Source organism: Gordonia rubripertincta (assembly GCF_038024875.1).
In the GTDB taxonomy this organism is placed as follows: domain Bacteria; phylum Actinomycetota; class Actinomycetes; order Mycobacteriales; family Mycobacteriaceae; genus Gordonia; species Gordonia rubripertincta.
Genome location: NZ_CP136136.1, coordinates 3,218,918 through 3,276,588, shown reverse-complemented (window position 1 = coordinate 3,276,588; position 57,671 = coordinate 3,218,918). Strand labels below are relative to the sequence as shown.

The 57,671-nt window shown below is 68.5% G+C and carries 46 protein-coding genes, 1 tRNA gene and 2 pseudogenes (2 of these 49 running past the window's edge); 19 read left to right on the top strand and 30 right to left on the bottom strand.

Features of this window, described 5'->3' with window-relative positions; all coding sequences use genetic code 11:
* From RVF83_RS14910 to rpmE, 6 genes are all read right to left on the bottom strand, one after another.
* A protein-coding gene (locus tag RVF83_RS14910) for a glycosyltransferase family 4 protein (RefSeq protein WP_005196334.1) crosses the window boundary here: on the bottom strand, window positions 1–1,083 show its 5' portion. 114 nt of this gene lie to the left of the window's left edge; the window shows 1,083 of its 1,197 coding nt (coding positions 1–1,083); it begins with the start codon at window positions 1,081–1,083; the stop codon falls past the left edge of the window.
* 57 nt (window positions 1,084–1,140) lie between these two features.
* Window positions 1,141–2,364: a serine hydroxymethyltransferase gene (glyA, locus tag RVF83_RS14905; RefSeq protein ID WP_083877509.1), complete on the bottom strand. Its 1,224-nt coding sequence runs from the start codon at window positions 2,362–2,364 to the stop codon at window positions 1,141–1,143.
* Between the two features lies 1 nt (window position 2,365).
* Window positions 2,366–3,019, bottom strand: coding sequence for an L-threonylcarbamoyladenylate synthase (locus tag RVF83_RS14900; RefSeq protein ID WP_005196332.1), 654 nt, complete (start codon window positions 3,017–3,019; stop codon window positions 2,366–2,368).
* A gap of 47 nt (window positions 3,020–3,066) precedes the next feature.
* Window positions 3,067–3,945 (bottom strand): peptide chain release factor N(5)-glutamine methyltransferase, encoded by an 879-nt coding sequence (gene prmC, locus RVF83_RS14895; RefSeq protein WP_005196331.1) that lies wholly within the window; start codon window positions 3,943–3,945, stop codon window positions 3,067–3,069.
* A gap of 4 nt (window positions 3,946–3,949) precedes the next feature.
* Window positions 3,950–5,026: a peptide chain release factor 1 gene (gene prfA, locus RVF83_RS14890; protein ID WP_005196330.1), complete on the bottom strand. Its 1,077-nt coding sequence runs from the start codon at window positions 5,024–5,026 to the stop codon at window positions 3,950–3,952.
* A gap of 134 nt (window positions 5,027–5,160) precedes the next feature.
* The gene (rpmE, locus tag RVF83_RS14885) at window positions 5,161–5,373 is read right to left on the bottom strand and encodes a 50S ribosomal protein L31 (RefSeq protein WP_005196328.1); all 213 of its coding nucleotides are present in this window, start codon (window positions 5,371–5,373) and stop codon (window positions 5,161–5,163) included.
* 256 nt (window positions 5,374–5,629) lie between these two features.
* Between rpmE and RVF83_RS14880 the strand changes: the two genes are divergently transcribed.
* Window positions 5,630–6,853 (top strand): sulfite reductase subunit alpha, encoded by a 1,224-nt coding sequence (locus tag RVF83_RS14880; RefSeq protein WP_005196321.1) that lies wholly within the window; start codon window positions 5,630–5,632, stop codon window positions 6,851–6,853.
* Between the two features lie 255 nt (window positions 6,854–7,108).
* Here RVF83_RS14880 and rho read toward each other — a convergent pair whose 3' ends face one another.
* The 6 genes from rho to argS all read right to left on the bottom strand — a co-directional run bounded on the left by rho (window position 7,109) and on the right by argS (window position 16,034).
* The gene (gene rho, locus RVF83_RS14875; protein WP_005196312.1) at window positions 7,109–9,121 is read right to left on the bottom strand and encodes a transcription termination factor Rho; all 2,013 of its coding nucleotides are present in this window, start codon (window positions 9,119–9,121) and stop codon (window positions 7,109–7,111) included.
* Window positions 9,122–9,560: 439 nt separating this feature from the next.
* The gene (thrB, locus tag RVF83_RS14870) at window positions 9,561–10,565 is read right to left on the bottom strand and encodes a homoserine kinase (RefSeq protein WP_005196310.1); all 1,005 of its coding nucleotides are present in this window, start codon (window positions 10,563–10,565) and stop codon (window positions 9,561–9,563) included.
* On the bottom strand, window positions 10,546–11,631 hold the full coding sequence (thrC, locus tag RVF83_RS14865) for a threonine synthase (protein ID WP_005196308.1): 1,086 nt from the start codon (window positions 11,629–11,631) through the stop codon (window positions 10,546–10,548). Before thrC ends, thrB begins: the two co-directional genes overlap by 20 nt.
* Window positions 11,624–12,967: a homoserine dehydrogenase gene (locus tag RVF83_RS14860; protein WP_005196307.1), complete on the bottom strand. Its 1,344-nt coding sequence runs from the start codon at window positions 12,965–12,967 to the stop codon at window positions 11,624–11,626. Before RVF83_RS14860 ends, thrC begins: the two co-directional genes overlap by 8 nt.
* The gene (gene lysA / locus RVF83_RS14855) at window positions 12,964–14,385 is read right to left on the bottom strand and encodes a diaminopimelate decarboxylase (RefSeq protein WP_005196306.1); all 1,422 of its coding nucleotides are present in this window, start codon (window positions 14,383–14,385) and stop codon (window positions 12,964–12,966) included. Before lysA ends, RVF83_RS14860 begins: the two co-directional genes overlap by 4 nt.
* On the bottom strand, window positions 14,382–16,034 hold the full coding sequence (gene argS, locus RVF83_RS14850; protein ID WP_005196305.1) for an arginine--tRNA ligase: 1,653 nt from the start codon (window positions 16,032–16,034) through the stop codon (window positions 14,382–14,384). Before argS ends, lysA begins: the two co-directional genes overlap by 4 nt.
* Window positions 16,035–16,187: 153 nt before the next feature.
* On the opposite strand from argS, the gene RVF83_RS14845 reads away from it, so the two are divergent.
* Window positions 16,188–17,012, top strand: a complete 825-nt coding sequence (locus RVF83_RS14845) for a DUF3105 domain-containing protein (protein WP_005196304.1) — start codon at window positions 16,188–16,190, stop codon at window positions 17,010–17,012.
* A gap of 17 nt (window positions 17,013–17,029) precedes the next feature.
* Window positions 17,030–17,806, top strand: coding sequence for a DUF305 domain-containing protein (locus RVF83_RS14840; protein ID WP_005196303.1), 777 nt, complete (start codon window positions 17,030–17,032; stop codon window positions 17,804–17,806).
* A gap of 89 nt (window positions 17,807–17,895) precedes the next feature.
* Here RVF83_RS14840 and RVF83_RS14835 read toward each other — a convergent pair.
* From RVF83_RS14835 to RVF83_RS14815, 5 genes and pseudogenes are all read right to left on the bottom strand, one after another.
* Window positions 17,896–17,971 (bottom strand) — tRNA-Arg (locus RVF83_RS14835).
* 56 nt (window positions 17,972–18,027) lie between these two features.
* Window positions 18,028–21,005 (bottom strand): annotated as a pseudogene (locus RVF83_RS14830) (AAA family ATPase).
* Between the two features lie 13 nt (window positions 21,006–21,018).
* On the bottom strand, window positions 21,019–22,218 hold the full coding sequence (locus RVF83_RS14825; protein ID WP_005196301.1) for an exonuclease SbcCD subunit D: 1,200 nt from the start codon (window positions 22,216–22,218) through the stop codon (window positions 21,019–21,021).
* Between the two features lie 47 nt (window positions 22,219–22,265).
* Entirely contained in the window at window positions 22,266–23,819 is a 1,554-nt protein-coding gene (locus tag RVF83_RS14820; protein WP_005196300.1) for a DHA2 family efflux MFS transporter permease subunit, read from the bottom strand.
* A 2-nt stretch (window positions 23,820–23,821) separates the two neighbouring features.
* Entirely contained in the window at window positions 23,822–24,487 is a 666-nt protein-coding gene (locus RVF83_RS14815; RefSeq protein ID WP_005196299.1) for a PadR family transcriptional regulator, read from the bottom strand.
* 201 nt (window positions 24,488–24,688) lie between these two features.
* On the opposite strand from RVF83_RS14815, the gene RVF83_RS14810 reads away from it, so the two are divergent.
* The 4 genes from RVF83_RS14810 to RVF83_RS14795 all read left to right on the top strand — a co-directional run bounded on the left by RVF83_RS14810 (window position 24,689) and on the right by RVF83_RS14795 (window position 34,329).
* Window positions 24,689–25,687, top strand: a complete 999-nt coding sequence (locus tag RVF83_RS14810; protein ID WP_341261945.1) for a glutathione S-transferase family protein — start codon at window positions 24,689–24,691, stop codon at window positions 25,685–25,687.
* Window positions 25,684–26,409: a hypothetical protein gene (locus tag RVF83_RS14805; RefSeq protein WP_005196297.1), complete on the top strand. Its 726-nt coding sequence runs from the start codon at window positions 25,684–25,686 to the stop codon at window positions 26,407–26,409. Before RVF83_RS14810 ends, RVF83_RS14805 begins: the two co-directional genes overlap by 4 nt.
* Window positions 26,406–30,365: an ABC transporter ATP-binding protein gene (locus tag RVF83_RS14800; RefSeq protein ID WP_005196296.1), complete on the top strand. Its 3,960-nt coding sequence runs from the start codon at window positions 26,406–26,408 to the stop codon at window positions 30,363–30,365. The genes RVF83_RS14805 and RVF83_RS14800 overlap by 4 nt, the downstream gene beginning before the upstream one ends.
* Before the next feature lie 193 nt (window positions 30,366–30,558).
* Window positions 30,559–34,329 (top strand): multifunctional oxoglutarate decarboxylase/oxoglutarate dehydrogenase thiamine pyrophosphate-binding subunit/dihydrolipoyllysine-residue succinyltransferase subunit, encoded by a 3,771-nt coding sequence (locus RVF83_RS14795; protein WP_051989263.1) that lies wholly within the window; start codon window positions 30,559–30,561, stop codon window positions 34,327–34,329.
* A 69-nt stretch (window positions 34,330–34,398) separates the two neighbouring features.
* On the opposite strand, the gene RVF83_RS14790 is transcribed toward RVF83_RS14795, so the two are convergent.
* On the bottom strand, window positions 34,399–35,823 hold the full coding sequence (locus tag RVF83_RS14790) for a hypothetical protein (protein ID WP_005196293.1): 1,425 nt from the start codon (window positions 35,821–35,823) through the stop codon (window positions 34,399–34,401).
* Between the two features lie 70 nt (window positions 35,824–35,893).
* Window positions 35,894–36,529 (bottom strand): TetR/AcrR family transcriptional regulator, encoded by a 636-nt coding sequence (locus RVF83_RS14785; RefSeq protein ID WP_005196292.1) that lies wholly within the window; start codon window positions 36,527–36,529, stop codon window positions 35,894–35,896.
* Window positions 36,530–36,604: 75 nt separating this feature from the next.
* On the opposite strand from RVF83_RS14785, the gene RVF83_RS14780 reads away from it, so the two are divergent.
* A complete protein-coding gene (locus RVF83_RS14780) occupies window positions 36,605–38,161 on the top strand; it encodes a flavin-containing monooxygenase (RefSeq protein WP_005196285.1) in 1,557 nt (518 codons plus the stop codon).
* A gap of 49 nt (window positions 38,162–38,210) precedes the next feature.
* On the top strand, window positions 38,211–39,041 hold the full coding sequence (locus RVF83_RS14775; protein WP_005196283.1) for an SDR family NAD(P)-dependent oxidoreductase: 831 nt from the start codon (window positions 38,211–38,213) through the stop codon (window positions 39,039–39,041).
* Between the two features lie 3 nt (window positions 39,042–39,044).
* Here RVF83_RS14775 and RVF83_RS14770 read toward each other — a convergent pair whose 3' ends face one another.
* Both RVF83_RS14770 and RVF83_RS14765 read right to left on the bottom strand, forming a co-directional pair.
* Window positions 39,045–40,013 (bottom strand): glycine betaine ABC transporter substrate-binding protein, encoded by a 969-nt coding sequence (locus RVF83_RS14770; protein ID WP_039880140.1) that lies wholly within the window; start codon window positions 40,011–40,013, stop codon window positions 39,045–39,047.
* A 49-nt stretch (window positions 40,014–40,062) separates the two neighbouring features.
* Window positions 40,063–40,683, bottom strand: a complete 621-nt coding sequence (locus tag RVF83_RS14765) for a MarC family protein (RefSeq protein ID WP_005196276.1) — start codon at window positions 40,681–40,683, stop codon at window positions 40,063–40,065.
* 54 nt (window positions 40,684–40,737) lie between these two features.
* On the opposite strand from RVF83_RS14765, the gene RVF83_RS14760 reads away from it, so the two are divergent.
* Window positions 40,738–41,826, top strand: a complete 1,089-nt coding sequence (locus RVF83_RS14760; protein ID WP_005196275.1) for a magnesium and cobalt transport protein CorA — start codon at window positions 40,738–40,740, stop codon at window positions 41,824–41,826.
* A 39-nt stretch (window positions 41,827–41,865) separates the two neighbouring features.
* On the opposite strand, the gene RVF83_RS14755 is transcribed toward RVF83_RS14760, so the two are convergent.
* A complete protein-coding gene (locus tag RVF83_RS14755; protein ID WP_005196272.1) occupies window positions 41,866–42,417 on the bottom strand; it encodes a TetR/AcrR family transcriptional regulator in 552 nt (183 codons plus the stop codon).
* A 93-nt stretch (window positions 42,418–42,510) separates the two neighbouring features.
* Here RVF83_RS14755 and RVF83_RS14750 point away from each other — a divergent pair, with 93 nt between their 5' ends.
* From RVF83_RS14750 to RVF83_RS14735, 4 genes and pseudogenes are all read left to right on the top strand, one after another.
* Window positions 42,511–43,425, top strand: coding sequence for an alpha/beta hydrolase (locus tag RVF83_RS14750; protein WP_005196271.1), 915 nt, complete (start codon window positions 42,511–42,513; stop codon window positions 43,423–43,425).
* Window positions 43,426–43,477: 52 nt separating this feature from the next.
* Window positions 43,478–43,798 (top strand): annotated as a pseudogene (locus tag RVF83_RS14745) (SDR family NAD(P)-dependent oxidoreductase); the annotation flags it as partial.
* A gap of 87 nt (window positions 43,799–43,885) precedes the next feature.
* Window positions 43,886–44,530, top strand: coding sequence for a hypothetical protein (locus RVF83_RS14740; RefSeq protein ID WP_005196269.1), 645 nt, complete (start codon window positions 43,886–43,888; stop codon window positions 44,528–44,530).
* Between the two features lie 105 nt (window positions 44,531–44,635).
* Window positions 44,636–45,694, top strand: coding sequence for an iron-containing redox enzyme family protein (locus RVF83_RS14735; RefSeq protein ID WP_005196268.1), 1,059 nt, complete (start codon window positions 44,636–44,638; stop codon window positions 45,692–45,694).
* Window positions 45,695–45,703: 9 nt separating this feature from the next.
* Here RVF83_RS14735 and RVF83_RS14730 read toward each other — a convergent pair whose 3' ends face one another.
* From RVF83_RS14730 to RVF83_RS14720, 3 genes are read right to left on the bottom strand one after another with little or no spacing between them, the layout of a single operon-like run.
* The gene (locus RVF83_RS14730; protein ID WP_005196267.1) at window positions 45,704–45,946 is read right to left on the bottom strand and encodes a CDGSH iron-sulfur domain-containing protein; all 243 of its coding nucleotides are present in this window, start codon (window positions 45,944–45,946) and stop codon (window positions 45,704–45,706) included.
* Window positions 45,943–46,716 (bottom strand): HemK2/MTQ2 family protein methyltransferase, encoded by a 774-nt coding sequence (locus RVF83_RS14725; protein WP_005196266.1) that lies wholly within the window; start codon window positions 46,714–46,716, stop codon window positions 45,943–45,945. The genes RVF83_RS14730 and RVF83_RS14725 overlap by 4 nt, the downstream gene beginning before the upstream one ends.
* Window positions 46,717–46,752: 36 nt before the next feature.
* A complete protein-coding gene (locus RVF83_RS14720; protein WP_005196265.1) occupies window positions 46,753–47,343 on the bottom strand; it encodes a suppressor of fused domain protein in 591 nt (196 codons plus the stop codon).
* Window positions 47,344–47,401: 58 nt separating this feature from the next.
* Between RVF83_RS14720 and RVF83_RS14715 the strand changes: the two genes are divergently transcribed.
* Window positions 47,402–48,106 carry a metallophosphoesterase family protein gene (locus RVF83_RS14715; RefSeq protein WP_005196263.1) on the top strand — a complete coding sequence of 235 codons (705 nt, stop codon included), beginning with the start codon at window positions 47,402–47,404 and terminating at the stop codon, window positions 48,104–48,106.
* On the top strand, window positions 48,096–48,953 hold the full coding sequence (locus RVF83_RS14710) for a hypothetical protein (protein ID WP_005196261.1): 858 nt from the start codon (window positions 48,096–48,098) through the stop codon (window positions 48,951–48,953). Before RVF83_RS14715 ends, RVF83_RS14710 begins: the two co-directional genes overlap by 11 nt.
* 31 nt (window positions 48,954–48,984) lie before the next feature.
* On the opposite strand, the gene RVF83_RS14705 is transcribed toward RVF83_RS14710, so the two are convergent.
* The 5 genes from RVF83_RS14705 to RVF83_RS14685 all read right to left on the bottom strand — a co-directional run bounded on the left by RVF83_RS14705 (window position 48,985) and on the right by RVF83_RS14685 (window position 54,392).
* Window positions 48,985–50,166: an ABC transporter ATP-binding protein gene (locus RVF83_RS14705; protein WP_005196259.1), complete on the bottom strand. Its 1,182-nt coding sequence runs from the start codon at window positions 50,164–50,166 to the stop codon at window positions 48,985–48,987.
* Between the two features lie 3 nt (window positions 50,167–50,169).
* Complete coding sequence (locus RVF83_RS14700; protein ID WP_005196257.1) at window positions 50,170–51,000, bottom strand: carbohydrate ABC transporter permease; 831 nt, start codon at window positions 50,998–51,000, stop codon at window positions 50,170–50,172.
* Between the two features lie 4 nt (window positions 51,001–51,004).
* Complete coding sequence (locus RVF83_RS14695) at window positions 51,005–52,228, bottom strand: carbohydrate ABC transporter permease (protein WP_005196255.1); 1,224 nt, start codon at window positions 52,226–52,228, stop codon at window positions 51,005–51,007.
* Window positions 52,225–53,676: an extracellular solute-binding protein gene (locus tag RVF83_RS14690; protein WP_174351876.1), complete on the bottom strand. Its 1,452-nt coding sequence runs from the start codon at window positions 53,674–53,676 to the stop codon at window positions 52,225–52,227. Before RVF83_RS14690 ends, RVF83_RS14695 begins: the two co-directional genes overlap by 4 nt.
* A gap of 227 nt (window positions 53,677–53,903) precedes the next feature.
* Window positions 53,904–54,392 (bottom strand): general stress protein, encoded by a 489-nt coding sequence (locus RVF83_RS14685; protein WP_005196244.1) that lies wholly within the window; start codon window positions 54,390–54,392, stop codon window positions 53,904–53,906.
* 98 nt (window positions 54,393–54,490) lie between these two features.
* Between RVF83_RS14685 and RVF83_RS14680 the strand changes: the two genes are divergently transcribed.
* The 3 genes from RVF83_RS14680 to RVF83_RS14670 all read left to right on the top strand — a co-directional run.
* Window positions 54,491–55,804, top strand: a complete 1,314-nt coding sequence (locus RVF83_RS14680; protein WP_039880130.1) for a magnesium transporter MgtE N-terminal domain-containing protein — start codon at window positions 54,491–54,493, stop codon at window positions 55,802–55,804.
* On the top strand, window positions 55,801–56,325 hold the full coding sequence (locus RVF83_RS14675) for a DUF1003 domain-containing protein (protein WP_005196239.1): 525 nt from the start codon (window positions 55,801–55,803) through the stop codon (window positions 56,323–56,325). Before RVF83_RS14680 ends, RVF83_RS14675 begins: the two co-directional genes overlap by 4 nt.
* 449 nt (window positions 56,326–56,774) lie before the next feature.
* Window positions 56,775–57,671: the 5' portion of a lytic transglycosylase domain-containing protein gene (locus tag RVF83_RS14670; protein ID WP_005196237.1), read on the top strand. Its footprint extends 228 nt past the window's final position; the window shows 897 of its 1,125 coding nt (coding positions 1–897); the start codon lies at window positions 56,775–56,777; the stop codon falls past the right edge of the window.

Below are 57,671 nucleotides of genomic sequence, written 5' to 3'. Positions count from 1 at the left end.
CAGCGGGAACAGGGTGCTCGCCGCGGCGGAGAAGGCAAGGACGCCGACCCAGAGGTAGATGATCAGCGCGACGCGGCGCTGGGAGTGTCCGAGTTCGAGCAACCGATGGTGAAGGTGCATCTTGTCGGGGGTGTAGAAGCCGACGCCGGCGCGGGTCCGGCGGATCACCGCGAGCAGCATGTCGAGCATCGGGATGAAGACCACGGCCGCGACGAGGATCAGCGGTGACAGCAGGGTGAAGATGTCGGCCGGGCCGTAGGCGTTGACCGCGATACGACCGGACGCGCTCGTCGACGCGGCCGCCAGCATGAGCCCGATCAGCATCGCCCCGGAGTCGCCCATGAAGATCCGGGCCGGCGAGAAGTTGTGCGGCAGGAAGCCGAGACAGGCCCCGGCGAGTGCGACGGCGATGAGCGCCGGCGGGTAATAGCTGACGTCGCCGCCCTGATCGCGGAGCAGGCCGAGGGAGAACATGCAGATCGCCGCCGCGGCGATGAGTCCCAGACCGGCGGCGAGACCGTCGAGGCCATCGACGAAGTTGATCGCGTTGATGGTGGCCACCGTCACGGCCACGGTGAGGAGGCCGGCCTGGAGCGGATCGAGCACGATGGTCCCGATGTCGGCGAACGGCACCGGCACCTGGATCCATGAGATACCCAGGAGCACGAGCACCCCGGCGGCGGTGAGCTGCCCGACGAACTTCGTCAGGGCGTCGAGGCCCCACCGGTCGTCGACGACACCAACCAGAACTATCACCGTGCCCGCGGTGATCACCGCGGTCATGTCGGTGGTGTAGACGAATCCCCGGTTGAGTGCCGGCAGGTTCGCGGCGAGCGCGATGCCGGCCACCACCCCGCCGAACATGCCGAGACCGCCGAGCCGAGGGGTCGGGATGACGTGGACGTCGCGCACGCGCGGCACGGCGACCGCGCCGGCCTTGATCGCGAACACCCGCACCGCCGAGGTCAGCAAATACGTCATCGCGGCGGCGGTCAGACCGACGAGCAGCAACTCGCGCAGCGGGACACCGGCCCCTCCCCCGTCGGTCGCGGCCGCGAGCACCACCGGAGCGGCGTCGATCATCGGCTCACCACTCCCGCCGTGGAGGTCGCTGGGGACGTATCGGACACCCGGACAACGCTACCCGCATGCGAGGCCGCTGATCTCGCGGTGGATCCGGTCGTGCGTCGCGAGGTCGTCGGTCGTCATCGCGGCCAGCATCGCGTCGGCGACCGCCGGGATCATGTCCGCGGTCAGGCCCCGGGAGGTGGCCGCCGGGGTGCCGATCCGGATGCCCGATCCCTCGGCGACGGGACGCTCGTCGAACGGCAGGACCGCTTTGTCGACCACGATCCCCGAACGATTGAGACGATCCTGCGCCTCGGACCCGGAGATGCCGAGAGCGGCGACGTCGACAACCGCGAGATGGGTCTCGGTGCCCCCGGAGACCACGCGCAGCCCGCGGGCGGTCAACGCGTCGGCGAGGTCGCTCGCGTTGCGCACGGTCGCCCGCGCGTAGGTCGCGAACTCCTCGGTACCGGCGTCGTGGAAGGCGACGGCCTTCGCGGCGATCGCGTGCATGGATGGTCCACCCTGGATGAACGGGTGGATCGCTTTACGCAGCGCGTCCGCATGCTCGGCGCGCGCCAGGATGACGCCGCCGCGGGGCCCGCGGAAGACCTTGTTGGTGGAGAAGGTGACGACGTCGGCGTGTGGCACAGGCGACGGGAGCAGCCCGGCGACAACGTGTCCGGCGAGGTGGGCCGCGTCGACCAGGAGGATGCACTCGGCCTCGTCGGCGATCTCGCGCAGCAGCGGGTAGTCGAAGGAGCGCGAATACGTCGTGGCGCCCGCGACCAGCATCCGCGGTCGGTGCACGAGAGCGAGTTCCCGGACCTGGTCGTAGTCGACGAGTTCGTCGTCGCGGCGCACCTCGTAGTGCAGAGGCGAGAACCAGCGGCCGGAGAAGTTGGCACGTGAACCGTGGGTCTGGTGCCCGCCGTGTTCGAGCCGCAGCGCGAGCACGGGGTCGCCCGGTTGGGCGAACGCCGCGTGGACGGCGAGGTTCGCCGCACTCCCCGACAGCGGCTGGACGTCGACGTGATCGGCACCGAAGAGGTCCCGCGCCCGGCCGGTCGCGAGTTCCTCGAGCTCGTCGACGACCTCGCATCCACCGTGATAGCGGGACCCGGGTCGCCCCTCGGCGTACTTCGAGTCGAAGGTCGAGGCCATCGCGGCCCGCACCCCGGGAGTCGGTTCGGTCTCGCTCGCGAGCAGTTGGAGCCACGTCCGCCGGCGGGTCGACTCCCGCTCGATCAGCGCGTCGATCTGCGGGTCACCCGTCGAACCGATGCCCGGCGGCATCTCACCCACGCAGTGAGTCGGGATCGACGTCGAGGACCTCGGCGACGGCCTCGATCGTGATGGCGCCCTCACGCAGGACGCGCGGCTGCGCGCCCGACACGTCGACGATCGTCGACGCCTGGGCGATCGGCGCGGGCCCGCCGTCGAGGTACACCGAGATCTTGTCGCCGAGCTGTTCCCGCGCCTCGTCGACCGTGGTGGCGGGCGGACGGCCCGACACGTTCGCGCTCGACACCGCCATCGGCCCGACCTCGCGCAACAGCTCGATCGCGACGGGATGCAGCGGCATGCGCAACATGACGGTGCCGTCGGTGTCGCCGAGATCCCAGGCCAGCGAAGGCGCCTGACGGACAACGAGACTCAGTCCGCCGGGCCAGAACGCCTCGATCAGATCGCGGGCGTTCTGCGGGACGGACAGGACGAGTCCGTCGATGGAATGCCAGGAGCCGACGAGGACCGGCACCGGCATGTCCCGGCCACGGTGCTTGGCCGCGAGCAGCGAGCCGACGGCGTCGGAATCGAAGGCGTCGCAACCGACTCCGTAGAGCGTGTCGGTGGGGACCACCACCAGGCGTCCCGCCTTCGCCGCCCCGACAGCCGCGCGAATGCCCGCCGAACGGCTCTGCGGATCGTTGCAGTCGAAAACAATGCTCACCGGTCCATCCTTTCATGCCACCGATCGCGCATTCCGGCAGACGCGCCTCAGCCGACGCGGCGGGCGGTCACGAAGCGCGGCCGTCCGGCCAGATCCGCACGGGCGGTCACTTCGTCGAATCCGCCGTGGGCGCGGAAACAGCCGACGACGGCTTTCGAGGTCGTGTCGTCGTGTTCGATGCCGACGAGACCGCCCGGGGCAAGCATGGTCGCGATGATCGGAACCATCGGGATGATCACGCTCATGCCGTCGTCACCGCCGAAGACGGCGCGCGCCGGGTCGTGGTCCACCTCGGGACCGACCTCGGATCGCAGCGGGACGTACGGCGGGTTGGTCACGACGACCGAGACGGTCCCCGCCGGGATCGCGCGGCCGACCTCGTCGGCGTCGGTGACGTCCGCGGCGACCACGTCGATCCGCTCCCGAACCCCTGCCGGCGCGTCGGAAACGTTGCGCCGCAGCCACTTCAACGCAGTGTCATCCACTTCGACGGCCGTCACGCGTGCGGAACGGACCAGCGTCGCCAGGCCGATGGCCAGGGCGCCGCTCCCGCTACAGAGATCGACGATGCGCACCGGGTCCGTCATGGTCGCGGCGGCGGACGCCGCCCATTCGAGCAGATATTCGGTCTCCGGTCGCGGAATGAACACGCCCGGCCCGACGGCGAGCTCGAGCGGACCGAATGCCGCGGTCCCGACGATGTGCTGCAACGGGATTCGACGCTCCCGCTGTTCGATGGCCGACCGGAACTCGCGGACGTGCGCATCGTCGATGGTGTCCATGACGATCAGGCGGCCGGGGTCGCACGAGAGGACGTGCGACATCAGCCATTCGGCGTCGCGTCGTGCCGAGTCGATCCCAGCGGCTACAAGTCGTGCAGTGGCACTGCGGATTTCGTCGGCCACCCGGGCCGGCGCGTCCGACATCGGGTTATTCGGCTTCCATGCGGGCCTGACGCTCGGCGGCGACGAGCGCGTCGAGGAGGTTGTCCATGTCCCCGGCGAGGACGGCGTCGAGGTTGTTGGCCTTGTAGCCGATGCGGTGATCGGTGATTCGGTTCTCGGGGAAGTTGTAGGTGCGGATGCGCTCGGACCGGTCGACGGTGCGGATCTGCGCAGCACGACCCTCCGCGGCCGCGGCCTCGGCCTCCTCCTCCGCCGCCGACTGGAGGCGGGCGGCGAGGACCTGCATGGCGCGGGCCTTGTTCTGAAGCTGCGACCGCTCGTTCTGGCAGGTCACGACGATTCCGGTGGGCAGGTGGGTGATCCGGACCGCGGAGTCGGTGGTGTTGACACCCTGGCCACCCTTGCCCGAGGACCGGTAGACGTCGATGCGGAGGTCGGATTCGTCGATCGCGACCTCGGCGACCTCTTCTGGCTCGGGGTAGATGAGCACACCGGCCGCCGAGGTGTGGATGCGTCCCTGGGACTCGGTCACCGGCACCCGCTGGACGCGGTGCACGCCGCCCTCGAACTTGAGTCGCGACCAGACGCCGTCGCGGACGGTCTCCTTGGACTTGATCGAGAAGGTCGCCTCTTTGTAGCCGCCGAGGTCGGATTCGGTCACACCGAGGGTCTGCACCTTCCAGCCGTGTCGCTCGCAGTACTTGAGGTACATGCGCGCGAGGTCGGAGGCGAACAGCGCGGACTCCTCGCCGCCGGCGCCGGACTTGATCTCGAGGACCACGTCGTCGCTGTCGTGCGGATCGCGCGGGGCGAGCAGGTCGGTGAGCGTCGCGTCGAGTTCCTCGACGGTCCTCTCGAGGGCGGGGATCTCGGCGGCGAAGGACGGGTCGTCGGCGGCGAGTTCACGCGCCGCCTCGAGGTCCTCGCGGGCCGCCTTGAGCTTGTTGTAGGTCGACATCACCGGGGCGAGTTCGGCGAACCGCTTGCCCACCCGCCGGGCGGCGGCCGGGTCGTCGTGGAGCGAGGGGTCTGCGAGCTGACGCTCGAGACCGGAGTGCTCGGCCAAGATGTCATCGATGGCCGACGGACTCTGCGTACTCACTGCGAACCTCACTCGTGGAAACGGAACTCACCGCCGAAGACACCTTCGGCAAGAATGCTCGGGGGAAGGAAAGACCTGGTCAAACACAACGACGCCCGTCCCGACTCGGCGTCGGGCGGGCGTCGCAGCGTGGTCTACTTGGAGCGCTTGCCGTAGCGCTTCTCGAACCGGGCGACACGGCCGCCGGTGTCGAGGATCTTCTGCTTGCCCGTGTAGAACGGGTGGCACTGCGAGCAGACTTCGACGTTGATACGACCGTTGGCAGCGGTGCTGCGGGTCTCGAACGTGTTGCCGCAGCCGCAGACGACGGTGGTCGCCGCGTACTCGGGGTGAATTCCCTGCTTCATATCTCGGTGTCCCTTTCTCGGGTCGCCGGGTCACCGTCGCCTCTCGACGGTGTGAACCGGAACCGGACTCGACCGCTCAGTATGCCATGTGTGCCGTTCGCGACGGAAATCGCGGACGCAGCGGTCGCACGTCGGTCAACAGCGGGGCCACCCGTTTGATTCCCGGCCAATATCACACCCCGGAAGGGTCGTAAGGGTGCCCTTAACATAGTACGGTGGCCGACGGCCAACCGTCCGCGACCACGAAGGACTCTCGATGTACGACGCCGCTTCGGCCGGTACCAGCACCCCACTGAGCACCACCCCGGACGAGTCGTCCATGCCGCAGACCGCTCCCGCGCGGCGCAAGCCGGCGCGGTCACCGTGGAACCGCCGTAATCCCTACCCCGCGACGATCCTCGCCAACACCGTCCTGTCGGGCCCGGGATCGGCCAAGGAGGTCCGGCACGTCGAGATCTCGCTCGGCGACAGCGGCATCACCTACGAGCCGGGCGACGGCATCGCCATCACGCCGGTCAACGATCCCGCCCTGGTGGATCTCCTGCTCGACCGCCTGGGCGCGGCCGGCGACGAGATCATTGCCGATCGAAAGGCCACCTACAGCCTGCGCGAGGCCCTGAGCACGCGCTACGAGATCGGCTGCCCGTCGAAGTACCTGGCGAGGGCGGTGGCCGAGCGTACCGGTCACGCCGAGCTCACCCGCTTGATCGAGGCCGGCGACGCACCGGCGCTCGACGTCTGGCTCCGCGGCCGTGATGTGCTCGACCTGCTGAACATCGATCCGGCGCTGCACTTCGCCCCCGAGGAACTTCTCGAGGAACTCAGTCCGCTCGCCCACCGCGAGTACTCGATCTCGTCGAGCCCCACGGTTCACCCGGGGACCGTGCACATCACGATGGCGACCGTGCGCTACGTCGCCGACGACCGCGAACGCGGCGGTGTCTGCTCGACGCACCTCGCCGACCGCTGCGCACCCGGCGACACCGTGAACGTCTTCATCACCCCCAACAAGACGTTTCGTCTTCCCGAGGGCGACGTCCCGGCCGTCATGATCGGTCCGGGGACCGGCATCGCCCCGTTCCGCGCCTTCCTCCATCACCGTGCGGCCTCCGGCTCGACCGGACCGAACTGGTTGTTCTTCGGCGACCAGCATCGCGACACCGACTACCTCTACGCCGACGAGATCGACGGTTTCGTCACCGACGGCCTGCTGGACCGACTGGATCTCGCCTTCTCGCGGGACCAGGAGCACAAGGTCTACGTGCAGGACCGGATGCGCGAGAACGGCGCAGACCTGTTCGCCTGGCTGGAGAAGGGCGCCCACGTCTACGTGTGCGGTGATGCCGCCACGATGGCCGGCGACGTCGACGCGGCCCTGCACGAGATCGTCGCCCAGCACGGCGGTCTCGACTCCGACGCCGCCCGCGACTACGTCGACGCGCTCCGCGCCGCCGGCCGCTACGCCCGCGACGTCTACTGAGCCGAGTCCCCCGAGACCCGCGCGCGGTGCCCGACTCCACCGACGACCCGACAGGGAGCGGAACGAACGCGCCCGCTCGCCCGCAGGGCGCGGACGCGTAACCCCGCTCCCGGACCGGTCGACGTCAACTCGACAGCCAGACTTCGATCGAAGTCTGCCACCCGTGCTGAGGTCCAGCAGTCGGTCGACCACATGCACAACGCCGACGGCCCTGCCCGCGTGATGCGGGACAGGGCCGTCGGTGAATTCGTCGATCTAGTCGTCGTTGCCACCGGCTCCCGGAGCGGTCTTCTGGACCGACATCAGGAACTCGATGTTCGTCTTGGTCTTCTTGAGCTGGCTGATCAGCAGATCGATCGCCTGCTGCGAGTCGAGACCGGACAGGAGACGACGCAGCTTGTGGACGATGGCGAACTCGTCGGGCGAGAGCAGGAGCTCGTCCTTGCGGGTGCCCGACGGGTTGACGTCGACCGCGGGGAACACGCGGCGCTCGGAGATCTTGCGATCGAGCTTGAGCTCGGCGTTGCCGGTGCCCTTGAACTCCTCGAAGATGACCGTGTCACCGGTCGAACCGGTCTCGACCATCGCGGTGGCGATGATCGTCAGCGATCCGCCGTTCTCGATGTTGCGCGCCGCACCGAGGAATCGCTTCGGCGGATACAGAGCGGTCGAATCGACACCACCGGAGAGGATTCGGCCCGACGCCGGCGACGCGTTGTTGTATGCGCGACCCAGACGGGTGATCGAGTCCAGAAGCACCACAACGTCTTTGCCGCTCTCGACGAGACGCTTGGCGCGTTCGATGGCGAGTTCGGCGACCGAGGTGTGGTCTGACGGCGGACGGTCGAAGGTCGAGGCGATGACCTCACCCTTGACCGAGCGCTGCATGTCGGTGACCTCTTCGGGACGCTCGTCGACGAGCACCACCATGAGGTGACATTCCGGGTTGTTGACGGTGATCGCGTTGGCGATGTCCTGCAGGATCGTCGTCTTACCGGCCTTCGGCGGCGAGACGATCAGTGCACGCTGCCCCTTGCCGATGGGCATGATCAGGTCGATCACGCGGGTGGACAGTCGATCCGGCGTGGTCTCCAGGCGGAGTCGCTGGTTCGGGTACAGCGGGGTGAGCTTGTTGAACTCGGGGCGCTTCTTCGCCGCCTCCACGTCACCGCCGTTGACGGTGTCGAGACGCACGAGCGGATTGAACTTCTGGCGCTGGTTCTGCTGGTCGCCCTCGCGCGGCACCTTGACCGCACCGGTGATCGCGTCGCCGCGTCGAAGTCCGTTCTTGCGCACCATGTTCATCGACACGTAGACGTCGTTGGAACCGGCGAGGTAACCAGAGGTGCGGACGAAGGCGTAGTTGTCGAGCACGTCGAGGATGCCGGCGACGGGCTGCAACACGTCGTCCTCGGAGACCTGCGGCTCGTTCTGGCTGCTGCCCTCGCGGTCACGCCCACGACGACGCTCGCGGAAACGGCGTCCCCGGCGACGACCGCCGCCTTCGCCGTCGTCGTCACGGTCGTCACGGTTGTCCCGGTTCTGACCGCCGCCGCGGTTCTGGCCCCCGTCGCGGTTCTGGTTGTCCCGGTTCTGGCCGCCCTCGCGGTTCTGGCCACCCTCACGGTTCTGGTTGTCGCGGTTCTGGTTCCGGTTGCGGCGATTGCGCTGCTCACCGGCGTCGGAGTCGCCGCCCTTCGGCGAATCCGCGTTGGCGTCGCCCTTCGACTCGCCGCCCTTGGAGGACTGGTCGGCGTTCTGCTCGCCGGTCTCCGGGTTCGCGTTCTTCTTGCCCGAGCGGGGCGCCCGACCGGAGTCGCCGTCTTCGGCGGACTCGACGATCGACAGCTGCCCGTCCTCAGACGAGGCCTTGGCGCTACGGCGCCGGGTCTCAGAGGTCTTGGTGTCGGCCTTGGCCTCGGCGGAGGCACCTTCGGTGGCCTTTGCCTCGGTGTTCTTCGCCTCGGTGTTCTTGGCTTCGATGTTCTTCGTCTCGGGGCTCTTGGCCTCGGCCTTGGCGTCTGCGGTCTTGGCGGCTCCGCCGCCCTGGCGCTCCTTGATGGCGGCGATCAGATCGCCCTTGCGCATCCCGGAGGTGCCCTTGATGCCGAGTTCACCGGCAACGGTCCGCAGCTCGCTGAGCACCATGCCGGACAGGCCGGTACGTGCTGCACGAGCGCGCGTCTTGGCCGGTTGCCCCGAGTCAGGGCCGGCCGAACCCGCGGATTCCTGCTCGGCAGGTGCGGTGATCAGGTCCGTATCTGTCACGGAAGTCCTTTCGTTCCTCCCGCAGACGGAAGCTGCGTGAGGTCTACGTTTCCCTGCTGTGTACGCGAGGGAGTCCGTCCGCGTTGGACGGTAGGGGGTGAACGGTCAGAGAGATGTTCGGTCCCGCTGCGAGCGTGCTCGGGAGCCACCCGTGCTTCGGCACCGTCGACAGAGACCCACGACCCCGGCCGGATACGATCGGTGGCCCCGATCGGTGATGGATGAGAAGCACGGCGGGACAAGCCCGCGCGGCTAGACCAGAATATGTTAACCCCGTTGGCATGATAGGGGCAACACGCCGAAAGTGCCAAATGGAGACATCGATCGGAGAATGTGATCCTCGGCTGGACACCGCTGAACACCTCGTTCCCAACGTGCATTGCACGTCCGGTATTCCCCCGGCGTCCCGTGACGAAACGCTCGGCCCCGATCGGTGATCTCAGCCCGCGCTGATGTCCACGCCACCGGCGATGGCCACCGAATGCGTGGTGAAACCGAGCCCCTGCGCGAGCAACCGGATGTCGGCCGGGATCGGCGCGGTACCCAGCACGAGCACCGTCGGCCCGGCGCCCGAGACCGTCGCGGCATGTCCGCGCGCACGCAGTTCGGCGACGAGCTCGCTGGTCGGCAGCATCGCCGACGCCCGGTAGGGCTGATGCAACCGGTCCGCCGAGGCGGCCATGAGATTGCGCGGATCAGAGGTCAACGCGACGACGGCAAGCGCAGCCCGGCTCAGGTTGAAGACCGCATCGGCGCGCGGCACCGCATCCGGAAGGAGCCCGCGGGTGAACGACGTCGACGACTCGGTGTCGGGGACGAAGACGGTCGCGCACACGTCGGGGTGCACCGACAGCCGGTGGGCGTGATAGGAGTTCGCGTCGTCGGTGGTCTCCGTCCAGGTGACGACAACCGAACCGAGCACGCTCGCGGCGGCGTTGTCGGGGTGTCCCTCGAACTCACTGGACAACTGGACCAGTTCGTCGGCGGACAGGCCCGCGCCGAAACCCGCGGCCGAGACGAGGCCGGAGGCGGCGGCGAGACCGGACACCGCGGCCGCGGCCGAGGACCCGAGGCCCCGCGAATGCGGGATCTGGTTGACGCAGCGCAACTTCAGGCCGGGTGCGGAGACGCCGGCGTGGGTGAGACCGCGCTGGAGGGCGCGCACGACGAGGTGCGACTCGTCGCGCGGGACGTCGGCCGAGCCCTCCCCCTCGATGTCGAGCACGATGCCGTCGGCGACGGTTTCGACGATCACCTCGTCGTAGATCCCCAAAGCGATGCCCAGACAGTCGAATCCCGGTCCGAGGTTCGCACTCGACGCCGGCACCCGGACGCGCGCCGAGACACCCACGGGCAGCTGTCGTGTCGCCACCCCGGGTTCGGTCATCTCGCCGTTCTGCGTCATCTCCTCGACCCCGGCGGACTCAGCCGACACCGAGGGCATTCGCCACCGCCACCGGATCGACCGGGATCGCCTCGACCTCGGGAATGCCTGCGAGCGCGGTGTCGGGGTCCTTGAGACCGTTGCCCGTCACGGTGCAGACCACCGTCGAACCGGCCTCGATCCAGCCGTCGGCACGTGCGGCGAGGAGTCCGGCCACGCTCGCGGCGGAAGCCGGCTCCACGAAGACGCCTTCCTTGCCCGCGATCAGGCGGTAGGCCTCGAGCAGCTTCTCGTCGGTGGCCGCGCGGAACTGACCGTTCGACTCGTCCTTGGCGGCGACGGCCTGGTTCCAGCTCGCGGGCGAGCCGATGCGGATCGCGGTCGCGATGGTCTCCGGCTCCTTGACCGGGGCACCGTTGACCAGCGGGGCCGCTCCGGCGGCCTGCACGCCGAGCATCCGCGGCACCGAGGACGACACACCGTCGGCGTGGTACTCGGTGTAGCCCTTCCAGTAGGCCGTGATGTTGCCGGCGTTGCCGACGGGCAGCGCGTGCACGTCGGGGGCGCGACCGAGGACGTCGACGATCTCGAAGGCGGCCGTCTTCTGGCCCTCGATGCGGGCCGGGTTGACCGAGTTCACGAGCTCGATCTCACCGAACTCGGCGGTCGCCTTGCGGGCGAGCTCGAGGCAGTCGTCGAAGTTGCCCTGGACCTGGATGATCTTGGCGCCGTGCATGACCGCCTGGGCGAGCTTGCCCATCGCGATCTTGCCCTCCGGGATGAGCACCGCGCAGGTGATCCCGGCGCGGGTGGCGTAGGCGGCCGCCGAGGCGGAGGTGTTGCCCGTCGAGGCGCAGAGCACGGCGGTCTTGCCGTTGTTGACCGCGTTGCTCACGGCCATGGTCATGCCGCGGTCCTTGAACGAGCCGGTCGGATTGAGGCCCTCGACCTTGAGGTAGACCTCGCAACCGGTCAGCGACGACAGATGCGGGGCGCTGATCAGCGGGGTGCCACCCTCGAGCAGGGTGACGACCTTCCAGTCGTCGGCGACGGGCAACCGCGAACGGTATGCCTCGATCAGGCCGGGCCACGCGCGGTGCACGGGCGCGGGAGTCGTCTCAGTCATCGGTACCTTCCAATCGCAACACACTCGACACCTTGATGACGGCGTCCATGTCTTCTAGCGCCGCAACGCAATCCGACTGCGCGCGGTCCGGGGCCCGATGGGTCACCACGATCAGGCGCGCGTCGTCGCCCGCGCCCTCCTGGCGAACTGCGGCGATGCTCACCGAACGCTTGGTGAACTCACCGGCTACCTGGGCAAGGACACCCGGGCGGTCGGCAACGCGCATCGAGATGTAGTAGCGGGTGAACACGTCGTCGATCGGGGCGATCGGCAGCGACGCATACGTCGATTCCAGCGGACCGCGCCCACCGTGGACGCGGTTGCGCGCAGCCATCACCATGTCGCCGAGCACGGCCGACGCGGTGGGCGAACCACCGGCACCCTGGCCGTAGAACATCAGCCGACCGGCGTTCTCCGCCTCGACGACCACCGCGTTGAACGCCCCGTTGACGGTGGCGAGCGGGTGGGTCAGCGGGATCAGCGCCGGGTACACGCGAGCCGAGACCCGCTGGGAGCCATCGACATCGCGAACGCGCTCGCAGATCGAGAGCAGCTTGATCGTGCAGTCGAACTTCTTCGCGGCGACCAGGTCGGCCGCGGTCACCGACGAGATGCCCTCGCGGTGGACGTCGGCGGCGGTGACCCGCGAGTGGAAGGCGATCGACGCGAGGATCGCGGCCTTGGCCGCCGCGTCGTATCCCTCGACGTCGGCGGTCGGGTCGGCCTCGGCGTATCCGAGACGGCCCGCCTCGGCGAGTGTGTCGGCGTAGTCGGCGCCGGTCTCGTCCATCGCCGACAGGATGAAGTTGGTGGTGCCGTTGACGATTCCGGCCACGCGCTCGACGGTGTCGCCGGCGAGCGATTGCATCAGCGGACGGATGACCGGGATGGCGCCGGCGACCGCGGCCTCGAAGTACAGGTCGACCTTCGCCTCGGCAGCTGCGCTCGCGAGTTCACCGGTGTACTCGGCCAGCAGCGCCTTGTTGGCGGTGACGACCGACTTGCCGCTCTCGAGCGCGGTGCGGATCAAGGAACGGGCCGGGTCGATGCCGCCCATGAGTTCGACGACGATGTCGACGTCGTCGCGGGCAATCAGCGACGCGGGATCGTCGGTCAGCAGTTCCTGGCCGATCTGGCGCGGCCGGTTGAGATCGCGCACCGCGACGCCCCGGATCTCCACCGGTGCGCCCACACGCGCTCGCAGGTCGTCGGCGTTGTCGGTGATGATGCGCACCACCTCGGCACCGACGTTGCCCATCCCGAGTACCGCCACCCCGATGGGTCGCACGGCTTTCACCTCGCTTGTGTCGCTTGCGTTCTGGACAGATCCGGTCACGAGCCCACCTCCAGGCTGAGGAAGTCGTCGATGGTCTCGCGCCGCAGCATGAGGCGTGCCGCCCCATCGGCCACGGCCACGACCGGCGGCCGCATGGTCATGTTGTACCGACTCGACATCGAGTAGCAGTAGGCGCCGGTGGCGGCGACCGCGATCAGGTCACCGGGACCCAGGTCCTCGGGCAGCCAGCAGTCCTTGATCACGATGTCACCGCTCTCGCAGTGCTTCCCGACGACGCGGCAGACGACCGCACGTGCGTCGGACACCCGCGAGACCAGCCGGACGTCGTATTCGGCCTGGTAGAGCACCGTGCGGATGTTGTCGCTCATCCCGCCGTCCACGGAGATGTAGCGGCGGGTGGCACCACCGCCGAGCGCCACGTCCTTGACGGTGCCCACGCGATAGAGGGTGATGGTGCCGGGGCCGGCGATCGCGCGGCCGGGCTCGACGGCGATGATCGGCATCGGCAGGCCCACGGCGGCGGATTCGCGGCGGACGATGTCGGCGAGGGTCTCGGCTACCTTGCCCACCGGCAGCGGCCGCTCCTCCTCGAGGTACGAGATACCCAGTCCCCCACCGAGATCCACGATCGACATCTGCGAGGTCTTCTCGACGCCGAACTCGTCGACGACGTCGTGGAGCAGCCCGAGGACACGGTGGGCGGCCAACTCGAAACCGTCCATGTCGAAGATCTGCGAACCGATGTGGCTGTGCAGACCGACGAGGCGGAGGTTGTCGGTCGCGAAGACCCGGCGGATCGCCTCCATCGCGACACCGCCGGCGAGGGCGAAGCCGAACTTCTGGTCCTCGTGGGCGGTCGAGATGAACTCGTGGGTGTGCGCCTCCACGCCGACGGTGACCCGGACGAGCACGTCGGTGACGACGCCCCGCTCACCGGAGATCGCGTCGAGCCGGTCGATCTCGATCATGGAGTCGAGGACCACGTGCCCGATGCCGGCGTCGACCGCCGCGGCCAGTTCCTCGGGGCTCTTGTTGTTGCCGTGCAACGCGATTCGTGCCGCGGGGAAGCCGGCGCGCAGCGCGATGGCGAGTTCGCCGCCGCTGCACACGTCGAGGGAGAGCCCCTCTTCGTTCACCCAGCGCGCGACCTCGCTGCACAGGAAGGCCTTCGACGCGTAGTGCACCCGGCCGTAGGGGCCGAACGCCGCCATCATGTCGCGGCAACGGGACCGGAAATCGGCTTCGTCGACGATGAACGCCGGGGTGCCGAACTCGGCGGCCAGCTCGTTCACCGGCACTCCGGCGATACGCAGCTCACCCGACTCGTCGCGGGCGGCGTTGCGCGGCCACACCTGGGGCGGCAGGGCGGCGAGGACGGCCGGGTCGTTCGGGCGCTGCGCGAGGTGCGGCGCGGCCAGCAGTTCGGCGTGCCGCGGGCCGGCCGGGTGCGCGCTCACATCTGCTCCGGAGCGCTGACGCCGACCAGTCCGAGGCCGTTCGCCAAGACCTGGCGGGTGGCCTCGCACAGGGCGAGCCGGGCGCGGTGGATGTCGGCCACCTCTTCGTCGCCCTGGGGCAGGACACGGCACTTGGCGTAGAAGCGGTGGTACGTGCCGGCGAGGACCTCGAGGTAGCGGCAGACGCGGTGCGGCTCGCGCAGGGTGGCGGCGGTGGCGACGACCTCGTCGAAATCGCCGATCGTGCGGATCAATTCGCCCTCGGCCGGGTCGTCGAGCAGGTCGAGGTGATCGAGCGAGGACACCACCCCCAGGTCGGCGGCATTGCGCGCGAGCGCCGACATCCGGGCGTGCGCGTACTGCACGTAGTAGACCGGGTTGTCGTTGGACTGCTTGGTGAGCAGGTCCAGGTCGATGTCGATGTTCACGTCCACCGACGAGCGGATCAGCGAGTACCGCGCGCCGTCGACACCCACGGCGTCGACGAGGTCGTCGAGGGTGATGACCGTGCCCGCGCGCTTCGACATGCGTACCGGCTTGCCGTCCTTGACCAGGTTCACCATCTGACCGATGAGGACCTCGACGGTGGCCGGGTCGTCGCCGAGCGCGGCCGCGGCGGCCTTGAGCCGGCTGATGTACCCGTGGTGGTCGGCACCGAGCATGTAGATGCACAGGTTGAAGCCGCGGTTGCGCTTGTCGCGGTAGTAGGCGATGTCGCCGGCGATGTAGGCGGCGTTGCCGTCGCTCTTGATGACGACGCGGTCCTTGTCGTCGCCGAAGTCGGTGGACTTCAGCCACCACGCACCGTCGTTCTCGTACAGGTTGCCGTTGCCCTTGAGCTGCTCGATGCACTCGTCGACGAGGCCCGTCGCGAACATCTTGTCCTCGTGGGTGTAGACGTCGAAGTCGGTGCCGAAGTCGTGCAGGCTCTCCTTGATGTGGGCGAACATCAGGTCCACGCCGACGGCGCGGAAGGTCTCGACCCGGTCGGCCTCGGGCTGCGACAGCACGTCGGGCACCTTACCGACGACCTGAGCGGCGATGTCGCCGATGTAGTCGCCGGCGTAGCCGTCCTCCGGGGTCGGGTTGCCCAGTGCCGCGGCCTCCAGGGACCGTGCGAAGCGGTCGATCTGGGCGCCGTGGTCGTTGAAGTAGTACTCGCGGGTCACGTCGGCGCCGCGAGCGGCCAGAACACGGCCGAGCGCGTCACCGACGGCGGCCCAGCGGGTGCCGCCGAGGTGGATCGGTCCGGTCGGGTTGGCCGAGACGAACTCCAGGTTGATGATCGAGCCGGCCAGCTCCTTGCCGCGGCCGTAGCTCTCGCCCTGCTCCAGCACGGTCTTCACGACGGTGTTCTGGGCGGCCGCACCGAGCCAGATGTTGACGAAACCGGGACCGGCGATCTCCGACTTCGCGATGCCCTCGGCGCCGGCGAACGCCTCGGCGAGCCACCCGGCCAGCTCACGGGGCGCCACACCGAGTCGCTTGCCGAGCTGCAGGGCGATGTTGGTGGAGTAATCGCCGTGGTCAGCGTGACGGGGGCGCTCGACGACGATGGAGTCGGGCACCAGGTTCTCGTCCAGTCCGCGGTCACGGACCACGGTCAGGGTCACGGCGCGCAGCAGCGCGGCCAGGTCGGCGGGAGTCACGGGACACCATCCTATTGGCCGAGGGCTGCTCATCGATAATCGCACCCTCCCAGAGCGGGTGTAGTCCACCAGTAGACTCGTGTGCGCCGAGCGCGCGTCGGGGTACGACCGCCCGTGCGCACGGCGACCCCCGTCGTACGAGGAAAGAAGTCAATGGCGCGCAAACCAGGGGCCAACGTCCCCAAGGCTCGTAAGAAGTCCGGGTCCGTACCCACTGCGACCGGCCGGCAGGTCGACTGGATGCTCATCGGCGCGGTCGTCGTGGTCATCGGCCTCGTCGCCGGACTCGCGATCTACCTTCTCCCGAAACTCAACGAGAAGCGCGCCAACGAGAAGGACGACGTCGCGGTCCAGTCGGCCGAGGGGTTCGTCCCGTCGCCGCAGACCCCGGACCCGTCGCAGGGCATCGACGGCGTGACGAAGATCTACTACGAGGCCGGCAAGCACGTGAACGCGTCGCAGCGCGTCGCCTACGACCAGTCGCCGCCGTTCGGCGGTCCGCACGACGAGATCTGGGCGACCTGTACCGGTGTCGTCTACCCGAACCCGCTGCGGTCGGAGAACGCCGTCCACGCCCTCGAGCACGGCGCGGTCTGGATCACCTACAACCCCGACACCGCTTCGCCCGAAGACGTCGACTACCTCAAGCGGCTCGTGCGCGGCGAGCAGTATCTCTTCCTGTCGCCGTACCCCGGCCTGGACAAGCCCATCTCGCTGCAGAGCTGGGGCCACCAGCTGAAGCTGGACTCGGCGAACGATCCGCGGGTCGACCAGTTCATCACCGCGCTGCGCCGCAACATGATGCCCGGCGTCTACCCGGAGAACCCGCAGACCGCGGCCTACCCCGAGACCCAGGCCACCTGTACCGCCATACCGGGCTTCGACCCGTCGAATCCCCCGCCGGCCGACGAGGGTGAGCCCGGCCCCGACGCCGTGCCCATGGGTGGCGGCGGCAACAACCCGATGCCCGCTGGCTGATCAGGCGAGGAACGAACATGAGCGAGACACCTGAGAGCACGACGACACCCGCGGGTACCGAGACCGCCCCGTCTCGTCGGAGCCCTGCCCTTCTCGCACTCGCCGCGGTGGCGGTGCTCCTGGTCGGCGTCGGCCTCGGCCTGCTGATCCAGGCGAGCCTGGCCGACGACTCCTCCGGCGAGGACTCCCCCGCGGCGAACTCGGCCGCGGTCGGCTTCGCGCAGGACATGACGCGTCACCACGAGCAGGGCGTCGAGATGGCCGCGATCGAACTCGAGCACGGCACCGATCCCCAGGTCCGCAGCATGGCCTTCGACATCCTCACCGCGCAGAGCAACGAGATCGGCCAGATGCAGTCGTGGCTGACCCGGTGGGGCCAGCCCGTCACCAACCCCGGCGAGACGATGGGCTGGATGGGCCATGGATCGTCGACGGAGGCGACCGGTGACGATCACGGGGACATGGATCACGGCGACATGGACCACGGAGATCACGGGGCCACTCCGGCCGCCGACGTCGAGCAGCCGGCCATGCCGGGCATGGCGACGTCGGCCGAGATGGAGCGGTTCCGCGCGATGCGCGGACCGGAGGTCGACACGACCTTCCTGCAGCTGATGTTGCGCCACCACGAGGGCGGGCTCCACATGATGGAGTACGCCGCGAACCCCGACAACGTCTCGCAGCCCTACGTCCGCGACCTCGCCTCGGCGATGAAACGCACCCAGGACAAGGAGATCGGGATCATCACGGCGATGCTGGAGGAGCGCAACGCCCAGCCGCTGCCGATGAACTGACGCTGAAGCAGCAAACCCACCACTAATGCGTAAACCGACCACCGGTGAAGGTGGTGGGTTTACGCAAAAGTGGTGGGTTTGTGCGGTTGTGGTGCCCCCGGCAGGATTCGAACCTGCGGCCTTCTGCTCCGGAGGCAGACGCTCTATCCCCTGAGCTACGGGGGCTCATCGGGCGGAACCCAGACTAGCGCACGCTCACCGGCACAGCACAATCGGGCTGCTCACGACACGCCGAGAGGACTCTGCACCCGCAGCGTCGACCCGTGTTCGCCCCGGAGGACGTGCAGCTGGGCCGGAATCCGGGCCCGCAACTCGTCGACGTGGCTGACGACACCGACGACGCGACCACCGGAGCGGAGATCGTCGAGTACGCCCATGACGAGGTCGAGGGCTTCGGGGTCGAGGGTGCCGAAACCCTCGTCGATGAAGATCGTGTCGAGGACGCGACCGCCGGATTCGGCCGAGACGACGTCGGCCAGGCCCAGCGCGAGGGCCAGAGAGGCGAAGAAGGTCTCCCCACCCGACAGCGTCGTGGTGGCGCGCAGCACGCCGGTGTACTCATCACGGACCTCGATGCCCAGGCCGCCGCGGCGACCGCGTACGCCGGCGGCGTCGGAATGGACGAATTCGTAACGACCCGAGGACATCTCGCGAAGACGCCCGGATGCGGCGACGAGTACCTCGTCGAGCCGGGCGGCAAGTACGTACGACCGCAGCGACATGCGGCGCGAGTTCTGCCCGCGCCCGCTCACGAGCTCCGCGAGACCTTGCAGTTCGTCGTGCCGCGCCTTCAGCGGCGCCAGCGCGTCGAGGGCCGCCCAGAAACCGGAGACATACTCCTCGAGGTCGGTACGGCGTTGTGCCGCCACTGCATTGACACGGGCGGCATCGTCACGCCGGGCCCGTGCGGCCACCAGATCCGCCGTCAGACCCGCGACATCGATCTCGGGCGCCTCGAGCGCCGCGCACACGTCGGGGTCGGCGAGGGTCTCCTCGGCGCCGGCACGTATCGCCGCCGCCTCTTCGAGAAGCTTCTCCCACTGTCTCAGCTGCCCCTGCGACGCGGCGGACGACCGGACCTCGTCCGCGCCGGTGAATCCGGCGTCGACGCACGCTGCGTTGAGCCGCCCGGCGATCTCCGCCTGCCGTCGGCGGGTCCGGTCGAGTTCACGCAGGGCTTCGCGGAGAGTCCGTGTGCGACGGCAGAGATCGGCGAGTTCACGACGCCGCTCGGCGATCCCCATCCGTCCGCCCGTCGCCTCGTGGACCTCGGCGTCGAGAGCGCTCAGGTTCTCACGCAGGGCGGTGAGACGTTCGCCGCGTCCGGCCTGCGCGGTCTCGTGATCGGCCAGGGTCCGGCGCCGGTCGGCGATCTCGGCGTCGATGCGCTCGACCGCGTCCTGCAGCGACGGTGTGCGTGCGGCCGCCCGTTCGGCTGCCGCTAGATCGGCGACCAGGCGGTCGTGACCGGCCTGGATGGCGGCGCGGTCGGCGCCGGCGATGACGGCATCGAGATTTGCCCGACGCTCCTGCAGTGCGGCAACCGCGGTCTCGGCGATCGCCTTGATCGCGCTCGCACGTTCTTCGGCGGCCGCGGCCTCCTTCTCCTCGGCCTCGCCCACCGAGCTACCGGCGTCGCCGGTGGCCGGCGCGGGATGCTCGACCGAGCCACAGACCACGCACGGTTCCCCGTCGACGAGGGCTCCGGCGAGTTCGACGGCCATGCCGGTGAGGCGTCGTTCACGCAGATCGAGCTGGTGTTCCCGTATGGCAGAGTGCTTCTCCCGCGCGTCGAGAAGATCCCGTTCCGCGTCGGCGAGCTGCGCGAGCACGCCGTCGCGATCGGTGAAGGCCTGGAGGACGCGGCGGGCATGGTCGCGTTCGGCACGCAGCTTGGGGTGCCTGGACACGCAGTTCGTCCGCCGCCCGGAGTGCGGCGACCGCCTCCTCGCGGCGAGCGGGCGCCGCCTCGAGCCGCATCCGGGTGTCCGCGGCCTGCTGTTCGGCGGCAGCGGCCGTCTTCTCGAGTCCGTCGATGTCGGCGACGAGCCGGGGACGGTCGGCGACACGCCTCGCCAGCGGTTCCCAGCGGCCCGACTCCTCGGTCCACCGGTCGACGGCCGCGACGAGAGCGGCATCGTCGCAGTCGGATTCGCACAGGGTCGCACCCTCGGCGAGTTCGGTGAGCGCCTTGCGCGCGCGATCGGCGGCGTCGGCGGCCGCCATGAGTTCGGCGTCCACCCGCTCGTGATCATCGGCGAGCGGCACGATGGGCGCGGCACGCAGGGCGAGGCGGCGTGACCGCTCGGCCGCCGCGAGCGTCGCCTCGCCCTCGATGAGCCGGGCGAGCCGTTCGCGGGCCTGCAGCCCGCGGCGACGCAGATCGTCCACGCGCCTGCCGTGTTCGTACGCGGCTTCGGCCTGTTCGACGGCATCCTGCGCGGCGGTCGACTCCGCCAGCGCGGACTCGGCGGCCTGCCGGGCCGCGTCGAGACATCCCTGGGCCCAGTCGAAGTCGGGTTCGGCAGGCGCCTGGGTGCCGCTGATCGCGACGATCTGCCCGGCGATGCGGTCCAGGGTGCCGGTCTGCTGGGCCAGCTTGGACGCACTCTCGCGGGCGCGATCGCGGAGCCATTCCTCGAGGTCGCCGAAACGCTCGGTGTCGAAGAGTCGCTCCAGCAGTTCCTCCCGCTCGTCGGAGTGCGCGCGGAGGAAGCGGGCGAAGTCGCCCTGCGGCAACAGGACCACCTGGAAGAACTGCTCGGCGCTCATGCCGAGCAGGCGGACGACCGCCTCGCCGATCTCGGGGATACGGGTGAGGTCCGGCCCCGACCCGTCCACCCCAGACCAGCGACGCGCACGCGTTGATCTTCCGCTTGCCGTCGCCGCGCTTTTTCGGTCGCTCGTGTTCTGGAGATCGGGTGATGCGCAGCCGGCGGGAACCGACGGTGGCCTCGAGCTCGACCTCCGGAATCGTCTCTGGCGCAGCGTGATCCGAGTGGAGTCGGCGGTTGGTGTCCCGGGCGCCGGGGACCCGGCCGAACAGCGCGAACGCCACCGCGTCCAACACGGTGGTCTTGCCTGCCCCCGTCTGGCCGTGCAACAGGAACAGGCCGTCCGCCCCCAACTCGTCGAAATCGACGGTGACCTCGTCGGCGAACGGGCCGAACGCGCGAATCCGGATGTGGTGCAGTCTCATGTGATGTCAGCGCTCACGCGGTCTCGGCGACGAACGCGTCGAGGGCGAACAGCGCGAGCTCGCCGTCGGCACCGGCGTCGGCCTCCGGCTCGCCGACGACGGCGCGCAGTGCGCGTTCGACGAGCACCCGCTCCCCCTTGGTCGGGGTGTCGCGGACGTCCTCGATGAAGGAGTTGATGATCTCGGCGTCGCTCCGGCCGCGGACCCGCGAGCGGTAGTCGACCCCTGAACCGGTGTGCGGACGGTCCCACTGCACGTGCACCGCGTGCGGGAACCGCTCCCGCAGACGACGCATGGCGTCGAGCGGGCGAACCGCGTCGGTGAGGGTCACCTCGACGTAGTGGCCCTCGGCGCCGGCGAACTGCTGGGAGGTCAGCAGCTCCGCGAGAGTCCCTCGCAGAGAACTCAACTCGCGTACGACCGGCAGTTCGTGCTTGCGGATCTCACCGACCCCGTCGGCATCGAGATCGACGACCCACACCGCTTTGCGATGTGTGCGTTCACCGAAGGAGTACGGGAGCAACGAACCGCTGTAGCGGACGGTGTCGGTGACGCGCTGAGGTGAGTGCAGATGTCCGAGGGCGACGTAGTCGGCTCCGGAGAAGGTCTCGGCGGGCACGGTTTCCACTCCCCCGACGCTGATCGACCGCTCGGACCCGGACGCGGCGGCCCCGCTCACGAAGGCATGGGCGACGACGACCGATCGGGCCTCACGGGTCGCGAGATCGGCGCGGATGCGCGACATCGCGGCGTCGAGGACCGCGGTGTGGCCGCACACCTCCTCGACGCCGAGATGGCGTCGGGCGGTGTCGGGTTCGAGGTAGGGGATGCCGTACACCGCGACCTCGCCGTCCTCATCGGACAGGACGATCGGTTCGGCGATCGCCTCGATCGAGGTCCGCAGGTGCAGTCCACCTGCGGCGGCGAACGCCGAGCCCGCACCGAGGCGAGTGGGTGAGTCGTGGTTGCCCGACGTGACGATGATCTGGGCGCCGGCGGCCGCGATCTCGGCCAGGCCGTCGTCGTAGATACGTACCGCGTCCGCCGAGGGCACCGAGCGGTCGTAGACGTCGCCGGCGACGATCACGGCGTCGGCGGATTCGGCGGCGACCAGCTCGGCGAGGTGGCTCAGCGCCCGGCGCTGGTCGGCGAGCAGGTCGACACCGTGGAACGTCCGGCCCAGATGCCAGTCGGAGGTGTGCACGATCCGCATGGTGACAAACCATACGGTCGGGTCCCGACAGATCGTGGGACGCGCGCTCAGGCCCCGGTCATCGGGGCATTGTGAGTCGCGCTACCCGCCGCGGCATCCACGGGCCCGCCGGGTGCGGCCGCGGCCGTCGGCATCTGGTGGGCCGGTCGCACGAAGAAGAACGTCGCCACGACGCCGACCAGCAACGCGGCCGCGGGCAGGAACAGGGACTGCCCCATCGCGGCGGCAAAGCCATCGCGGAGGAACACCGGCAACTGGTTCGCGCCGCTGGCGTCCTGTGCGGCGCCGGCATCGATCCCGGGCAGCTCGGCCGCGAGACGGGACTGCAGGAGCGCCCCGATCATCGCCGAGCCCAGCACCGAACCGATCACGCGCAGGGTGTTGTACACACCGGCACCCGCACCGGCCTGATGCCACGGGAGATTGCGGGTCGCGGTGGCCGCCAACGGAGCCCAGATACCGGCCGAGGCGACGCCCATCAGGCACAGGGGCAGGATGATCATCCAGACCGGGGTGTCCGGCCGCGCCACCACACCCAGCCAGCCGACGGCGATCGCGTTGAGCAACAGCGCGGTGGACACGATGACCCGCGGGTGCACACGGTCGACCACGCGACCGACGATCGGCGCGAGGATGCCCGTCAGGACCGCCATCGGCACCAGCACGACCGCCGACTGGGTCGGCGTCATCCCGCCGACGAGCTGCAGGAAGAACGTCAGCGGGATCATCATGGCCGACACCGCGAATCCCATCGAGGAGATGCCCACGGTGGCCAGCGCGAAGTTCCGATCCCGGAACAGCGAGAGCGGGAGCAGCGGCTCGGTGCGGATGCGCGACTGCCACCAGACGAAGACGCCGAGGAAGAGCAGCCCGCCGACGATCAAAGCCCAGACCCACGCGGCCCAGTCGAAGGTCTCGCCCTCCTGGATGCCGAACACGAGCGCAGTGAGGCCGACGGCGGACAGGCCCACGCCGAGCCAGTCGAACTGGTGGTCGTTGGTCTCGACCTGCGGGACCAGGACCGCGGCCAACACGAGTCCGGCGATGCCGACGGGCACGTTGATGAAGAAGATCCACTCCCAGCCGAACGCGTCGGTGAGGACGCCACCGAGCAGCGGGCCCACCAGGGTCGCGACGCCGGCGACCGTGCCCCAGACCCCCATGGCCGCGCCGCGCCTCTCCGGCGGGAAGATGCGGGTGATCAGCGACATCGTCTGCGGGGTGATGAGCGCGGCGCCGACGCCCTGCAGGGCACGCGCGGCGATGAGCTCACCGATCGAATCCGACAATCCGCACCACACGCTGGCGATCGTGAAGACGATCAGGCCGATCTGGTACATCGACTTGGGTCCGTATTTGTCGCCGAGGCGCCCGGTGATGAGCAGCGGCACCGCGTACGTCAGCAGGTAGGCGCTGGTGACCCACACGACGCCGTTGACGTCGGTGTTGAGATCGGCCTGGATACGCGGCTGCGCGACCGCCACGATCGTCATGTCGACCAGGATCATGAAGAAGCCCACGCACAGCGCCATCAGCGCGGCCCAGGGCCTCGTCGTCACCTCGGAGCCGGTGACCCCGGTGTCGGGGGTGGAACGGGTCATCTCTACTCGACCTTCTGTGCGAGGTGTTCGGCGCCTGCGCCGGGATTCGGTGCCGGGGAGGACTCCGGCTGGGTCAGAACGCGATACGGCGAATGCGGATCGTCGAGCCATTCGATGCGGTGTGTGCGGAGCCGGTCGACGAGGTCGTCGAGCCAGGCGATCTGGGCCGTGAGTGTGGCGATCCGGCATCCCCCGTCGAGGAAGAACATCTCCGGTTTCCCGCGGGACCGGAACTCCTCGACGGCGGCCTCGACGTCGGCGAGGTCCGCCCGCATGGTCGCGACCCGCCGTTCGAGGAGTTCGATGACACGACCCCTGGGCAGACCGTGCGCCTCGGACAGGGCGAGGTAGAGCTCGGGGTATTCCTCAGGTCGCGTCTCGAGGATGCGTTCGAGGTTCTCGGTCAGAGCCTCCCGGCCCGGGCCGGTGATCGCGTACACGGTCCGTTCGGGCCGATTGCCCTCGCGACGGACCTCGTGGACCTCGATCAATCCGTTCTCCGACAGCCGGTCCACCGCGTGGTACAGGGTGCCGGCGCGGAACTTCGCCAACCGGTCCTCGCGACGCGCGACGGTCGTCTGAACCATCTCGTACGGGTGCATCGGACGCTCGAGGAGAAGGCCGAGCACCAGGATCGCCACCGGTCCGAGCGGTGCGGAACACGCCATGCGCGACCCCCTTGGTCCGGGCGGCCTGCGGGACCGCTGATCGGCGTCGAATATTCCAGTCGGAATATACGCACGTGTGCGGTTGCTGCCAAGTGTCGCCGGCCATCATTACTGTGGACGGCATGACTCACGCGCCGGAGGAATCCACCCCAGAGCGACCCCACCGGGACGACCGATTCCGGGGAGCAGGGCAGCTATGTGATGTCCGGCCAGGAGTTCGTGCGGGACACCAAGTACATCGAGACCCGCATCACCGCCGACGGCCGGGACGGCTACCCCGTCGAGGCCGGGCGGTATCGTCTCGTCGCCGCACGCGCCTGCCCGTGGGCCAACCGGACGCTCATCGTCCGCCGGCTCCTCGGGCTCGAGGACGCCATCTCACTCGGACTGTGCGGACCCACCCACGACAAGAACTCGTGGACCTTCGACCTCGACCCAGGCGGCCTCGACCCCGTCCTGCAGATCCCGCGCCTCAAGGACGCCTACGAGAAGCGGATCCCGGGTTACCCCAAGGGGATCACCGTGCCGGCGATCGTCGACGTCCCCACCGGCGAGGTCGTCACCAACGACTTCCCCCAGATCACCATCGACTTCTCCCTGGAGTGGACCGCGTTCCACCGCGACGGCGCGCCCGAGCTCTACCCCGAACGCCTGCGCGACGAGATCGACGAGGTGAGCCACGGGATCTACACCGAGGTCAACAACGGCGTCTACCGGTGCGGGTTCGCCGGCAGCCAGGAGGCCTACGAGGCCGCCTACGACCGCCTGTTCACCAAGCTCGACGAGCTGTCCGAGCGGCTGTCGACGCAGCGATACCTGGTCGGCGACACCATCACGGAGGCCGACGTCCGACTGTTCACGACCCTGGCCCGCTTCGACCCCGTCTACCACGGGCATTTCAAGTGCAATCGCAGCAAGCTGAGCGAGATGCCGGTGCTGTGGGCCTACGCCCGCGACCTGTTCCAGACCCCCGGCTTCGGCGACACCACCGATTTCACCCAGATCAAGCAGCACTACTACATCGTGCACACCGATGTGAACCCCACGCAGATCGTGCCCAAGGGCCCCGACCTGCGGGGTTGGCTGACTCCGCATCACCGCGAGGAACTCGGCGGGCGTCCCTTCGGCGACGGCACGCCGCCCGGCCCCCCACGGCCCGACGAGGTCGTCCCCGAGGAGAATTGGGTACCGAAGTCATGACGGACACCACTCGCAACCCCCCCGGCAAGGCCGTCGAGGTCACCGGCGGCATCCTCGACCGTGCTCAGCGCCTGCAGGGCCCCGCGGTCAAGAAATACGTCGACTCCCTGCGCCGCAAATACCCCGACGACTCCCCCGCCCAGATCATCGAGCGACTCGAGAAGCGCTACCTGAACGCGGTCACCGGTTCGGGAAGCGCCGTCGGCGCGGCAGCGGCCGTCCCCGGGGTCGGGACGATGACGGCCTTCGGCGCGATGACCGGCGACACCGCCTTCTTCCTCGAGGCCTCCGCGCTGCTCGCCCTGTCGATCGCCGAGGTCCACGGCATCGGCGTCCACGAGACCGATCGACGCAAGTCACTCGTCCTGGCCGTCGCGCTCGGTGAAGAAGGCGTGCTCGCCCTCGGCCGGGTCGTCGGTACGCGCGGCGGCCCCCTGCGCCGGCTCGGCGGTGCCGCCCTGCCGTCGGGCGCGATCACCAAACTCAACAAGACCCTGGTCAACAAGCTCGTGCGCAAGTACGCGATCCGGCGCGCGCCGTTGATCTTCGGCAAGCTGATGCCGGCCGGCATCGGTGCGGTGATCGGCGGTGCGGGTAGCCGCGCACTGGGTCGCAAGGTGGTCCACAACGCGCGTGAGGCATTCGGCCCCGCACCTTCCTTCTGGGTTCTCGACGCCGAGGTGGTGGACGAGACGAGCCCGCTGCCGCCCGGCTCCAGGTGATCCCGGAACCCACCGCGCCTCCCGCCACCGGGGGCACCCCCACCACCTCACCGGGCTGGATCCGGAAGCTGCTCGGCGAGGCGTGGCGTTACCGCCGCATCGTCATCGTGACCCTGACCGTCACCATGATCGCGGTGGGCGTCGACGTCGTGATGCCCCTGCTTGCCAAGGGCGCGATCGACCGGGCCACCGGCGTGATCGACGACGACCTCGCCCTGTCCACCATCATCACGGGCCTGGTCGTCCTCGCGTTCGTGCGTTACGCCTGTCACTTCGGACGGCGCGTGTTCGCGGGCCGCCTCGCGGTCAACGTGCAGAACAACCTGCGCCGGCGCCTGCTCGACACCCTGCTGCACCTCGACGGCCGCAGTCAGCACCAGATCCGGACGGGGCAGATCGTCTCCCGCTCCATCTCCGACATCCAGGTGGTCCAGGGCTTGCTGGCGATGGCACCGCTCTCGTTGGGTGCCGCGGTGCAGATGGTCGTCGCGCTCGGAGTCATGGCCTACCTCTCCCCACTGCTCACCGCCGTCGCACTGGTGATCGCGCCGCTGATCGCCCTGGAGGTCTTCCGTACCCGCCGAAAGCTTTTCGCGGCGACGTGGTCCGCGCAGCAGGCCGCGGCCGATGTGGCCCAGCACGTGGAGGAGACCGTCACCGGCGTCCGCGTCGTCAAGGGCTTCGGCCAGGAGGACCGCGCCGTCGACGGACTGGTGACGCGCTGCCGCACCTTGTTCGCCCGGCGCCTGCGCGCGGCCCGGATCAACGCCCGTTTCGCCCCCACCCTGAGCGCCATCCCCCAGCTCGGCATGGTCGGCGTGATCGTCGTGGGCGGTTATCTGACGTTGACGGACACGATCACCGCCGGGACGTTCCTCGCGTTCACCACCTACGTCACCGCGATGACCGGCATCGCCCGCCTGCTCACCAATCTCATCGTCAACGCCCATCTCGCTCGTGCCGCGGTGGAACGCGTCTACGACGTCATCGATCACCCGCGCGATCCCGGCGAGACCGCCACCGGCACGCTGCCCGACGGCCCGCTCGGCGTCGAACTGGAGAATGTCTCCTTCGCCCACCACACCCACGACGCCGACGATCCGCCCGCCGTGCTGACCGGGATCGACCTGCGGATCGAACCCGGCGAGTGCGTGGCGATCGTCGGACCACCCGGCTCGGGAAAGTCGACCATCGCCGATCTGGTCAGCCGCTTCGAGCGACCCGACGCCGGCACGATCTCCCTCGTCGGCGCCGACGGCCCGCACCCGGTGGACTCGCTGTCGCCGACCGCGCTACACGAAGCCGTCGCCGCCGTCTTCGACGAGCCGTTCCTCTTCTCCGACACCATCACCGCGAACATCGCCATGGGACCGGGCGCCACCGCCGACCCCGCCTCCCTCGCCGACCGGGTGCGGGCGGCCGCGGCGGCGGCCGAGGCCACCGAGTTCATCGAGGCGCTCCCCGACGGCTACGACACCGTCGTCGGCGAACGCGGTCTGACCCTCTCGGGCGGACAGCGCCAGCGGATCGCACTGGCCCGCGCACTCTTCGCCGACCCGCGCGTCCTGGTGCTCGACGACGCGACATCGGCGGTCGACGCGACCACCGAGGCCCGGATCCTCGGCCGGCTGCGCGATCAGAAACGAACCATGCTGGTCCTCGCCCACCGGCGGTCGACACTCGTCCTCGCCGACCGGGTCGCCGTGCTCGACGACGGCCGGATCACCGCGATCGGCACCACCGCCGAGCTCGAGGCGTCCTCGGCGCGGTTCCGCGCGCTGATGACCAACGCCGTCGGCGACCCACACGACGCCGGGGCCACCCCCGCAGGCGCGAGCATCTCCGACGACACCATCGAAGACCTCTGGCCCACAACGCTTCTCCTGAAGGATCAGGCATACACCCGGACCGGCACGCCGGTCGGCGCCGGCACGCGGACCGGGCAACGGGGCGGGGGCGTCGCCAGTGCGCTGGGGTCGATGCCGGCCACCCCCGAACTCCAGGCGAGGGTCGACGCGCTCCCGCCGGCCGTCGAGGACCCCGACGTGGACGTCACCGACGCCCGCCGCGAGAACCCGCGCTTCACTCTCCGCGGACTTCTGAGACCGGTCCGCTGGCTACTCGCATTCGCACTTCTGGCCATCGCCGTCGACACCCTCGTCGGCCTGGCGTTCCCCAGCATCGCCCGCGCTGTCATCGATGCGGCCGGCGACCACGATCAGCGCACCCTGTGGTGGGCGGCGATCGGCGGTGTGGCACTCGTCGGCGTCGGGTGGGTCGCCGCGTCCCTGCTGACGATGACCTCCACCCGAGCGGGTGAACGCGTGCTGTTCGGACTGCGCATCCGCAGCTACGCCCACATCCAGCGCCTCGGTCTGGACTACTACGAGCGCGAACTGTCGGGTCGCATCATGACGCGGATGACCACCGACATCGACGCACTGTCGACCTTCCTGCAGACCGGTCTGACGTCGGCGATCGTCGCGCTCCTGACCCTGGTCGGCGTCACGGTCGCGTTGCTGGTCACCGGGCCGTTGCTCGCGCTGCTGGTGCTTCCGGTCTTCCCGCTGCTCGTCGTCGCCACGGTCGTCTTCCGGCGCGTCGCGAGCGCCGCCTACACGCGATCCCGCGAACTGATCAGCACGGTGAACGCCGACTTCCAGGAGAACATCGCCGGGATCAAGACCACCCAGACCTACCTGCGCACCGACGACGCCCAGAAGCGTTTCGGAGAGCGTTCGGCGGCGTGGGTCGCGGCCCGGATGGTCTCGCAGCGGGCGATCGCCTCGTATTTCCCGCTCATCATGCTGATGTCGGACGTCGCCACCGCGATCGCACTCGGCGTCGGAGCCGGCCAGGTGGCGGACGGCTCGCTCACCGCGGGCACCCTGGTGGCCTTCGTCCTGTATCTCACGATGCTGTTCGGCCCCGTCCAGCAGCTCTCGCAGGTCTTCGACGGCTACCAGCAGGCGGCAGTCGGCCTGCGGCGCATCGGCGACCTGCTGCGGACCCCGAGCTCGCTGCGGGTCAACCCGGACGCCACGGCCCCGCCGGCCACCGGCTTCGACGGCGAGGTCGATTTCGACGGGGTTGGCTTCCGCTATCAGGGCGCGGAGTCTGACGCCCTGAACGACGTCGACCTGCACATCCCCGCCGGGTCCTCGCTCGCCCTCGTCGGCCGGACCGGCGCGGGCAAGTCGACGATCGTGAAACTCCTGGCCCGCTTCTACGACCCGACGACCGGACGCGTCCTCGTGGACGGGACCGACATCGGCGACCTCGTGCTGTCCGGATACCGCAGCCGTCTCGGGCTGGTCCCGCAGGAACCGCACCTCTTCACCGGGACCGTCGCGGACAACATCGCTTACGGTCGGCCGGATGCCGATCGCGCCGCGATCGTCGACGCCGCCGCCGCGGTGGGCGCCCTACCGATGATCGCGGCCCTGCCGGGCCGCATGAACCATCCCATCGGCGAGCGCGGCCAGGGCCTCAGCTCCGGTCAGCGGCAGCTGATCGCCCTGGCCCGCGCCGAACTCGTCGACCCCGACCTCCTGCTGCTCGACGAGGCGACCGCCACGCTCGACCAGGCCACCGAGGCGCAGGTCCTGGCCGCCGGACGGGCGATGACGCGGCGCCGGACCTCCGTCATCGTCGCGCACCGGCTGGCCACCGCGGCCCGCGCCGACATGATCGCCGTGGTCGACGGCGGGCGAATCGTCGAACTCGGAACACACGACGAACTCCTGGCGTTGCACAGTTTGTATCGCGGCTTCTGGGAGGCCGGTGTAGATCCTGACGAGGCCGCGGTGACGGAGCCCGGTGAAACGGTGCCCGCCGCGCGCACGCACGCGGTGGACGCCGACCCGCATGCGGGCTCGAGACAGGACGCTCGACGTGGCGCGTCCGCAACCGACAACCAGACCATCCGCGCCGGATCACCCGAGATGACGATCTGACTCTGTGGTAGCAGGTCGGTGGGTGTGACGCACCAGACGACGCGTAGCATCGGCAGATGGTTCACCGATAGTCTCCACAAGGGACTACCAGCGTGGCAGAGAACCCGGCACCTTAAGGGAATTGAGGCGAGATACCGCTGTGAGCAGCAGTTCGATTTCTGACTTCGGACAGAACACCTGGCTGGTCGAGGAAATGTACCAGCAGTTCAAAGAGGACCCGAGCTCGGTGGACCCGAGTTGGCATGAGCTCCTGAAGAGTTACAAGCCCGGAGACAACGGTGGTTCCGCGTCCGCCGCACCGGCCTCCACCCCCTCCTCCAACGGCAGCGCACCGTCGAAGCCCGCGGCCGAGTCGGCACCGCGCAAACAGGTGACACTCGACCAGGAGCCGACGCGGACCGCCTCTGCCCGCAAGCCCTCCCCTGCCAAGGAGTCGACCGCGACCAAGGCCGCATCCGGCCACAGCGTCGCGAGCCGTGACGGCTCCGCCCGTTCCCAGCCGAAGCCCGCCGCCGCTGCCAAGCCCGCTGCCGCCAAGCCCGCTGCCGCCAAGCCCGCAGCCGCCGAGTCCAAGAAGGAATCCGCGGACGACAACAAGGTGCTCCGCGGCCCCGCCGCGGCCATCGCCAAGAACATGGCGCTGTCGCTGCAGATCCCGACGGCCACCAGTGTTCGCGCGGTTCCCGCGAAGGCGATGATCGACAACCGCATCGTCGTCAACAACCACCTCGCCCGTACCCGCGGCGGCAAGATCAGCTTCACCCACATCCTGGGTTACGCGATCGTCGAGGCCATCAAGGCCTTCCCGAACATGAATCGGCACTACGCCGAGATCGACGGCAAGCCCAACGTCGTCACCCCTGCGCACACCAACCTCGGTCTGGCCATCGATCTGGTCGGCAAGGACGGCAACCGCACGCTCGTCGTCGCGGCCATCAAAGAGTGCGAGACGATGGGCTTCGCCGAGTTCTACAACGCGTACCAGGACATCGTCCGTCGCGCGCGTGACGGCAAGCTCGGCGCCGACGACTTCTCCGGCGTCACCATCTCGCTGACCAACCCCGGCACCATCGGCACCGTGCACTCCGTGCCGCGCCTGATGAAGGGCCAGGGCGCGATCATCGGCGCCGGTGCGATGGAGTACCCGGCCGAGTTCCAGGGCGCCAGCGACGAGCAGATCGCCGAGCTCGGCGTCGGCAAGCTGATGACGCTGACCTCGACCTACGACCACCGCATCATCCAGGGTGCGGAGTCGGGCGATTTCCTGCGCACCATCCACGAGCTGCTGATCGACGACGCGTTCTACGACGAGATCTTCACTGCGTTCCACGTGCCCTACGAGCCGGTCCGGTGGCGTCGTGACATCCCGGCCGGCCTCGTCGACAAGAGCACCCGCGTCCTCGAGCTGATCGCGGCCTACCGCAGCCGCGGTCACCTGATGGCCGACATCGACCCGCTGATGATGAACAGCGACGCGCGCAGCAGCCATCCTGATCTGGACATCGCGACCTACGGCCTGACCCTCTGGGATCTCGACCGCACCTTCAAGGTCGGCGGCTTCCACGGCCAGGAGAAGATGAAGCTCCGCGACGTGCTGTCGATCCTGCGCGACGCCTACTGCCGCCACGTCGGTGTGGAGTACACCCACATCCTCGAGCCGGACCAGCAGAAGTGGCTGCAGGAACGTGTCGAGGTCAAGCATGTGAAGCCGCCGGTCGGCGAGCAGAAGTACATCCTGAGCAAGCTGAACGCGGCGGAGGCGTTCGAGACCTTCCTGCAGACCAAGTACGTCGGTCAGAAGCGCTTCTCGCTCGAGGGTGCCGAGTCGGTCATCCCGATGATGGACGCGGTCATCGACCAGAGCGCCGAGCACAACCTCACCGAGGTCGTCATCGGTATGCCGCACCGCGGCCGTCTGAACGTGCTCGCCAACATCGTCGGCAAGCCGTACTCGAAGATCTTCTCCGAATTCGAGGGCAACCTGAATCCGTCGCAGGCGCACGGTTCGGGTGACGTGAAGTACCACCTCGGAGCCGAGGGCAAGTACTACCAGATGTTCGGCGATAACGAGATCAACGTCTCGTTGACCGCCAACCCGAGCCACCTCGAGGCGGTCGACCCGGTCCTCGAGGGCCTGGTCCGCGCCAAGCAGGATCTCATCGCCGACGCCGACGACGAGAGCTTCCCGATCCTGCCGCTCATGCTGCACGGCGATGCCGCATTCGCCGGTCAGGGTGTGGTCGCCGAGACGCTCAACATGGCCATGCTGCCCGGCTACCGCACCGGCGGCACCGTGCACATCGTCGTGAACAACCAGGTCGGTTTCACCACCGCCCCGGAGCACTCGCGTTCCACCGAGTACTGCACCGACGTCGCGAAGATGATCGGCGCGCCGATCTTCCACGTGAACAGCGACGATCCCGAGGCCTGTGTCTGGGTCGCGAAGCTCGCCGTCGACTACCGCCAGACGTACCACAAGGACGTCGTCATCGACCTCGTCTGCTTCCGCCGCCGTGGTCACAACGAGGGTGACGACCCCTCGATGACGCAGCCGGCGATGTACGAGGTCATCGACACCAAGCGCGGCGTCCGCAAGAGCTACACCGAGGCCCTGATCGGTCGTGGTGACATCTCGACCAAGGAGGCCGAGGACGCCCTGCGCGACTACCAGGGACAGCTCGAACGTGTCTTCAACGAGGTCAAGGAACTCGAGAAGTACCACGCCGAGCCGTCGCCGTCGGTCGAGTCCGATCAGACCCTGCCGACCAAGCTGGTGACCGCGGTCGACAAGGAAGTCCTGCAGACCATCGGCGACGCCTTCGTCAACGTCCCGGAGGGCTTCACCCCGCATGCGCGCGTGAAGCCGGTCCTCGAGCGTCGCGCCGAGGCCGCCCGCAACGGCGGCATCGACTGGGCTTTCGCCGAGCTCCTCGCGTTCGGTTCGCTGGTCATGGAAGGACGCACCGTCCGGCTGTCCGGTCAGGACTCGCGCCGCGGCACGTTCACCCAGCGTCACTCGGTGCTCATCGACCGGGAGAACGGTTCGGAGTACACCCCGCTGAACCACCTGCTGCCCGCCGACGCCGAGGACAACGGCGGCCGCTTCATGGTCTACGACTCGCCGCTCTCCGAGTTCGGGGTCGTCGGCTTCGAATACGGCTACTCCGTGGGCAACCCGGACGCACTCGTCCTGTGGGAGGCGCAGTTCGGCGACTTCGTCAACGGCGCACAGTCGATCATCGACGAGTTCATCTCGTCCGGTGAGGCGAAGTGGGGCCAGCTCTCCGACGTCGTGCTGCTGCTGCCGCACGGTCACGAGGGCCAGGGTCCCGACCACACCTCGGGCCGCATCGAGCGCTTCCTGCAGCTGTGTGCCGAGGGCTCGATGACGGTGGCACTGCCCTCGACCCCGGCCAGCTACTTCCACCTGCTGCGTCGCCACGTGCTCGACGGCATCAGCCGTCCGCTCATCGTCTTCACCCCGAAGTCGATGCTGCGCAACAAGGCTGCCGTCAGCCCGCTGTCGGACTTCACCGACGACAAGTTCCGCTCGGTCATCGATGACCCGAAGTTCGCCAAGGGCGATGCCGACCGCAGCAAGGTCAAGCGCGTCCTGCTGGTCAGCGGCAAGCTCTACTACGAGCTCGCGGCCCGTCGTGACAAGGAGGACCGCGACGACATCGCGATCGTCCGCATCGAGCAGCTCTACCCGGTGCCGCACCGCCGCCTGCGCAACACGCTGGAGCAGTACGGCAACGCCAGCGAATTCCGCTGGGTGCAGGAAGAGCCGGCCAACCAGGGCCCGTGGCCGTTCCTCGGCCTGTGGCTGCCCGAGGTGCTGCCGGATGTACTCGGTGGCCTGCGCCGCGTCTCGCGTCGCCCGATGTCGGCCCCGTCCTCGGGTTCGAGCAAGGTGCACGCGGTCGAGCAGCAGGAGATCCTCGACGAGGCGTTCGGCGAGTAGCGAACGCTCACAGTCAGAAGGCGGCCCCCGCCGGACCCGGTCCGGCCGGGGCCGCCTCTTGTGTCGGACTCACCAGATGTCGTGCGGGAGCTCCCAGGCCGCGAGTTCGCGGGTGAGCAGGTCCCGGAGGACGGCGTCGGAGCCGAAGGCCTCGTCGTCGAGTCCGAGGACGGTGAACGACACCTGCTCGGGGGTCCGGATCAGCCACGACTGCACGCCGTCGCCGAAACGATGACCGGCCGCGGGATCGACGCCCTGGGTGGTGCCGCGCAGCGCCATGCGGCGTGCGGTCCGGCCGCCGACCACGGTGGCCTCCGGCATCACCTCGCCGATGTTCGAGATCACGGCGTCGGGCATGCCCTTGCCCGCGCCACCGCCCACGAGCTTGATCAGCACCGAGGGCGGCAGGAACCAGGCGAGCGGACGAAGGTAGATGTGGGGTGCGCGCCGTCCCTCGGACAGCCGTACGAACGCGGCCTTGCACGCGGCGCGGATCCCGGCGAGGTCACCGCCCGGCACCGGCTCGCCGGTCAGGAACACCGATACTCCCGCGATCGCGTTGGTACGGGTGTCCTCGTCTCCCTCACGACGATCCACCGGGACGCCGACCTTGATAGGGGTCCCCAGCGGCGATCGTCCGCTGGACCGGAGAAGCCCGCTCACCACCGCGATGAAGAGGGTGTTGGAGGTGCCGCCGTACTCGGCCGCGACGCGATCCCAGTCGCCGGCGGGGATCGACGCGGTCGCCCAGGTGAACTTCGCCGCCGGGGACCGCTCCGCGAGCGGGGGACGTTCCGGTCGCGGATCCGGTTCCAGTCCCGAGGCCTTGCGGCGCTCGGCCACGGCTCGCGCGAGGCCGACGACAACGGCTCCGGCCTGCGCGACGGCGTCGGCTAGGTCATCGAGGCGTCCGCGGCGCCGGGAACCCGGCGCGACCGGTCTCCGAGACTCGCCCGACCCCGAACTTCCGGTAGTCGAGGACCGTTCGTTCGCGACGGCGACGGGTACGCCCGATTCGCGTGCCGCCTCGGCGGCCGCGGCGACCATGCCGCGGCCATCGGTCACCACATGCAGGGCGCACAACGACAGCACGGTGCCGCCGGATTCGGTGGGCGCGCAGCGTAGACGCCAGCAGCGACCACCCTCGGCGTCGAGCGGGACCGTCGACATCTCGGCGGTCGCCCAGGCGTCGACGCCGGCATCGGGGATCGGGAGGGGGTCGACGGCTAGGCCCGGGGCATCGGGTGCCGGGGCCCAGCGGGGACGCGAGCCGTACACCGTGGACGGCACTAGCATCCGGTGCATGCGTCCGCGCGCGAGCGCGGCGTTCATGGCGGTCAGCGCCTCGAGGGAGACCTCGTCGTCGAAGACCCAGACGATCTGCAGCACCACCGACCAGCCGAGGGCCGGGGTCGCGAACCAGAACGGCGCGTCGTCGGTGGCGAGTCGCCCACTCCGTTCGTCAACCGGATCCGTGCGTGACAAGGGCGCCATACGTCCACCTCACTGAAGATCGACCTTGCGGTCGATGCCGACTCCCCCGTCGTCCTCCCCCGTGGGGAGTCTAGGACGCGGCACCCGCGAGTGCCGGAAGGGCTGCGGTGATCAACCCGAGGAGCTCGTCCCGGGTGACCGTCGGCGAGGTCAGCCAGCGGATCGTGGTCTCCTCGACGAAGGACACCCAGCCGTGAACGCTCAGCACGACGGTCGGGGTGACCTCGACGCCGAATGCCGGTGCGTGATCGAGGACCCGACCGACCATCACCTCACGGGTGCGGTCGAAGACGTCGCGCATCGCGGGATCCGAACTCGACGCCCCGCGGATGAGAGCGGTATACGCGGAGCGGTTCTCGTTCACGAAGTCGACGAACGCCGCCATCGAGGCGGTCAGGATCGTGATCGGGTCCCCCAGGGACTCGTCCGGCTCGGTGCAGGCGAGCATCCGGTCGGCCTGGGCCTGCGCGATCGCGACGTGATAATCCTGCTTGGAAGCGAAATAGTGGAACAGCAGCGCCCGCGACACCCCGGCCGCGTCGGCGATGGCGTCGATGGTGATCTCCTCGAGGGGACGGTCTCGCACCATCTCCAGACCGAACTCCAGGAGCTGGTCACGACGCGCCTCCGGACTCATCCGGGTGCGCTTGGATGCGGCTCGCTTGTCCTCGATCTCTGGCGCGGCTGCCGTTCCTTTACTGGTCACCCGGCCAGACTACTCCTATTGATTCTTGTTCAATAACTATTGACACGTGTTCAGTATCACCCCTATGGTGACACCATGACAACGAACGATGTAGAGATCGCCATCATCGGGGCCGGCTTCTCGGGGCTGGGTGCCGCCATCCGGATGAGGCAACACGGATTCGACGACTTCGTCCTGCTCGATCGCGGTAGCGACTTCGGCGGGACGTGGCGCGACAACACCTACCCCGGAGCCGCCTGCGACGTCCCGTCGCAGCTGTACTCCTACTCGTTCGCGAAGAACCCGACCTGGTCGCGGTCCTACTCGCACCAGCCGGAGATCCACGCGTACATCAACGATGTCGCGGCCCGCCACGACATCGCCGCCCGGTCACGCTTCAACACCGAGGTGACCAACGCCGCGTGGAACGAGGACGAGGGTCGCTGGATCATCGACACCGCACGCGACGGCAAGACCGAGCAGGTCCGCGCCCGCGTGATGATCGGCGGCGTCGGACCGCTCTGCGAGCCGAACCTCCCCGACATCGAGGGCATCGAGTCCTTCGAGGGCAAGATCGTCCACTCGGCCCGTTGGGACAACGACCACGACTTCACCGGACAGCGCGTCGCGGTCATCGGCACCGGCGCATCGGCTATCCAGTTGGTCCCGGAGCTCGCCAAGGTGACCTCGCGCCTCGACGTCTACCAGCGCACCGCACCGTGGATCGTCCCCCGCACCGAGCGCGCCTACACCAAGCTCGAGCACTGGGCCTACAAGAACGTCCCGGGTTACCAGTCGGCCGTACGCGGCGGGATCTACGCCGCCAACGAGGTCGTCGCCTTCGGCCTGACCTACTCGCCGACCGCGCTCAAGCCGGTCGAACTGCTCTGCCGGGCGAACATCCTGCGCGGCATCGGTCGTGACGCCGAGCTCCGCCGCAAGGCCACCCCGACCTTCCAGGTCGGCTGCAAGCGCATCCTGCGATCCAACGACTGGTACCCCGCTCTCGCCCGCCCCAACGTCGACCTCGTCACCGACGGGATCGACCGCATCACCGCGAACGGCGTGGTCGCCAAGGACGGCACGACCCGCGAGGTCGACGTCATCGTCGTCGCCACCGGCTTCCACGTCACCGACTCCCCCGTGTTCGAGAAGATCGTCGGCAAGGACCAGCGCAGCCTCGCCGACGTCTGGTCCGAGATCGGCATGCAGGGCTACAAGGGATCGTTCGTCCACGGCTTCCCGAACATGATGCTGATGGTCGGGCCGTCGACCGGCCTCGGCCACACCTCGATGGTGTACATGATCGAGTCGCAGCTCAACTACCTCGTCGACTACCTGAAAACTGTTCGGGCGCAGGGAATCACCCGTACCGAGGTGCGGCTGTCGGCCCAGCAGGAGTACAACGCGGGCATCCAGCACAAGCTGCGCAACAGCGTGTGGGTCAACGGCGGCTGCGCCTCGTGGTACAAGGACGCCAACGGCAACATCACCACGCTGTGGCCGGGATTCACCTTCGCCTTCCGCAACACCACCCGCCGCTTCGACATCGCCGCATACGATGTCACCCGCGGTGCCCGTCGTCCGCTGACCTCCGTCCCGGGCCGGGGCGACGAGTCGACGTCCGATCAGCCGGCGGCCGTGAACGCCTGAGCGTTCGACGCCCACGGATTTCGACACCATCTCGAGGAGAGACAAACTCATGAAGGACTTTCGCGACAAGGTCGTGGTGATCACCGGTGCCGGTTCGGGCATGGGCCGTGACATCGCCGTCAAACTCGCCGGGCAGGGCGCGCGCCTCGCCATCTCCGACGTCACGCCCGACGGCCTGGCGGAGACCGAACGTCTCGTGAAACAGGCCGGCGCAGAGGTGCATTCGCAACTTCTCAACGTCGCCGAGCGCGAGGCCGTGCTCACCTACGCCGACACCGTCAAGGACCATTTCGGCGTGGTCAACGTGGTCTTCAACAACGCCGGCATCGCACATCACGGTGAGGTCGAACGCACCGAGTTCAAGGACATCGAGCGCGTCATGGACGTCGACTACTGGGGAGTCGTCAACGGCACCAAAGCATTCCTGCCTCACCTGATCGCCTCCGGCGACGGCCACATCGTCAACACGTCGTCGTTGTTCGGTCTTCTCGCCGAACCCGGTCAGGCGGCGTACAACTCGGCGAAGTTCGCCGTCCGCGGTTTCACCGAGGCGCTGCGCCAGGAGATGCTCATCGCCAAGCACCCGGTCAAGGTCTCGTGCGTACACCCGGGCGGCATCAAGACCGCAATCGCCCGCAACGCCACCGTGTCCGGCGACCACGATCAGAAGGCCACCGCCGCCTTCTTCGACCGTTACCTCGCCCGGATGTCGTCCGAGGACGCCGCCGACGTCATCATCGCAGGCGTGCGGAAGGACAAGGCGCGCATCCTCGTCGGCGCCGACGCCAAGATCCTCGACATCGCGGTGCGCATCGTCGCGTCGAAGTACCAGTGGGTGTCGGCGAAGGCCACCAGCTGGGCACTGTCGAAGGCCCAGTAAGGACTACAGGCCGTGCTCGGCCAGCCACTCGAGCGCTACTTCCCGCGGATCGCTGCCCGTCTCGACCTCGCCCGCCATCGTGGCGAGGTCGGCGGTGGTGATCTCGCCGGCGACCTTGTTCATGGTCTTGACCTGATCACGGTTGAGCGCGGCCGACCGGAAGACGGGCACGAGCACCTCGGCGCGCGGCCCGGATTGTTCTTCCGGTGCGGCGTCGGTGCTCGGCTCGTCGGCGGGCGGGTTGTCGGCGGTGTCGCCGCCACCGGCCGAACTGCGTAGCGCCTGAACGTCGGACGACGCGCCCTCGGCGTCCTCTCCCGCGATGTCGAGCGGGGTGAGGAGACCGACGGCGTTGCCCTCCGATGCCCGCTGGAGCACTTCGTCGGTGGTTCCGACCGTCTGCACCGGCCCCAAACGGCAACCCGCGGAGGCGAACGCACCGAGCGTCGCCGGGTCGGGGTCGGAGGTGGCGACCACCGGCAGTCCCGGCGGGAGGAGTGCACAGTCGTCGAGTCCACTCGCGCCGACGCTGCCGGCGAGGGTCGTCGAGACGAAGATCTGCGGCGCACCGGACACCGGTGTCTCGTCGCCCACCGAGACACCCTGCGGCAGCGAACGGTTCAGCTCGACGTAGACGTCCTCGGCACCGACCGCGGTCGACGACGGAGCGAGCATTTTCAGGAGGTCCCCGGTGAAGGCCGGAAAGAGGTCGAGGTCGGCGCGGTCCATCTCGTCGAGCAGCTCCGCGTCGTCTCCGCGCAGCTGATCGGCGGACACGACCGAACCCGCGTTCCGCAGGGCGCCCGCGTACACCTCTGCCATCACCCGCATGGCGGGGTCCTCCGACGAGCCGATCACGATCCCCCGCGGCGGCGAGCCGGCTTCGTCCCCGCATCCGGCGAGGACGACGGCCAGGGCAGCGATCAGCCCGGTGACCACCACGAGACGCTTGCGGACGAGACGTTTTTCCACGTTGCCACCGTATCTGTTGTGGGCCGCCATCTGTTCTGCCCCACTGGTTTCAGACACCCTCGGCAATGAAGCCCATGATCGAGCTCGCGATGAGCTGGACGGCGATCGCGGCGAGCAGCAGACCGGCGATCTTGGCCAGTAGGGTGATCCCTCCGACGCCGAGTACGCGGATCAGAACCGTCGAGTACCGGAGCACCAGCATCACCACGATGTGCACACTGATGATCGCGGCCGCGATGGCCAGGTAGCCGGCCGCCTGGCCGTCCACGCTGCTGACCTGAACGATGACCGCGGCGATGGCGCCCGGACCGGCGAGCAGCGGGGTGCCGAGCGGCACGAGCGCGACGTTGACGTCGTCAGACGCCTTCGGATTGCCCGCGTTGCCCAGCCCGGTGAGCAGCTGGAGCGCCACCAGCAGCAACAGCAGTCCACCCGCGCCTTGTAGAGCGGGGATGCCGATGTGCAGGTAGTTGAGGATCGCCTTGCCGCCGATCGCGAATACGCTGATCACCAGAAGGCTCACCAGGGGCGCCTGCCAGGCCGCGCGCCGCCGGTACTCGGGCGACCGCTGGCCGACGAGGCTGAGGAACAACGGGATCTGTCCGGGCGGGTCCATGATGACGATCAGCGTGATCAACGTGGTCGTGTACACGGTGACGTCGAAAGGCACGGCCGAATCCTACTGGGGAGGCACGGCCGGGACCCGCGGGTACCATCGGCAGGCGTGGCGACGATCCCTCGTTCCGGTCCGCGCGGTGTCCCGCCGCGCGGTGAGACCCCGGCGCCCGCCTCGGAGAACCCGGCGCCGGTGTCGCGCGCCGTCGTCGACTGCGCGGTCTACATCAACGGTCACCGTCAGCCGGGCGGCATCTCCTACCGCGACGCGCTGGCGCAGGTCCGCGAATCCGGTGAGGGTTTCGTGTGGGTCGGCCTGCACTCCCCCGATGACTCCCAGATGACCGACGTCGGCACGACCTTCGGCCTGCACGAGCTCGTCGTCGAAGATGCCGTGCACGCGCATCAGCGGCCGAAGCTCGAGGTGTACGACGACACGCAGTTCCTCGTGCTGAGGACCGTGCAGTACGTCGAACACGAGTCGATGGCGATGGCCAGCGAGGTCGTGGAGACCGGCGAGATCATGGTCTTCGCCGGGCCCGATTTCGTGATCACGGTGCGCCACGGTGAGCACACCGAGTTGTCGGGGATGCGACGGAATCTCGAGAGCCGGCCCGAACGACTCGCCCTCGGCCCGACCGCGGTCCTGCACGCCGTGGCCGACAAGGTCGTCGACAGCTACCTCGCGGTCACCGACCGCATGGACGTCGACGTCGCCGCCATCGAGGAATCGGTGTTCAGCCGACAGAATCGCTGGCTCGACATCGACCCGGTCTATCTTCTGCGACGCGAGGTGCTCGAACTCCGGCGCGCGGTCACTCCGCTCTCGACGCCGCTCCAGACCCTCACCGCGAGCGGTAACCCGTTGGTGCCCAAGGAGGTTAGACGACATCTGCGCGACGTCGCCGATCACCTCACGACCGTCATCGAACGGGTCCTGGAGTACGACGAGCTGCTGAACTCCATGCTGCAGGCCGGCGCCGCGAAGGTGGGTATCCAGCAGACCACCGACATGCGCAAGATCTCGGCGTGGGTCGCGATCGCCGCGGTGCCGACGATGGTCGCCGGGATCTACGGGATGAACTTCGACCACATGCCCGAACTGCATCAACCGTGGGGTTATCCCCTTGTACTCGGTGTGCTGATCGCGACGTGCGTCGCCCTGTTCGTGGTGTTCCGTCGCAGTCACTGGCTCTGACAGTGCCTCAGGATCACCGGTTACCGACGGTGCCGTGGCCTAACCGGTGACCGACGGCCACCGAGAGGCCAGTGTCTCGCACACGGAGCGTTGCTCACTCACGTCCCGCGCGTGCATCAACAATCCCTCCACGGTGAACACGGCGATCATCACCTCGGCGTCGACGGTCTCCGGCGAGACACCCGCCGCCTCCAGCTCGGCCCGGAACAGACTGCCGGTGAGCAGGTGAAAGTTGTTGTGCCACTCCGCTACCGCCGGTGAATGCGGTACGCGGGCATGCACCGTCGTCACCAGACCACGCATCTCGGTCAACCGCTGCACGATCCACAGCACCCGAGCGGCGATCGGCTCACCCGACACCGCCTGATACATGGGCCAGACGTCGGCCATCACGGCCGACAGAACCGCGACGAGTACATCGTCCTTGTCGTCGAAGTACCAATAGATCGTGTTGGCCGCGACGCCGGCCTCCTTGGCCAACCTGTTCATCGACGTCGCCTCGTATCCGCCCTCGATGAACAGCTTCCGCGCGGCGGCGACTATCTCGTCGCGCTTCTCGTCGGCGGCCTGCGGCCTCTTGTTCCGCGCCACGGAAGAAGTCACCTCCACTTACCCTCTTGAACGCCATTCAAGACGCTGTTATCTTGTTGAACACCATTCAAGATACCCGGCGAAGGTGTACCCATGTCACGTCAGTTCAGTTACGTCCGGTCCGATGTCACGTTCCGTTCGGGCGACTCCCGGTGCGCCGCCTGGCTCTACCGACCCGACGGCGTCGAGAACCCTCCGATCGTCGTCCTCGCGCACGGTTTCGCCGCATTCCGGGAGCTGCGCCTCGACGCGTACGCGGCGCGGTTCGCCCAGGCCGGATATGCCGCGCTCGTCTTCGACTACCGCCACTGGGGTGCGAGCGAGGGTTCACCGCGTCGCGTTCTCGACATCGCCAAGCAGCACGCCGACTGGGATGCCGCGATCGCCTACGTCCGCGATCTCGACGGCGTGGACACGGGCCGAGTGGTGGCGTGGGGGACGTCCTTCGCCGGCGGTCACGTCCTGAGACTCGCCGCCCGCGACCGCGATCTGGCCGCCGCGATCGTCCAGGTGCCGCACGTGAGCGGGCCCGCATCGGCGTTCTCCCAACCGCCGGCACTGGTGAGGCGCCTGATCTTCGCCGGAGTACGCGATCAGGTCCGGGCATGGACGGGACGGCCGCCGTACCGCCTGGCTGCCGTCGGGCGCCCCGGCGACATCGCGATGATGACCTCGCCCGGCGCCTACGAGCAGGTCGAACGCATGGGAGACATGCGTGAGGAACTGCTGGCGGAGAACGACGTGGCCGCCCGAATCGCGTTGCGGGTGCCCTTCTACTCCCCCGGCCGTCACGCGGCCGACATCGATGTCCCGGTGCTGGTCCAGCTCGCCACGAAGGACGACGTCACACCGATCGACAAAGCGCAGGCCGTCGCCCGTCGGATTCCGAAAGGTGAAGTCCACACCTACGACTGCGCCCATTTCGAGCCGTATCTCGATCCGTACTTCGACACCATCATCGACCACCAGATCGGGTTCCTCGACCGCCACGTAGGAGACCCGCGATGACCGTGAACGATCGTCGACGCACCGCCCTGGTCACCGGCGCCTCCGCGGGAATCGGAACCGCGTGCTGAACATGTCGCAATCGCTCGACATGGAGCTCAAGCCATTCGGAATCCACGTGACAGCACTGTGTTGTCCTGGCTTCACCCACAGCTAATTCCATGACGTCATGGGCACCCGCGACGCCGCAGACCGACTGCCGGGGTTCCTGTGGCAGATACCCGAAGACGTCGTCCGGGAAGGCTGGGCTGCGGTCTCCGCGGGAAAACCCGTCTGCATCCCCGGTGTCGTCAACAAGGTGTCCGCGGCAGCCATGCACCCCATCCCCGGACGTATCGGCTACTTCCTCGGTCGCACACTCAACCCCTTCAAGTAACCGCGGTGCGCGACTGTCGGCGACCGGACGTGAACGGATCCGCCGGGAGCGTGATTGTCCCGTGACCGCACCGGGTAGTCATCTCGCATGAGCACCACCGACACCGATGCCACCGTCGAGGCCCTGATGGCGCGCGCCGGACGGACCTACGCCGAGGACGCGGGGATCACGCTGAAGGACACCCCGTCGCCGCTCTTCGAACTCCTGGTCCTGTCGCTCCTGCTGAGTACGCGCATCTCCGCCGACATCGCGGTCGCCGCGGCTCGCGAGCTGTTCGCCGCCGGGTATCGCACGCCCGAGAAGATGGCACGGGCGTCGTGGCAGAGCCTCGTCGACGCACTGGGCCGCGGACACTACAAGCGCTACGACGAGAGCACCGCCACCCGACTCATGGAGGCAGGCAAGAAGGTCGTCGACGACTACCACGGAGATCTCCGCGAGCTCGCGCAGAAGGCCGACTCCGACCCGGATGCCGCCGCGAAGCTGGTGCAGGAGTTCACCGGTATCGGCCCGGTGGGCGCCGACATCTTCCTGCGCGAGGTGCAGTCCGTGTGGGATTGGGCCGCACCGCATTTCGACAAGCGAGCCCTCGCTGCCGCGAAGGACCTCGGACTGCCCGACGACCCCGACCGTCTCGCGGACCTCGCCGGCGGCAGGCCCGCGGTCCTCGCCGCCGCCCTGGTGCGCGCGTCGCTCGACAAAGACCTGCTCGACGAGCTCAAGACCGGATGACGCGGGCCTATCCTGGGAGGGCGACGGTGCACGTCCAGGTTTGAGGCACGTGCTCCGGGGGCAATCGAGGACCTTGCGTCCACTACGGACAACGAACTGGAGGGAGTGCTGGTGTCAGCTGAGGCGATAGCAACCGATCCGACGACGGATGGGGTCTTTCGTGTTCCGACGCTGCCCGGCGCCCGCGGTCCGCTGTCCCGAGCGGTGATCGACCTCCTGCGCAGCGATCCCGACGATCCGACGGTCGAGATGCCGGTCGCGCTGCTCGACGTAGACCTGTTCACCAGCGATCCCTACGGCGACGACCTGCAGCTGGCGCTGTACCTCTGCTACGAGATGCACTACGTGGGATTCGCCGACGCGGATGCCACCTGGGAGTGGCAGCCGGCGCTCCTGTCGCTGCGAGCCGGTCTCGAGCGACGGTTCCTGCAGGCCATCCACCGCGACGTCCCCGCGGCCGCCCAGGACGAATCGGTGCAGGCCGAGATGGACGAACTCTGCATCGAGGATCTGGACGGCGACGGCGCGTCGTACTTCCTCCGTGACAACGGGACCTGGGAGCAGTACCGGCAGATGTTCGCGCTGCGGTCGCTGTATCACCTCAAGGAGGCCGATCCGCACGCCTGGGCGATCCCGCGACTCCGCGGGCAGGCCAAGGCGTCCTTTGTCGCAGTCGAGTTCGACGAGTTCGGGGGTGGTCGCGGTCGTTCCGTTCACCAGGAGCTCTTCGCCGACCTGCTCCGCGCGTCGGACCTGTCCGCCGACTATCTCGGCTACCTCGACACCGTCCCCGCCGCGGCCCTGACGCCGGTGAACCTGATGTCACTGTTCGGCCTGCACCGCCGCTACCGCGGTGCGGCCGTCGGCCATCTCGCGGCCACCGAGATCACCTCGTCGCCCGGGTCCCAGCGACTCCTCGCCGGACTCGAACGGCTCGACGCACCCGAGGCCTGCCGACACTTCTACCGCGAACACGTCGAGGCCGACGCGGTTCACGAGCAGATCCTGCGCACCGACGTCGTCGGCGACCTGGTCCGGCAGGACCCGAGTGCCGAGGCCGACGTCATCTTCGGGATCCGCGCCTTCCTGTTCGTCGAGAACGCCCTCGAGGCGCACGTCATGGGCGCCTGGGAACGCGGTGAGAGCGCCTTCCCCGGGATCTAAAAGGACGAACTAGTCAGCCGAACGCCGACGCCGTTTCCGATGGCTGGTGTCACACAGCGGGTAGTTCTTGCTGCGCCCGCACGCGCAGATGGCGACCATGAAGCGGTCGGACTGCACGTGGCAGCCGTCGGGGAGTTCGATGTCGACCGGTCCTTCGACGAGCACCGGTCCCCCGCGGACGACCCGCACCGCGGTGCGTTCGGCGCCCGCGCCGTTCTCGGTTCGCGCCACGGTGACGTCCTCCATGGTCATGCCAACGGTTCCGTTTCAGCAGTGTGACCCTCTGCCGGCTTCCCGTCGACCTTCTCGCCGCCCGGTGCGACGGCCGCGATGCCGACCAGTCGCTCGATGCGACATCCGCGCTCGAGCAGTCCGCGTTCCTCGAGCCACTCGGCCCGGGCGGTCATGACCGGACCGAACGGGATGAACCGCTCCGAGACGACCTCGGCGTGCAGACCACCGGCACGAAGAGCCCGCAGCGACGCGTCCTCGTCGGCGAACTCGGAATGCACCAGCAGGAACGCCCCGCCGGGACGCAGCAGCGTCGGGACGTGTGCACACAGGAGGTCCAACACCGCCCGACCGTCGAGGCCGGCATCCCAGGCATGCGACGGACCCGCCGGGTGGTAACGGGGATCGTCGACCGGGGGTGTCGGTACGTAGGGAGGGTTGCAGGTGACGACGTCGTACTGCCCGACGTGGCGGGTCAGATCTCCGTGTTCGACGGTGACGGACACCCCGGCCGTCATCGAAGCCCGGCGAGCGTAGGCAACCGCGTCGGCGGAGGCGTCGACGGCGGTGACCTCGGCTGCGCCCCGACGCGCGGCGGCGATCGCGATCGCACCGCTACCGGTACACAGGTCGAGGACGTTCTTGCCGTCCACGCCCAGGGAACGCACCATCTCGATGAGCAGTTCGGTGTCCTGCTGGGGCAGATACACCTCGCCGACCGTAGAGGTGGCGAACCCGGAGGCGGCGATGGTGCCCCGCGGCGTTGCGGGCGATGCAGATGTCAGCGTCACCAGTGCATCGTTCCCCCGGGCAGCAGTCGTGAAACCTCAGCCGGGCGTGGCGGAGGCGCGATTCGGCTCCATGACATCGATCCCGGCCTCCCGCCACGCGTCCCGGAGGGCGTCTGCACCCTTGAGCCGCACCCAGGCCGCCTCGTTCGCGGTGATCGGCACCGCCCGGAGCAGACGGACCGGGTCCATCGGAACGGGCAGCTCGACCTCGCCGAGTTCATCGGCGGACAGCAGCACCGCCGTGCAGGTGGCGCCGTCCCACAGCGGCTCGCCCAGATCGACGAGCGCATTGGCGTCGAGGATCAGTCCCTCGACGGCCGGCGCGGCCGCCAGCGTCGCCATGCGCTTGTGCAGGCCCGGGAGCGTCGAACCCGCGTGCATCCGTACGACCAGTTCGGCGCGCGGTCCCTTCACCGGGTCGGCGTGGAGATCGGTCGGATCGGACATCGGGTGGCGTGCGCATCCGGACGTCACGTAGACCAGCTCGCCGGGGGTGGCGTCGCCCAGCACGAATCGCAGTACATCGATCGGTTCGACACCGAGGAACGTCACCGACGCCCGCTGTGGTTCGGCGCCCATCCGGTCCCGGAGATGTTTTCCGACGAGGTCGGTCACCGCTTCAGTCACGTCCGACAGGCTACCGAGGAGACTGCGACCGTTGTGAGCCCTCGTCTAGCCTGGAGCAATGGTCCGGGTTCTGGCGGTCGCCGACGAGGTGGTGGACTCTCTCACCTACGGCGTCGGTATCGAGGGGCGCCCCGACCTCATCCTGGGTGCCGGCGACCTCCCGTTCGACTATCTCGAGATCCTGTCGACGCTGTGCGATGCCCCGTGCGTCTACGTTCCCGGCAACCACGACCGAGAGCTACGGGGCTACCGTCGCGGGCGCACCGGCTGGACCCGCGCGGGACTCCCCACCGAGGACCCGGGTCCGTGCGGCGGCATCAACGCCGACGGCCGCACGGTGACGGTCGCCGGACTGCGGATCAGCGGACTCGGCGGCAGCCGCTGCTACAACGGCGGGACCAACCAGTACACCGACATCCACCAAAGACTGCGATCGATGCGGCTGCGCTGCGGGAACGTCCTGTCGAAACCCGCCCTGGCCAACGGGGGCGGCACCGACATCCTGCTCACCCACAGTCCCGCCCGCGGCGTCGGCGACGCCGACGACACACCCCATCGGGGTTTCGACTGCTATCACCCGCTCGTGCGCGCATTGCGCCCGACGCTGCTCGTGCACGGTCACGTCCACCCCTACGGCAGCCGTCCGCCCGACCTACCGATCGGCGAGACGACGACGTCGATGAACGTCGTGGGCTTCTGCCAGTTCGACATCGATCCGGCGACGCGGAAGGTGGAGATCGTGAGGCGCAGACATGGCGCGTGACACCGGATTCCCCGAAGCCGACGCCGAATACGACTTCGCCCGGCTACGACGCCAGGCCGAACGCGCCCGACTCGCTCAGTGGTTCATGCGGCAACCCGCGGACGTCAACACCGTCCTGCCTTTCGACGAGGTCGTCGCCGCGCTCGGCGTGACGGGCAAGACCGTGCTCGGACTCCAGGTCGTCGAGGTGTCCTCGATCGTCGGAAGCGTCGACCGCACCAAGGATTTCGACCGTTACTTCCGCCCCACCTCGTCACACATGCGGGAGCGGTGGCAGCGGATCGCCGCCGCCCAGCGTCGGGGCGAGTCGGTGCCGCCGGTGCAGCTCTACCGGGTCGGCTCGATGCACTTCGTCATCGACGGGCACCACCGCGTGTCGATCGCCATCGCGCGCAACCTGACCACCATCGACGCCTACGTGACCGAGATCCACACGCGCATCTCACCGGAGGGCATCAACGCACCGTCGGACCTGATCCTCAAGGACCACCGGCGATTGTTCCTGTCGCGGGTCCCGCTCGAGGGAGCACAGGCCGAGGCGATCAAACTGACCGACGCCTTCGACTACGCCGAACTCGCGGAGAACGTGGAGGCGTGGGGTTTCCGGCTCTCCCAGGAGCTCGGCGAGTTCCTGAGTCGTACCGAGGTCGCCCGACGCTGGTTCGGTGAGGAGTTCCTGCCCGTCGTCCGCATGGCCCGCCGGGCGGGTATCCGCGACGACCTGACCAGCGACGCCGAGCTGTACATGTGGGTGGCCTGCGAACGCTATCGCCTGGTGCGTAGGCACGTCTGGGACGAGAAGGTCTTCGACGAACTGCGCGACCACTCCGACCGCAAGCGGCGGTAGTGGTCGCGCAGCGACGTGACGCGGACCCGGATCAGCGGCGGCGCAGCGACTCTCCCGAGCTCTGGTCGAAGACCGCCACCTTCGAGGCGTCGTAGAACAGCTCGGCGGTCGAACCGCGGGTGACCTTCGAATCCGGCGACAGGCGGGCGATGAGCTGGTTGCCGCCGAGATCCGCGCCGGAGTCGGCGGACAGTTCGGCGAGCGCGTCGCTCGACGCCCGGTTCGACCCGTTGCCGATACCGAAGTAGGCGTAGATGTCCGAGCCCATCGACTCCAGGACGTCGATGTTCGCGGTGAACGTCGCACCCTGACGGCGCGTGGTGTCGTCGACGAGGGAGGCGTCCTCGAGGTGCTCGGGGCGGATGCCGATGAGAACCTCACCGCTGCTTCCGACGTCACCGGCTCGCGAGACCACGGCGCGGTGATCGTCGAGGGCGATGGTGCCGATCGCGGTCTCGATGCCGTCCGTGCCCAGGCGACCCGACAGGAAGTTCATCGCAGGCGAACCGATGAACCCGGCGACGAAAACGTTGGTCGGGTTGTTGTACAGCTCCTGCGGCGAGCCGATCTGCTGGACGTGTCCGCCACGCAGCACGACGACGCGGTCGCCCAGGGTCATCGCCTCGGTCTGATCGTGCGTCACGTAGACGGTGGTGGTCCCGAGTCGCTGCTGCAGCTGGGCGATCTCGGTCCGCATCTGCACACGAAGCTTGGCGTCGAGGTTCGACAGCGGCTCGTCCATGAGGAATGCCTTGGGCGAGCGCACGATCGCGCGGCCCATCGCCACACGCTGACGCTGACCGCCGGACAGGTTGGCCGGCTTGCGGTCCAGGTATTGCCCGAGATCGAGGATGCGCGCGGCCTCATCGACCTTGGCGGCGATCTGATCCTTCGACAGCTTCTGCAGCGTCAGTGGGAACGCGATGTTGTCGCGCACCGTCATGTGTGGGTAGAGCGCATAGCTCTGGAAGACCATCGCGATGTCGCGGTCCTTGGGTGCGCGCTCGTTGACGCGCTCCCCGCCGATCCGCAACTCGCCCGAGGAGATGTCCTCGAGACCCGCGATCATGTTGAGCGTCGTCGACTTTCCACATCCCGACGGGCCGACGAGAATCACGAACTCGCCGTCGCCGATCTCGATGTCGACCCCGTGGACCGCGGTGGAGCCGTCCGGGTACTGCTTGGTGACCTTGTCCAGAACGATGTCTGCCATGGGTTATCCCTTCACGGCGCCGGAAGTCAGACCGGCCACGATTCGACGTTGGAAGAACAGCACGAAGATGATGATGGGGATGGTGATGACGACCGCGGCGGCCGAGATCGAACCGGTCGGTTCCTCGAACTGCGAGCTGCCGGTGAAGTTCGCGATGGCCACCGGGGCGGTGATCGCTCGTTCGGTCGAGGTCAGCGACAGGGCGAGGAGCAGGTCGTTCCAGGCGAAGATGAACACCAGGATGGCGGCGGTCACCACGCCCGGCGCGGCCAGCGGCGCGATCACCTTGCGGAACGCCTGCCACGGGGTGGCGCCGTCCATCTTCGCCGCCTTCTCCAGCTCCCAGGGGATCTCCCGGAAGAAGGCCGACAGCGTGTAGATCGCCAGCGGCAGCGCGAAGGTGATGTACGGCAGGATCAGGCCGGGCCAGGTGTCGAAGAGACCCAGCCGACGCTCGATGTTGAACAGCGGTGTCACCAGCGAGATCTGCGGGAACATCGCGATCAGCAGCGCCGCGCCGATGAGGACCTTCTTGCCCGGGAACTCCAGTCGGGCAACGGCGTAGGCGGCCATGGTGCCCAGGATCACCGCGATGAGGGTCGTGATCAGACCGACGCCGATCGAGTTGATCAAGGCCGAGGTGAAGGCGCTGGTCTCGAAGATCGACTTGTAGTTGTCGAGGGTGAACTCACTCGGGATGAACTTCCCGTCGGTCACGCTCGACGCCGGCTTGAACGACAGGCTGATGATCCACAGCAGCGGGATGAGTGCGTACAGGATCACCAGGATGTTGGCGATCGACCACCACGCCTTGGATTTTCCGCTCGAATTCACCGGATTACCTCCCCTCGTCGTCGGAACCCGGTGCGGCGGTGCCGAACCCCTTGATGAACACGAACGCGATGATCGCCACGCAGACGAAGATCAGGATCGAGATGGCCGATCCGACGCCCAGATTGAATGCGCCGAACAGGTTGTCATAGCCCAGCATCGACACCGAGTAGGTGTTGTTGGACCCGCTGGTGAGCACGTAGATGTTGTCGAACACGCGGAACGCGTCGAGCGTGCGGAACAGCAGCGCGACGAGGATGGCGGGCTTCATCAGCGGAAGGATGATGCGCCACAGGCGCGTCCATGCTCCCGCACCGTCGACCTGTGCGGCCTTCAGCAGGTCGTCGGGCACCAGGGCCAGACCCGCCAGCAGCAGCAGCGCCATGAACGGCGTGGTCTTCCAGACCTCGGCGAGGACGATGATCGCCAGCGACGGCCACTGTTCGGTCAGTGGCGCGCTGCCGTCGGGCAGCAGGTTGGCCAGGTAGCCGGTGCCCGGTGTCCACGCGTAGTACCACGAGAACGCCGCGGCCACGGTCACGATGCCGTATGGGATCAGGACCACCGTGCGGATCGTGCCGCGTCCGAAGATGGTGCGGTGCATGACCAACGCGATGGCCATGCCCAGGACGAGCTCGATGAGCACCGACACGACCGTGATGCCCACCGTGACGCCGAAGGCCGTCCACCAGTAGTTGTCGGTCAGCACCGTCGCATAGTTCGAGAACCACACGAACTCGCGCTCGCCGGGTGCCGACAGACTCATCTTGTTCAGCGACAGCCAGACCGCGTAGATGATCGGGTAACCGGTCACCAGCAGCATCATCAGCGCGGCGGGCGCGACGAGCCAGAAAGCGAGTCGCCGTTCGGCGGTCTTGCCCTCACTCCGCTTGCGGGGCTTCGGTTCGGCCTCGGCGCGGGAGCGTTCGGCGACCGCGGTGGCGGCCCCCGATGACGGTGCGATGCCGACGGATCCGGGACCCGACCCCACCGGGTTCGCCGCCGACGACGACGCCGACGGATTCGAACCGGTGGCTGCCTCGTGGCGGCCTCCCGGAGGGGCCTTCCACAGCTCGTCGGAGTAGACCGGCGGGCTGTCCCCCACTATCGGGATCGGACCGGTCTGGGCCGGCGCATCGTCGGGCAACGCGTGACGGCCGGCACGGAACGTGGACTCGTCCGCGGAGTCGTCCTCGTTCGGCCTGAGCCCGGGCGTGTTGTCGTCGGTCACGGAACCAACCCTTCCCCGTCGATTGCCTTCTGGACGGCCTCGGCGAGTTCGTCCACCAGTGTCTCCGGATCCCACGCCCCGACCGGGCTCAGCTTCGCCTGTAGCAGGGTCGAGATGGCCTGATAGTCAGGCGACTTCGGGCGGACCGCGGCGTGCTCGGGCTGGAGCTGCCGCTTGATCTCCTCCGCCATCGGGTAGGCGAGGCGGAAATCGGCGTCGTCGTAGATGGATTCGATCACCGGAGGCGGACCCGCGTTGAGCGAGAAGTTCTTCTGCGAGGCCTCGCTGGTGATGCACTCGGCGGCCTGCCAGGCCAGGTCCTGCTGCTCGGACGTGCTGGCGACGGCGATGTTGATGCCACCGAGGGTCGTCTTGGTCGGCAGGCCCTCGAAGCCGGGGTACGGCGCGAAGTCGAAGACCTTCTGCATCTCGCGGTTGAGCGGGATCACGTCCCGATCGGACGGCGGGTTCGCACTGTCGGCGTACAGGTTCGCGTACTGCGTCAGGTCGAGGAACGGCACGGCACCCGCAACCGCGTTCTCGCGCATACCCGGGAACACGAAGGGCCAGTTGACCTCATAGAGGGCCTTGCCGCTCTCCATGCCCAGTCGGGCCGCGCCCTCGTCGGAGTTGGTCAGCGACGGGTCGGCGCCCGGCGCGGTGGCCACCGCCTTGAGCGTGCGAAGTGCGCGGACCGTGGCGGCGCGATGTTCCGGGGTGTCGTTGAGGGTCACCTTGTCGGGGTTCTCCGGGTCGACGACCTGGCCGCCGGCGCTGACGAGCACCGAGTTGAACCAGACCATCAGGCCCTCATACTGCCTGCCCTGCACCATGATGTAGGTCGGGCCGCCGTTGCGGCCGCTGACCAGAGCGTCCTCGAGCATCCCGTCCCACGTCGAGGCGGGGCGCCGGCGATCGACCTTGTCCTCGAGGACATCCTTGCGGTACCAGAGCAACTGGGTGTTGGTGGAGAACGGGATCGCGTAGAGGCGTTCGCGCTCATCCTCATCCGTCTTCCACACCGCGGTGTCGAGGGGGCCGCCGAGCGAGCGCGCGGAGACCTCTGCGGCCATCGCGTCCGGCACCGGGACCATCCAGCCGGCGTCGGCGAACTCCGCGGTCCACACCACGTCCATGCCCATGAGGTCGAGCCCGGAGTCGTTGCCCGCGAGGCGACGGGCCAGCTGCAGTCGCTGATCGTCGGCACCCTTGGGCAGCGGCGTCGTGACGACCTTGTAGGCGCCGCCGGAATCGGCCGAACACTTGTCGCCGATCGCGGCGAAGGTGTCGGCACCGTCGGCCGGCGGATAGAAATTCAGCACGCCCGCTTCATATCCCGAGCCGCACGCCGACAACACGGGGAGCGCCGCGGCCGCGGCAACAGCCGCCGCGAGAACCTTTCGCCTTACGCGACTTGCGGTTCGAGAACCGGGCGGGCCGCCCTCCAACCGGGAACCCCCCGATCGGCCAGTGCGGCCCGTTCCATCATCAGTGCTGACCCTGCTCCGCACGCAGCCTCCTCGATGTCGTACGCGGCAAACACCCGAGGTGCTCCGCCGTGAGCGTCCGAGGTGCAACGCTATACGTCACGATTCGTGACATGCAACACATTCGGCATGGGCGTGCCACTCCCATGTCGATTGTGATCGCGCCGTGTCCCTCTGCGGCAGGAATCTCACATCGTCAGGCGGGCGAGCATGTCGCGCGCTTTCCCTGCGCTTTTCGGGTCGCAGAGGACGTCGTAGCGTCCGGCGACCAGTTGCATCGTCGACGCGAAGTCGCGCTGTCCGCGGGTCGCGGCGTACGGAATCGTCGCCGAGATCACACCGAAGACCATGCCGCCCACGATGCCGGCGATGATCGGCCCCAGCGGCGAGCCGGTGAAGACGAGGGCGACGAGGCACCCGAAGAAGAAACCGAGCCAGGCACCGGACACCAGACCGCCGCCGATCACCTTGCCCCATGTGAGGCGCCCGATGACACGCTCGACCTGCATGAGGTCGACGCCCACGATGGTGACGTCCTGGACCGTGAAGTTCTCGTCGGACAGGTAGTCCACCGCACGCTGGGCCTCGGCGTAGGTGCTGTAGGAGCCGATCGGCCAACCCTTGGGCGGGGTCGGCAGGCCCGGCGTCTCCCGGCTCGGGCGCATGGGATTCGTCATTCTCGGGACCTCCCTCGTGGAAGTGAATCGACGGACATCGCGGCTGATCCATACTCGCCGACGACGTTCGCCGAACCGTTGGCACTACCCTTACTCCCATGTCGTCGGTGAGCAAGGTGTTCGTGGCCAGATTAGTCGGATTGGCCGTCCTTGGTCCCGATGGTGAATCCATCGGGCGGGTCCGTGACGTGGTGATCTCGATCCGATTGTCAGGTCAGCAGCCGCGCGCACTCGGCCTCGCTGTCGAATTGACCACCCGCCGAAGGATTTTCGTCCCGATGCTGCGCGTGACGGGCATCGAGCCGCGCGCGGTGACCCTCAACACCGGAACGGTGAGCCTCCGGAAGCTGCACCTGCGCCCCGGCGAGGCCCTGGCGATCGGCCAGATCCTCGACACGCGGGTCCGTGTCACCGACCCCGATCTCCCCGAACTCGCCGACGCCGACGTGACCGTGGTCGATCTCGGCATCGAACGCACCCGCACCCGGGACTGGGTCGTGTCGCGGGTGGCAGTCCGCGCAGGCCGTCGTGGGCTGCGCCGGCGTCACGAGACCCACGTCGTGGAATGGTCCAGCGTCCAGGGGATCACGCAGTCCTCCCTCGATCTGCCGGGACAGGGCGTCGCCCAGGCGCTGATGCAGTTCGAGGGGATGCGTCCGGCCGACGTGGCCAACGCCCTGCGCGAGCTGCCGCCGAAGCGACGCGGCGAGATCGCCGCCGCACTCGATGACGAACGGCTCGCCGACGTGCTGCAGGAGCTGCCGCCCGACGACCAGAAGGCGATGCTCACCGCGCTGGGCCGCGACCGTGCGGTCACGATCCTCGAGGAGATGGACCCCGACGACGCGGCCGACCTTCTCGGCGAGCTCCCCGACACCGAGGCCGAGGCGCTGCTAGAGGAGATGGACCCCGAGGAGTCCGAACCGGTCCGGCGACTGCTGCTGCACTCCCCCGACACCGCCGGTGGTGTGATGACCTCCGAGCCGATCATCGTCACGCCGTCGACCACGATCGCGGAGGCACTCGCCCGCGTCCGCAACCCCGACCTCACCCCCGCCGCGGCGAGCATCGTCTTCGTCGTGCGGCCCCCGACGTCCACGCCGACCGGTAAGTACCTCGGTTGTGTCCATCTGCAGGCGTTGCTGCGGGAGCCGCCCGCCCACCTCGTCGGCGGCATCCTCGACACCGACCTCGCCCGACTGCACCCCGAGGACTCGTTGGAGACGATGACCCGCTACTTCGCGACCTACAACCTCGTCTGCGGCCCCGTCGTCGACGAGGCCGGCCACCTGCTCGGCGCGGTCAGCGTCGACGACCTCCTCGACGAGATCCTGCCGCGCGACTGGCGTGAGACCGAACCCGACGACGTCGACAAGCCGACCGGCGCCGGCGCGCAGGTGAGGATCCGATGAGCGAACAGGGCGGACGCAAGCTCGACACCCCGAGCACGCGGCGCACCATCTCGTTCAATCTCGACTCCGACGTGGTCGGGATGTACAGCGAACGTGTCGCGCGGTTCCTCGGAACCGGCCGGTACCTGGCCATCCAGACCGTGGTCGTGATCGTGTGGATCGCGCTGAACCTGGTCGCGGTGACGATCCGGTGGGACCCGTATCCGTTCATCCTGCTGAATCTGGCGTTCTCCACGCAGGCGGCCTACGCCGCACCGCTGATCCTGCTCGCGCAGAACCGCCAGGAGAACCGCGACCGGGTCGCGCTCGAAGAGGACCGGATGCGGTCGGCGCAGACCAAGGCCGACACCGAGTTCCTTGCTCGTGAGCTGGCCGCCGTACGTCTGGCGGTCGGCGACACGGTCACGCGCGACTACCTGCGCAAGGAGCTCGACGACCTGCTCGACGAGCTGACCGAGCGGCTCGCCGCACGCGCCGCAGAGGGCTCGGCCGATGCGGACGGCGACGACCGATCCCATTGACGAACCGTCCCCAGGTCTCGTCCGAAACCGCTCGACACCGCTCCGTTATGTCACTCCAGTAACTTCTCTCCCATGAGTTTGCCGCCGTAACTTTTCGCATCGCAGCGACGAAGTGAGTGACGACGAGCAAATGCGGAGTTCGCCATTGGGTCATCAGACCCGATATGTATGGTGGGTCACAGTTCGGCCGGAACCGGGTGTCGGTCACGATTCCGGAACCGGTCGGGTGTATTCGCTCTCGGCTCCAGGCCGTGCGGCCAGGAGCGGGCAATCACTTCGTCCTCGGGGGCAGACGTGTGGTGTTTTGACAACGGAGTACATGTGATCGTGCAGTCGGGAACGAAGAGCCGGATGGCGAGCCATCCGCGGGGATCGGTGGTGAACCGCCCAGTGCACACGGAGACGGGCCGCGCGGCGAACAGGCGCACAGCACACGACGGTGGTCGTCGGTGAGCCCGCTCAACCTGGTGCGGCGCCGTCGCGGGCCGCAGCGTCCCCTGCACTTCCCCCGCCGGGCCGCGACCATCGTCGTCGGTGGCGCCCTCGTCGGCACCATGGTGCTCGGCACCGCGTCGTCGAGCGCCCATGGCGTGCTCGCCGCGACGAACCCCGAACCCGAGGCCCCGGTCGTCGTGGCCGACGTCGTGCCGGGTTCGCCGGTCACCCTGCTCGGATTCGCACCTCCGCCGGAGAAGCCCGCCGCCGCGCTGCCCGCTGCACAGTTCCGGATCGCGAACGATCTCCCCTCCGGTCCGCTCGGCATCCCCGGCGTGGTCCTGCAGGCCTACAAGCTCGCCGCCAACCGGGTCGGCGCCGAGAGCCCGCAGTGCAAGCTGCCCTGGTTCCTGCTCGCCGGCATCGGCCGCATCGAGTCCAACCACGCGAGCAACGGGTCGGTCGACCAGTACGGCACCACGATCAACCCGATCGCCGGTCCCGTACTCGACGGTTCGCTGGCCGGCAACGCCGTCATCAAGGACACAGACGGCGGCCGTATCGACGGAGACCCGGGCCACGACCGTGCCATGGGCCCGATGCAGTTCATCCCCAGCACCTGGGCGGCGTGGGGCTCCGACGCCAACGGCGACGGCAAGGCCGATCCCAACAACGTCTTCGACGCCACCTACTCCGCGGGCCGCTATCTGTGCGCCGGCGTCAGCGACATCATGGCCGAGGGCACCCGCGTCGCGGCGGTTCTCCGGTACAACCGCTCGATGGAGTACGTGGCCAACGTGATCGGCTGGGCCACCGCCTACGCCACCGGCGTCATGCCCACCAACCCGATCCCGGAGGCCAAGCGCAAGGCGTCGAGCTCCAAGAGCAGCAAGAGCAAGTCGAGTTCGTCG

Excerpts from the sequence above, each read along its gene's own strand:
- glyA (WP_083877509.1), bottom strand. The coding sequence starts at position 2,364 with ATGCCGCCGGGCATCGGTTCGACGGGTGACCCGCAGATCGACGCGCTG.
- prmC (WP_005196331.1), bottom strand. The coding sequence starts at position 3,945 with ATGTCGGACGCGCCGGCCCGGGTGGCCGACGAAATCCGCAGTGCCACT.
- rpmE (WP_005196328.1), bottom strand. The coding sequence starts at position 5,373 with ATGAAGCAGGGAATTCACCCCGAGTACGCGGCGACCACCGTCGTCTGC.
- RVF83_RS14880 (WP_005196321.1), top strand. The coding sequence starts at position 5,630 with ATGTACGACGCCGCTTCGGCCGGTACCAGCACCCCACTGAGCACCACC.
- thrB (WP_005196310.1), bottom strand. The coding sequence starts at position 10,565 with ATGCCCTCGGTGTCGGCTGAGTCCGCCGGGGTCGAGGAGATGACGCAG.
- thrC (WP_005196308.1), bottom strand. The coding sequence starts at position 11,631 with ATGACTGAGACGACTCCCGCGCCCGTGCACCGCGCGTGGCCCGGCCTG.
- RVF83_RS14845 (WP_005196304.1), top strand. The coding sequence starts at position 16,188 with ATGGCGCGCAAACCAGGGGCCAACGTCCCCAAGGCTCGTAAGAAGTCC.
- RVF83_RS14840 (WP_005196303.1), top strand. The coding sequence starts at position 17,030 with ATGAGCGAGACACCTGAGAGCACGACGACACCCGCGGGTACCGAGACC.
- RVF83_RS14825 (WP_005196301.1), bottom strand. The coding sequence starts at position 22,218 with ATGCGGATCGTGCACACCTCCGACTGGCATCTGGGCCGGACGTTCCAC.
- RVF83_RS14820 (WP_005196300.1), bottom strand. The coding sequence starts at position 23,819 with ATGACCCGTTCCACCCCCGACACCGGGGTCACCGGCTCCGAGGTGACG.
- RVF83_RS14815 (WP_005196299.1), bottom strand. The coding sequence starts at position 24,487 with ATGGCGTGTTCCGCACCGCTCGGACCGGTGGCGATCCTGGTGCTCGGC.
- RVF83_RS14810 (WP_341261945.1), top strand. The coding sequence starts at position 24,689 with ATGTCCGGCCAGGAGTTCGTGCGGGACACCAAGTACATCGAGACCCGC.
- RVF83_RS14805 (WP_005196297.1), top strand. The coding sequence starts at position 25,684 with ATGACGGACACCACTCGCAACCCCCCCGGCAAGGCCGTCGAGGTCACC.
- RVF83_RS14795 (WP_051989263.1), top strand. The coding sequence starts at position 30,559 with ATGTACCAGCAGTTCAAAGAGGACCCGAGCTCGGTGGACCCGAGTTGG.
- RVF83_RS14790 (WP_005196293.1), bottom strand. The coding sequence starts at position 35,823 with ATGGCGCCCTTGTCACGCACGGATCCGGTTGACGAACGGAGTGGGCGA.
- RVF83_RS14780 (WP_005196285.1), top strand. The coding sequence starts at position 36,605 with ATGACAACGAACGATGTAGAGATCGCCATCATCGGGGCCGGCTTCTCG.
- RVF83_RS14775 (WP_005196283.1), top strand. The coding sequence starts at position 38,211 with ATGAAGGACTTTCGCGACAAGGTCGTGGTGATCACCGGTGCCGGTTCG.
- RVF83_RS14750 (WP_005196271.1), top strand. The coding sequence starts at position 42,511 with ATGTCACGTCAGTTCAGTTACGTCCGGTCCGATGTCACGTTCCGTTCG.
- RVF83_RS14740 (WP_005196269.1), top strand. The coding sequence starts at position 43,886 with ATGAGCACCACCGACACCGATGCCACCGTCGAGGCCCTGATGGCGCGC.
- RVF83_RS14730 (WP_005196267.1), bottom strand. The coding sequence starts at position 45,946 with ATGACCATGGAGGACGTCACCGTGGCGCGAACCGAGAACGGCGCGGGC.
- RVF83_RS14715 (WP_005196263.1), top strand. The coding sequence starts at position 47,402 with ATGGTCCGGGTTCTGGCGGTCGCCGACGAGGTGGTGGACTCTCTCACC.
- RVF83_RS14710 (WP_005196261.1), top strand. The coding sequence starts at position 48,096 with ATGGCGCGTGACACCGGATTCCCCGAAGCCGACGCCGAATACGACTTC.
- RVF83_RS14705 (WP_005196259.1), bottom strand. The coding sequence starts at position 50,166 with ATGGCAGACATCGTTCTGGACAAGGTCACCAAGCAGTACCCGGACGGC.
- RVF83_RS14685 (WP_005196244.1), bottom strand. The coding sequence starts at position 54,392 with ATGACGAATCCCATGCGCCCGAGCCGGGAGACGCCGGGCCTGCCGACC.
- RVF83_RS14680 (WP_039880130.1), top strand. The coding sequence starts at position 54,491 with ATGTCGTCGGTGAGCAAGGTGTTCGTGGCCAGATTAGTCGGATTGGCC.
- RVF83_RS14675 (WP_005196239.1), top strand. The coding sequence starts at position 55,801 with ATGAGCGAACAGGGCGGACGCAAGCTCGACACCCCGAGCACGCGGCGC.